The following is a 57,671-nucleotide window of genomic DNA, read 5'->3' as shown; positions in this document are numbered from 1 at the left end:
GCAGGCTTAAACCGTCCCGCATGGAGCCGTCCGCCGCCTTTGCGATATACCGGACCGCCTTTTCCTCCACATCCCACTGCTCCTTATCGATCAGCTCCCGGAGCCTTGCCGCAATGGTATCGATGGAGATACGTTTAAAATCATATCGCTGGCACCGGCTTAAAATGGTCACCGGGATCTTATTTGCTTCCGTTGTCGCCAGGATAAAGATCACATATTCCGGCGGTTCCTCCAGTGTTTTTAACAGTGCATTGAACGCCCCTATGGACAGCATATGGACCTCATCGATGATATAGACCTTGTAGCAGCCTTCTGTCGGCCGGTAAGCTACTTCTTCCCGGATTTCCCGGATATTGTCCACACCGTTATTAGAGGCCGCGTCGATCTCGATCACGTTCATGGAATTCCCCGCCGCAATCGCCCGGCAGGCCGCGCACTCTCCGCAGGGGCTGCCGTCCACCGGGTGCTCACAGTTCACGGCCTTGGCAAAGATTTTTGCCACCGTGGTCTTTCCGGTTCCCCGGGTCCCGCAGAACAAATATGCATGTCCGATCCGCCCGGCGGATATCTGATTTTTCAAGGTCTTGACAATGGCATCCTGGCCTTTCACATCTTCAAACTCACCGGGGCGAAATTTCCGGTACAATGCCATATATGACATGTTTTACACTTCCTGTCTTTTGATTTACGTCTGATTTATTTTGCCTTATTCTTATCTATCTCCGAAACTGATGCCTGTCATTCTTGCTTCTTCGATGATCTCAGATTCCGGATCTACATATTTGAGTTTTCCGGCCACTTCTGCCAGCGGAACTCTTACAATGTTACCGTTTTTTAGCCCCACCATGTTTCCAAAGTCTCCGTCCAGGATTGCCTCAGCCGCTGCCGCGCCGAATCTGGTGGACAGTACCCTGTCATACGGGCAGGGGGATCCGCCTCTTTGCATGTGTCCCGGCACGGTGATCCGCACCTCCTGATCCGTGCGCTTCTGAATTCTCTCTGCCACTTCATAGGCTACGGACGGATATTTCTTCTTTTCCTTTTTCTCCCGCAGTTCCTTCTTGGACAGCTTTGCGTCCTTCTTGGAGATAGCGCCTTCTGCAACCGCAATGATGGTAAATCGTTTGCCTGCTGCCTTTCTCTTGTTGATGGCATCTACCACCACATCCGTATCGTAAGGGATCTCCGGCAGAAGGATGATATCCGCGCCGCCGGCAATGCCTGCATGAAGGGTCACCCAGCCAACCTTATGTCCCATAACTTCGATGATAAATACCCGGCTGTGAGAGGTGGCCGTGGTGTGGATCTTATCAATGGTGTCTGTGGCTATATCCACCGCACTCTGGAAACCAAAGGTCATATCCGTTCCCCACAGATCATTGTCAATGGTCTTTGGAAGCGTGATGATGTTCAGGCCTTCTTCTCTCAGCATGTTTGCCGTCTTATGTGTGCCGTTGCCTCCCAGGATCACCAGGCAGTCCAGGTTCAGCTTGTGGTAGGTATGCTTCATGGCCTCTACCTTGTCCAGTCCGTTTTCGTCCGGCACCCGCATCAGCTTGAAGGGCTGCCGGGATGTCCCAAGGATCGTTCCGCCCAGTGTCAGGATTCCGGAAAAGTCCCTGGAAGTCAGCATCTTGAAATTGGAATAGATCAGTCCTTTATATCCTTCTTGAAATCCATAGATTTCTACATCGTCTCTTTTTGAACAAATTCCCTTTACAACGCCGCGCATTGCCGCATTTAAAGCCTGGCAGTCGCCGCCGCTGGTCAACATTCCGATTCTTAACATATGCCCGCTCCTTTCTAACTACATACTTTCCTACATTATCAAAATTATAACTTATTTTCCCCCGGGACACAACGAAAAAATCTCCACACGCTTCTCGTGGAAGGTGTATAATAAGAAATAGCGGGCCAATATCCGCCAAATGTAAAAAAGAAAGAGGTAATCATGTGGATAAATTAGATATCAAATTATGGACCTTAGCTGCTAAGGGACAGATCGTTCCAGACCGTTCTCTCTTAAAAACAGAAGAACAGATCCGAGCGATCAAAAAAAGCGCCGACCTGAACACCGCCGTACTGGATCATGTAGCCGCCCATATCCGGGCCAGCATGAGCACCGCCGAGATCGACCGGCTGGTCTACGATTTCACGGTTGCACATGGCGGGATTCCGGCGCCTCTGAACTATGAAGGATTCCCCAAAAGCGTGTGCACCTCCGTCAATGATGTGATCTGCCACGGGATCCCCGATGAAAACGAGATTCTTCAGGAAGGAGACATCATCAACGTAGATGTATCCACGATTCTGGACGGCTATTATTCCGATGCCTCACGCATGTTTACGATCGGAAATATTTCCGACCGGGCAAAAAAGCTGGTACAGGTGACCAGAGAATGCGTAGAGCTTGGACTGAAGGCCGCCAAGCCCTGGGGACACTTGGGCGACATCGCCTGGGCCATCAACTCCCACGCCCGGAAACATGGATATTCCGTCGTTGAAGAGATCGGCGGACACGGCATCGGCCTGGAATTCCACGAAGAGCCGTTCGTCAGCTACGTGACACCCAAGGGCAGCGAAATGGTACTGGTGCCCGGCATGATGTTTACCATCGAGCCTATGATAAACGAAGGCACCCCCGAATTCTTTATAGACGAAGACAACGGCTGGACCGTTTACACGGAAGACGGAGGCCTTTCGGCACAGGTAGAGTACATGGTACTGGTCACCGAGAACGGCGTCGAGGTCCTGACAAAATAGACAGGGGACAGGGCAAAGCGCGCTTGGGGACACCCGCAAACGCGAACGGGGACGTACACTTTTGCCAAAAGTGTACGTCCCCGTTCGCGTTCGTTTAATCTTCCCGCACGGCGATCAGCACCAGGGCGGAATGTGCCCCCATGTTGACCACGACTTCTCCGTCACGGATCAGATATTCTTCATATTCGGTCGTATACCCGTCCTGCCAGGTATACATCAGCCGCTCCATGCGGCCTTTCATCGGGACTTCTGCCCGCCAGGCCGGAACAGTCACTTCGGTAAGCTCGCTCCGGTTATTGATGATCACAACGATCTGCTCTCCTTTGCGGAACCGCCCATAGGTCAGAATATTTTCCTCCCAGGAAAGGATCTGCAATGATCCGGTCTTTAAGGACTGATATTCCTTGTGGATCCGCACCATTTCTTTATGGAATGCTATCAGCTCTTTGTCCTCACGGCCCCAGGGATAGGTTCTCCGGTTATCCGGATCCGTAAAGCCACACACGCCCGCCTCATCTCCATAATAGATCGTGGGAGCGCCTACCCAGGTCATCTGCATGACCACAGCCTCCCGCATGACCGCAACATTTACGTACTCTTCCGCCGCTTCCGGCCCCAGGTTTTCCACCCGCCCCACGATATGGTTGGTACGAGTCAGGAACCGGGAGTGGTCGTGATTGGACAGCTCATTCATCGCCACCTGCAGCGACGGTGTCAGCATATTGGACATATGGTGTGAAATGGCGCTGACAAAATTATCTGCATTGCCAAAAAGTTCTCCCCGCACCTCGTCACTGTGCTTCTCCATGCCGGTCAAAAACCAGGTCACCGGCTCCATAAACGCATCATAATTCATCACCGAATCCCATTCATCACCTCTGAGCCAGGAACTGGGATCCCCGTAATGCTCCGCCAGGATCAGTGCATTTGGATTGGCATTTTTCACTACCGTCCGGAATTTTTTCCAGAACTGGTGATTATACTCCGGGCTCCGTCCCAGATCCGCCGCCACATCCAGCCGCCACCCGTCCACGTTATAGGGCGGCGACACCCATTTCTTCCCGACAGATAAAATATAATTTTCCAGCTTTGCCGATTCTTCATAATTCAGCTTCGGCAGGGTATCATGTCCCCACCATCCGTCATAATTATGGTTGTACGGCCAGTCCGCATCTTCCTCTTTAAAAAATCTGAAATAGCTTCGATAAGGGCTGTCTTTGGAAATATAGGCCCCCGGCGAATAATCCTCCTGCCCCTCATAGACACGCTCACGGTCCATCCACTTATTGAAAGACCCGCAGTGATTAAACACACCGTCCAGGATGATCTTCATCCCTCTGCGGTGAAGTTCCTCCACCAGGCGTATAAACAGCTGATTGCTGGCCTCAAGATTCCTCCTGTCTGTAGTCCTCTTCTGGTACTTGGTAGCCTGGCTGTTATCCGTCACGCCCTCCGGCAGGATCTCTCCACCATCCTCTACGATCACCCCCAGATGCGGGTCAATATAATCATAATCCTGAATGTCGTACTTGTGGTTTGACGGCGAAACAAACAAGGGGTTAAAATACAGCACTTCCACCCCCAGATCCTGCAGGTAATCCAGTTTATCGATCACCCCCTGAAGATCACCGCCGTAAAACTCACGCACGCCCATCTTATCGGGGTATTTACTCCAGTCCGTTACCCGGCTGCTGTAGCCGCCGATATAATAATACTCTCTGGTCTCCACATCATTAGAGGGATCCCCATTATAAAACCGGTCTGTATAAATCTGGTACATGACCGCTCCTTTGGCCCAGTCCGGCGTGGAAAAGCCGGGAACGATCTCAAAGTCGTAAAACTCTTCCGCCTCCCCCGACACTCCGCACCTGCCATAATAGCAGACCTGATCCTGGTCCTGTATCATAAAGCGGTAGCGGAACGGTTCATCTCCCAGCTCACACCGGATCGAATAATAGTCGAATCCCCGTTCCGTACACTCTTTTTCCATAATAAGGCTTTCGCCTCTTGTCAACAGGAATACCTGCACACTGTCGTCCTTCGCTGTCCGGAATCGCAGAGTCACCCTGCTGCCCGCCTCCGGCTCCGCAGGGATGACATAACTTTCTGTCCCGTCACAAAACAATGCTGCCTGATTCATATAGCATTCCGCCTCTCTATACTAACGCCCACAATTATCCTAACACAGCAGGCTCTTCCGCAAACAGTGCCTCAAACTCTTCTCTGGAAATCTTTTCTTTTTCCAGCAGAAGTTCTGCACACGCATGGAGGACGCTGTCATACTCTCTGATAATACTCCTTGCCCTCTCGTAACATTCATCAATGATCCGCTTCACTTCCCGGTCAATGGTTGTTGCCACATTCTCGCCATATCCCCTGGAGGTATGGGCCAGATCCCGTCCAATAAACACCTCGTCACTGTCATTATCGTAATTAACGAGTCCGACCGCCTCCGACATGCCAAACTTCGTTACCATTGATTTTGCCAGACTGGTAGCCTGCTTGATATCCTGTGAGGCTCCGGTAGTAATATCATCCAGCACTTCTTCTTCTGCCACCCGGCCACCCAGCGCCACTGTAATGTCCTGGAGCATCTTTCCTCTGGTATTAAACATATCATCCCGTTCCGGCAAAGGCATCGTATATCCTCCTGCTCCGCCTGTCGGAATAATGGAGACACTGTATACCGGTCCCACATCCGGAAGCACATGGAACAGGATCGCATGACCCGCCTCGTGAAATGCGGTAATCCGTTTTTCCTTTTCAGAAATCACGCGGCTCTTCTTCTCCGCTCCGATTCCCACTTTGACAAATGCCTTCCTTATATCCTCCTGCTTCAAGAAGACCCGGCTGTCCTTCGCCGCCAGGATTGCCGCCTCATTCAGCAGGTTCTCCAGATCGGCTCCGGTAAAACCGGCCGTCGTCTGGGCAATCTGTTTCAGATCCACTTCCTCACTAAGCGGTTTGCCTTTCGCATGTACCCGGAGAATCTCTTCCCTTCCCTGCACATCCGGACGTCCTACCATTACCTTACGGTCAAAACGCCCCGGACGAAGGATCGCCGGATCCAGGATATCCACACGGTTCGTGGCCGCCATTACAATGATTCCTTCATTGACGCCGAATCCGTCCATCTCGACCAGCAGCTGATTTAAAGTCTGCTCTCTTTCGTCATGGCCTCCGCCCATGCCGGTTCCTCTCATCCTTGCCACCGCATCGATCTCATCAATAAATATAATGCAGGGCGCATGTCTTTTCGCCTCGTCAAACAGATCCCTGACACGGGACGCACCTACACCCACAAACATTTCCACAAAATCAGACCCGGAAATGGTAAAGAAGGGTACTCCTGCTTCTCCGGCCACCGCCTTGGCAAGCAGCGTCTTTCCGGTTCCCGGAGGTCCTACCAGAAGTACGCCTTTGGGGATTCTTGCCCCTACCTGGATATATTTCTTTGGTGACTTCAGGAAATCGACGATTTCCTCCAGTTCTTCTTTTTCCTCCTGAAGGCCCGCCACTTCCGCAAATGTAATCTTCCTGTCACTGTCCGTACTCATTTTTGCACGGCTCTTGCCAAAGCTCATTGCCTTGGTATTGGCGCCGGCCCCCTGTCGGTTCATCAGCGCAAAGATCAGGAAAACTCCACCCATCATCAGAAGCACCGGAAGAAGCGTCGTCATCAGCCAGTTATCCTCCGGCACATCCGGCATTGCATAATTCACGCCCTGCTCCTTCAGATAATCCTGGATCTCATTTACATCCGATACATAAAGATATTTGACAATATCCCCTTCTTCATCCTCGCTCTTAAGCTCAACCTCCACTCTTCCGGTCGGCACGCTCCGGTTCTGGCGAACCGTCACGCCGGCAACCTCGTCACTTGTCACCAGCGTCTGAAACTCCTCCCAGCTAAGCTGCCGGTCCCTTTCCTCAAACCGGCTCGTATACCAGAGCACCGCAAACAATACCACTGCAAAAAGCAGCAGGGTAAAGCCACTGACTCCTTTTGTCCTTTTATTGTTCAATGTTCTCTCAGCCCCTTCCTACTCTTCAAACTCCACCACACCGATATAGGGCAGATTTCTATACTTCTGTGCATAGTCCAGTCCATATCCCACGACAAATTCATCCGGGATCTCAAATCCCACATAATCTACGCTTACATCCCGCACTCTGCGGTCCGGCTTGTCAAGAAGCGTACACAGTCTCATGCTCTTGGGATGCCGTTTCTTCAAAATTTCCAGCAGATAGAACAGTGTCCGCCCGGAATCAATAATATCTTCCACTACCAGGACATCCTTTCCCTCCAGGGATTCATCCAGATCCTTTGCGATCTTGACCACCCCGCTGGAAGACGTGCCGTCTCCGTAGCTGCTTACACTCATGAAATCCATGGAAACCGGCACCGTGATTCTTTTAGCCAGTTCGCACATAAAGAACACTCCGCCTTTCAGGACACAGATCATATGCACCTGTTTTCCCGCATAATCTTCACTGATCCTCTTTCCGATTTCTTCAATTCTCTTTGCCACATCCTCTTCCGGAATCATCACCTTGATCTTCTCAGTCATTTTCTTCTCCTCCGTAAAATTCTATTTCCAGGATCCTCTTCGTCCTGTCGGATATCTGATATTTCTGATTCTGCCTGAATCCTGCGACCCACATGATCTCCTGGCCGTCGGCCGCAAGCCATATCCGATCCCTTTCTTCCCTCGGGATCTTTTCATTGATAAAATACTGCTTCAGCTTCTGCGTATTTCCCTGCCGGTCAATCGTCAGATAATCTCCCGGCTGCCTGTGCCTTATTTTAACAGTATTCTTAATTATATCATAATCAAACCACTTCGTGTAGGGTAAATCCGGAAATCTTAACGGCCCCTCTGGCCTGTCAAAAATCCTCTGATATACCCGGGGACACGATTCTTCTTCCTTCTGCCCGCTTTTTTTCAGAAGGATCCCATCGTAGTCCCGCAGGCCTTCCAGCCCATAAGGCAGAGAAATCCGTCTGCCCGTCTGTTTGCCCATCAACTCTTGAAGAGCCCTGATATGGACGCCTTCCACATCCTTTCTGTGTCCGGCTGCCAGGTACAATGCCTCGCACAGCACATAAGACCTCAGGAACTCCGGAATCTGCATATAAATCTCCTGGCGGATCAGAATCCCTTTCGTATCCGTCTTCTTCACACACCGCTCCAGCCATTGCAGGGTCTCCTCCTGCACATATCCGGCCACTCCCCGGATCTCCTCCATCATATCCGCCATATGACGGACCGTCTGCCGGTTGACTTCCTTCTCCAGATACGGAATGACTCTGTTCCGGATTCTGTTCCGGGTATAGTTCTCTTCCAGATTTGTTTCATCCGTACAATAAGATATTCCCCGTTTTTCCAGATATGATTCAATCTCCCGCTTCCGAATCCCAAGAAGAGGACGGATATATGCCCCTTCCACAGGCGCGATTCCCCCAAGTCCTCTCAGACGGCTTCCCCTGCACAGATTCAGCAGCAGGGTCTCTGCATTGTCGTCCTGATGATGGGCCAGGGCGATCTTTGCGCCTCCGAGGGATGCGCTTACTTCTTCAAAACGCATCCTCCGCACATCTCTCCCTGCTTCCTCCATTGTCAGCTTATGAATCCTTGCATACTCCGCCACGTTTTCATGAAACACGAAAAGCTTCACTCCCCATTCGCTGCAAAGCCTGCGGACATATGCCTCATCCGCATCGGCCGCCTGCCTCAGTCCATGATGGATATGGACCGCCGCCAAAGAAAGCTCCAGCTCCTGTCTTAGCTTAAGCAGCATGAAAAGAAGGCATATGGAGTCCGGCCCCCCCGATACGCCTGCCACAACTTTATCCTTCCTTTTCAACATTCTATGCTTTTGTATATATGTTCTTACTTCCTGATACATAAAATCAGTCCTCTTGACTGCCTGTTTCTCCTGCGCCTGCACATCTTCCGCGCCTGCGCTACGCTTTAACTATATAGAACTTTCTCTGAAAATGCAAGTGGTTCACGCCTTGCTCCAAAGCCCTGCCACCAACACTGTCATGTCATCCAGCGGCACTTCCCCGGACCATTCCAGCACCCGTCCCAGAATATGATGCGCCAGCTCCCTGGGATTGAGGATATCCGTATCCTGGATAAACGTACACATCAGCACATCCTGTTCTCCTGCCGGCAGCGCATCCATCACCCCGTCTGTCACCATGATCACATAGTCTCCGGACTCCAGCCTTCTTGTCTCGGTGTCAATCTCAATATCCTGCAGGACACCGATCGGCAGCGTGGCAGACCGGATGATTTCCACTTCACCCTGCCGTTTCAGAAAAGTAGCTGCAGCTCCCGCTTTTACAAATTCGCAGGTGCCCTCGTACAGGTCAAATAAAGTGACATCCACTGTGCAGAACCTTACCTCTTCCCGGCCGATCACCAATGCGGTGTTCATCATCTGAACGGCCGTTTTTACCGGAAACCCGGCCCCCAGAAGCTCTTCCAGCATTTCCACCACCATAGAGCTTTCCCGAAAAGCATCCTCACCGGATCCCATCCCGTCTGACAGGGCTATCCCCTGCTTTCCCCCGGGAAGCTCTGTCATCAGGAAGGTGTCTCCGGATATCTTTTCGCAGCCCTTCCCGATCCTTGCCACCCCCTGCAGCGTATGGAACCTGGCCCCCTCCATGCAGGCAACGGTGCAGTAATCCTCGCCGATCACCGGGCGCTCTCCCCTGCCCGGCATCATCTCTCTTCCCACACTGTCTCCTACCAGACGCACAAGCTCCCTGGTGGAAACCGACTGCCCCTTCATCGCCTTCACAGTAAGATGGATCTCATACTTTCCCTGAGGCGTCATATAGAAAACCGCGGACAGCATACGGATCCCCGCTTTTTTAAGTCTTGTTTTCAGCCGTTTTTCCATATGCTCATCTTCAAAGATCCCTGCGTCCAGCTCCCTTGTCGTATACTGGATCATCTTTGCAAAGCTCTTAAGCTGGCCTGCATATCCCTCCCTGTTCTGCACCATCCTGTTGTTCCACATCAGGATTTCTTTGGCATTTTCAAAAACCTCCAATGTTTCTCTGAGAAATCTTGGCGCCAGGATACATTGGCTTTTCAATTTCCGCTTCAGCTCTATATTCAGTTCCGCCCCATATTCCACTGCCGCGCACAGAATCTCATGCATGGCCTGGTAGGTATACACCCGCTTTTCCCCCAGGCACATTTCCCTGTTTTCACAATTTCTGCAGACCTTGTCCGTCACTTTTTCAAACATTTCTTCCAGTTCTTCTTTTGTAAATGTCCCCTTATAACTTTCCAGCTTCAAAAAAGTCTTCGACAGATGCTTCAGCGAATCCGCAAACTTGTCCATCTGCACGACGTATGGATTCATGAATATTTCATTTCCCCGGAACTTTTCCTTCTCCCTGATCTCCTCCATTTCCTGCTCCCCTTTCCGCCTGCTCCCCGGCAATAAAAAAATCAAAAAAGAAAAGCCTTAGGAAATTCCTTTCCTAAAGCTTATCATTCGTCTTTTTACTCAGCTCTGAATATGATCTCATTTTCATGAATCAGACCCAGCTTATCCTTTGCCACATCCTCCACGTACTCATCTGTCCCGACATATTCTTCCAGGTCATCAATCTCTTCTGTCCGTGTCTTTTCTTCCTCAATCTGTGTCTCAAGATCTGAAATCTGTGTCTGATATTCCTGTTCCTGCGCTCTCAGCGTCACGCTGTTTACAGAAACCACCACCATCAGCATTACTATTACCGAGCTAACGGCAAGCATGCTTCTCTTATGCCGCTGCATACGCCGTTTCTGCCTTTTTTTGCGGCTTTTCTGTTTAATTCCTTCCATATTTATACTCACCCTTTTCGCCAGATCCCCCTCTGGCTTTTACTCACCCTATTATGGTTTATATTAACTTTTTTTAAGAGGTGAATCAAGGGTTTTTCGTGAAATCTTTGTGACTTCTGGTGTAGATTTTTTTGTGTAATTTTTTCATCCAGCCAAAGAATACGCTGGCAAAAACCGCTCCAATCACAACACCTAGTATAAAATACCATCTGATAACACCATCACTTGTATGGTAAATCTGCACAAAGAAATAAATTGATGCAGCAATCCAGTAAAACAGGTCTTCCAGCTCTATCGCGACAGGCTCGTGCCGGATCCATTCTCGCAGACAGCTGATGCAGCGGTACGCTGTCCGGAGCACCGCTCCCGTCAGGACCGCAGTAAAAAATATCATGATCTCTTCCCTGATTTCCGGCATCCCGTCACCTGAACAGCTTTGCAAAAAGATTTTCCTGGGACTTTCCGTGTGCCTGAACCTCGGAGTAGGCCACGCTGTCAATACCGCCAGACAGATCTACCTCTCCCTTTTCCAGGCTCAGCCGGTTTACATGAAGATCAGATCCTTTCACCATAAGCATCCCCTGCTCTGTTTCCAGAAGGATCTCGTTTAGATCAAAGGACAATACATCAATCACTCCTGTTACCGTGCTGGCTTTTCGATTATTGATCACTAGTTTATGGCTTTTCTGTATGGTACGCTCTTCCACACGCATCACAACCTTTCTTAGTAATCATATGACAGGCGGCTTATGTTTATTACAAATATTTGAACAAGTCTTTTGCTTCTTCCTTTTTGGTGGTTTCCTGGATGTCGAGGACCTCCACCTTCACATTCCTGGTGCCGAACTGGATCTCAATGATATCCCCCGGCTTTACCTTTACAGACGCCTTTGCCACCTGTCCGTTAACGGTGACTCTTCCGGCATCGCAGGCCTCATTCGCCACAGTCCGCCGCTTGATCAGGCGTGATACTTTTAAAAATTTATCTAACCTCATATGTTCCTCCCTGAGAATAAAAACAGACTGCGTTTCCGCAGCCTGTCCGATTTTATATTTTACCAACTGAATTATGCATTTACTGCATCTTTTAAAGCTTTTCCAGCTTTGAACTTCGGTGCCTTGCAGGCGTCGATCTTCATGGTCTTTCCTGTCTGAGGATTTCTTCCCTCTCTTGCTGCTCTCTGGCTTACTTCGAAAGTTCCGAATCCAACCAGCTGTACTTTGTGATCTTTCTTCAGCTCATCTGTTACTACATCGATAAATGCTTTTAAAGCTTTCTCAGAATCCTTCTTGGACAATTCTGCCTGATCTGCAATAGCTGCAATTAATTCTGTTTTGTTCATGGATAATTTCCTCCTCTTGTTCAAATATAGAATCTTACTGCTTTAAGTTCTACGATTAGTATAACACCGGTCCTGCATATTTTATTCCATGCTTGCCGTGCCTTAGTTACTGTTATACCTGTTTTGCCCCTGTTTGTCAAGATTTTTTCACAGTTTTTCCCCAGTTTTCAAGGGTTTTTGCCTTTTTCGCAGGTCTACAGTATTGCATCGATCATTGCCAGAACTTCTTCCCCTAATTTTGCCGATTTTTCTTCAGCGTCCGCAAGGGAATCGCCTTTGATTCCATAGTAAAATTTTACTTTTGGCTCGGTTCCGGAAGGACGTACGCATACCCATGCGTCGTCAGAAAGATCATAATATAATACATTGGAGGATGGAAGTCCTGTCTTTGTTACTTCACCGGTTACTGTATCCTTAATGGTATCTGCCTGGTAGTCCCTTGCTTTCAGCACCGTGTATCCGCCAATCTCGGCCGGCGGGTTTTTCCGGAGCGTGTCCATGATCTGCTGGATCTTCTGAAGTCCTTCAATCCCTTTCAGCGTAATGGACTGAATATCATCTTTGTAATAGCCGTATCTCTCGTACATATCCAGCATTGCATCCCAAAGTGTCTTTCCCTGGGTACGGTAGTAGGCTGCCGCCTCGCACAACGCCATAGTCGCCACGATGGCATCCTTATCTCTTGCATGGGTACCGATCAGACATCCGTAGCTTTCCTCGAAGCCAAACAGATACGTCCCTTTTCCGGTGGTTTCAAACTTCAGGATCTGCTGCCCGATATATTTGAAACCGGTCAGCACTTCAATCAAGCCGATATCATATCCTTTTGCAATGGCGTCAGCCAGATTGGAGGTCACGATAGTTTTGATCAGGAATCCGTCATCCGGCAGGCCGTAAAGTGCTTTTCTCTGCCCGATCTCATAATCAGCCAGCAGGCATCCGGACATGTTGCCGGTCAGCACTTTATACTCTCCGGACGCAGTGTCTTTTACATACACGCCCAGGCGGTCTGCATCCGGATCCGTTGCCAGGATCAGATCCGCATCCACTTCTTTGGCAAGCTTAAGCCCCAGCTCAAAGGCTTCCTTTGCTTCCGGATTTGGATAGGATACCGTTGGGAACTCTCCATCCGGCAGCTCCTGCTCTTTTACCACATACACATTGGTAAAGCCCAGTTCTTTTAAAATCCGTCTGGCAGGGATATTCCCGGTTCCATGAAGAGGACTGTATACGATCTTCAGATCTCTTCCTACCGCATTAATGGAATCCTGATGGATTACCTGCTTTTTCAGCTCTGCAATATAGCCGTCATCTACTTCTTCGCCGATCACTTCGTAAAGTCCTGCTGTTTTAGCTTCTTCACGGTCCATAGTTTTTACAGTATTGTAATCGGTCACTGCCTTTACCTCATCCATGATCCCTTTGTCGTGAGGCGGAGTGATCTGGGCACCATCCTCCCAGTATACCTTGTAGCCATTATACTCCGGCGGGTTATGACTGGCGGTGATGTTAATACCTGCAATACACCCAAGCCTTCTGACTGCATAGGACAGCTCCGGCGTCGGACGCAGAGATTCGAAAATATATGCCTTGATTCCATTTGCCGCAAGGCAGCGGGCCGCTTCGTCTGCGAATTCAGGAGACATGCGGCGGGAATCATAGGCAATGGCAACTCCTTTTTCCTGCCCGTTATTTTTTATAATATAATTGGCAAGCCCCTGAGTCGCCTTGCGGACTGTATAAATATTCATACGGTTTGTTCCCGCGCCAATCACGCCGCGCAGTCCTGCTGTCCCGAATTCCAGTTCCCTGTAAAAACGTTCTTTTATCTCGTTGTCGTCATCCCCTATACTCCGAAGCTCTTCTTTCGTGGCTTCATCAAAATATGGATTCCGCAACCATTCCTCGTAGCTTTCGCGATATTCCATTTTTGGTACCTCCTATCCTTAATGTATATATTATACAACAGGAGTTTACAAATGAAAAGAAAATATCTCTTCTAAAAAACGCTTCTTTTCCTCAGTCTGCTGGATCGCTGTCTGCAGTTTTTCTATGTTTTTTGACGAAACCCATGCTTTATTGGAACGGTAATAGGAGTCCGCTGTCTTCCAGAATTTCTCCGGATAAATGAACCTGACGCAGAGATATTCCATTTCCGCTTCCGACAGCGGACGGATTGCCGCATATGCGTTGAGCATATTATCTCCAAGCCTTACCTTCCACCCATGCTTTTCCATGACCTTACGCAGAAAGTAATAGAGATCCTCCACCTGAACATCCGGTTTGAACTTTTCAAAATTGGTAGTGGCGATCCGGTAGGGCTCTTTGCGATAATTATAGTCCCCCTGGATCATTAAAATATTATGATAATTGTATTCTCCATGCACCATGCATCCCTGACGCCTGCTTTCCTTTAAAAGCTTTCCGCAGCCGGATGTCATAAGCTCCTGCAGCGCGGCCTCTCCCCACTGGTACATCTGATCGAAGCAGCGCAGGAAAGCATATTCAAACTCCCCTTTCAGCGACACACTTCGCACAAACTTCCGCACTTTAGAAAGTTCTCTGTTGTGGCGCAGATATTCCGACTCCAGACCTTCTGTCAGGTCTGATTTTTTTATTTTCCCTGCAGGCTTTGTTTCCCCGTTAAGCCCTGTCTCCCCGTTAAGCCCTGTCTCCCGCACAGGACCGTCCGGCCACCTCATGACCATATGGAGCTTCGCCAGATTGCCGGACGCCGAAAGCAGTTCTGCCGGTTTGCGGACATCACACTCCCGCCCCTGGAACCAGCGTTTCAGGACATAGACACCGCCATCCTCCATTCGGGCCGCACATTCCCCTTCCTTCGTTTTCAATATATGATCAACCTTTTCATAGCCCTGCCGCTGAAGGAAATCATACACCCCGCATAATACAGGAATACGCTTCTCGGAACCCTTCACCTCTTTCAAAAGTAAAAGCCCCAGATTCGTTTCGCATAAAATAGCACCCCTGGTTTTACGGGTGCCGATGACATCAATATCATATTTTTCCAAAACCGCTCGTTCATATTCCTGCATACGCATCCCCTGTATCTTACATTACATGTTCTTTCTAGCGTATGCCCCGGGGAAGAGAAATATGCCAATGGGGACGGGGGATTTCCAGAAATCCCCCGTCCCCATTGACATAGGTTCTTGACTTATCCACACAGTTTTCCAAAAAGTTATCCCAAATGTTTTAATAACTCTTCTTTTGTGTTGAGTTCTGGCTGATCAATGACCAACGCCAGAAGTTCATTTAATTTTTCTCCTATTTCTTTTCCTGGCTCCATCCCGGCTGCGATTAAATCTTTCCCTGTCACCGCAAGGTTCTTCAGAGAAACGCACTGACCTGCATCCACAATCTGCCGGTACAGTTCTTCAATCTCATCCAGATTTTTTACCTTTTCCTCCCGTTTATACATACTTTGGGCCAGCACATCTGCCCGCCGGACTTCCATGTAACAGGGAAATATATCTTCACCAATTTTGTTCATCGCACGCCGGACCGCCTTAGGATCCGCCGGCATCCGATAGTCATGGTAGAACACAAGCCGCGATACGTTATGCAGTGTATCGTTATCAAACTTCAGCCTTCGCAGCACCTGCTTCGTAATTTTCTCGCTTTCAAACGCATGCTTTTTAAAATGCGCCCGCCCTGTTTCGTCTACCGTTTTTAAAGCCGGTTTCCCCATATCATGCAGAAGCATCGTAAGCCGTAGGATTTTATCTGCTCTTACATTCAGCATCGCATGCAGTGTGTGTTCACCCACATTGTACATGTGATGTGGCGTTTCCTGCTCTGTCTCCATCAAACGGTCAAACTCCGGCAGAAATTCACGGGTCAGCCCCAGTTCATAAGCCTCACGCATCATGTCCGGGCGGTCTGATACCAACAGCTTTACGAGTTCGACCTGGATTCGTTCCGCACTGATTTTACGGAGCGAAGGCGCCAGCTCCCTCATTCCCTTTCGCGTTTCCTCCTCGATCGCAAATCCCAGCTGCGCAGCGAACCGTACGCCTCGAAGGATCCGCAGTGCGTCCTCAGAAAACCGCTCCCTGGCATTTCCCACACAGCGAATCACGCCCTGCTCCAGATCTTCAATCCCCCCGAAAATGTCGATCAGCCCTTCCGATGCATTGTAGGCCATCGCATTAATCGTAAAATCTCTTCTCCGAAGGTCTTCCTTTAAGCAGGCCGTATAGGTCACCTCCTTTGGATGTCTGGAATCCTCGTACTTCCCGTCAATTCTGTACGTCGTGACCTCAAAGCCTTCTTTACCCAGAAGCACAGTGACCGTCCCATGCTGAATTCCCGTATCAAACGTCCTGGGAAAAATCGCCTTCACCTCCACAGGGGTCGCAGAAGTCGTAATATCCCAGTCCTCCGGCTCCCTTCCCAGCAGCGAATCCCGAACACAGCCCCCTACCGCATAAGCCTCATAACCATGCCGCTGCAGAGCCAATATAATATCATTAACTTTCTCAGGCAAAACAATCTTCCTGTTATCCACAATTTCTCCTCCACTTATCAACATCATTCTTATCATAACATATTTTCCGTGAATGGGGACGGGGGATTTCCAGAAATCCCCCGTCCCCATTCACGGAAAGCCATCCCTTTTTCCACATTTTCCACGTTATACTAACCTGTTTCTAACCGTATCGCGGATGTTTTCCACATTGCTCCAGGATATATTCAGAGCCTGTTTCACCTCCGCCTCATACCGTTTTCTCACCTCTGCATAATCCAAAGCTTCTATCAAAGAAATACCCTCTGCCGCCGCACATGCGTTCAGAATCTGCTCTGCAATTTCTACCTTTTGCTCAAACTCTTCCTCTCGAGTATCGATAAATAATTCCTGGCATGTTTGATCATGGAATTCCAGAAAATTTCGGCCATTTCCGAATCGTTCTTTGATTTTCCCAAAAGCCTCCGGGCAGAGAATCTGCTCATCTTCTTCCAAAATCGTAAAATATTCCCTCATACTCCCGTGATGATAACTGACCAGGTCGTCTGACAGCTTCGCCCTGACCGGATTCAGATGAATATACCTTAAACAGTTCCAAAAATATGCTTCATTCTCCACACATTGACTGCGGTATCGATTCTGAAATACATATCCGGATCTTTGATGCTTATAATTATAATACAATGCGTATCTTGCCGAGATTACAGCTATGAACAGTGCCAGTGCCTTTAGATCAGCCTGCACCAGCATATGAAAATGATTTGGCATAATGCAATATGCATAGAAATTAACTTGATATTTTTTCCAATTTTCACGAATAATATTTATCATTCTTGTGCGTTCACGCTTTTCTGCAAAAATAGAACGCCTCTCAATCCCACGATTCACGATATGATAAATCTTCGTGCTGCTTTCTTTTCTAGCTTCTCGCGCCACAGAATCCCTCCTTATCCACATTTTGTGGAAAAAGGGACAGCTTTTATCAATAGTTTCATTGGGGACGGGGGATTTCTGAAAATCCCCCGTCCCCAATGGAAGTTTTTAATATGATTTTCCCCAATATACCATATGCTTAGCAGGTTTTCCACACCAGATACACTTGTCGGAAATCATCTCTTCGTCTTCGATCAGGCATCGGGTTGCCGCACCGCCGGTAGCGTATTTTACTTCACCCTCGCACTCCGGATCTCCACACCAGCATGCTTTTACAAAGCCCCGGTTTGCCTTAAATTTTTCCACCATTTCGTCCATGGTAACTGCTGTATCAATATGATTCTGAAGGAACTCATTAGCTCTGTTGTACATATCCTGCTGCTCCTGCTCCAGAATTTCACGCAGCTTCACTGCGATCTCGTCCAGGGACACCACGATTTTTTCACGATTGTCACGGCGCACAACTACTACCTGGTTTTTCTCCAGATCCTTCGGTCCGATCTCGATACGGGTCGGAATTCCCAGGATTTCCTGTTCGGAGAATTTCCATCCTGTGCTCTTGTCAGAGTCATCAATCTTCACTCTGTATCCTGCTTTTTTCAGTTCATCCAGAAGCGCGTAGGATCTGTCAAGAACGCCTTCCTTATGCTGTGCGATCGGAATGATCCGGCACTCTACCGGCGCTACGTGCGGCGGCAGCACCAATCCGTCATCATCACCGTGTACCATGATCAATGCACCAATACTTCTGGTAGACCATCCCCAGGACGTCTCATAAGCGCTCTGAAGCTGGTTGTTCTTATCTACATATTTAATATCAAATGCATCCGGGAATCCACTTCCGAAGAAATGGCTGGTTGCGGACTGCAGCGCTTTTCCGTCATGCATCAGCGCTTCGATGGTATATGTGTCCTGAGCGCCTGCAAACTTCTCATGCTCCGCCTTTCTTCCGGCTACAAACGGGATTGCCAGCGTCTCTCTGTAGCAATCCTTATAGACTTCCCACATCTGGATCGTTCTTTCTTCTGCCTCTTCATAAGTTGCATGAAGCGTATGGCCTTCCTGCCACAGAAATTCTCTGGAACGCAGGAAAGGTCTGGTAGTCTTCTCCCAGCGAAGCACGGAATTCCACTGGTTCCATACCTTCGGCAGGTCTCTGTATGAACGCACCGTCTTCGCCCACAGATCACAGAACATGGTCTCTGAAGTAGGACGGATACACATTCTCTCCTGCAGTCTTTCCATTCCGCCGTGGGTAACCCATGCAACCTCCGGAGCAAATCCTTCTACATGCTCCGCTTCCTTTTCCAGAAGATTTTCCGGAATCAGCATCGGCAGATATACGTTTTCTACACCCGTCTCTTTAAAACGTTTGTCCAGATCCGCCTGGATCAGCTCCCAAATGGCATATCCGTTTGGCAGATAATTCAAACATCCTTTTACACTTGAATAATCACACAGATTTGCCTCCCGGACAACATCTGTGTACCACTGTGCGAAATTTTCGTCACGCGGTGTAATGTTTTTGACTAATTTTTCCTTTGCCATGTCTCTTCTCTCCTTTTCAACGCATGATACGCGGAGCATCTCTCCGCTGTTGCTTTGGCGAAAGCCTTCTTCCACCAGACATTTGTTTTCCAGAAGCGCCATTTTCGGCATGTCACAAAATCCAGGTGTCAAATCCATACAAATTATTTGAACACAATAAAACCGCCGATCTTTGCGCTCCCCAAAAGGGACCGAAAAGTTCGGCGGTACCACCCTAGTTAACTGCAAAAATTAACAGTTCTCTCCATTTACCATTAACGCTGGCAGAACGCTGCATCTTCATGCAGGGGCTCCAAGGCCGGTTCCACCAAAGCTTCCGGCAGAGATCTCTCACCATCTGATCTCCTCTCTGAGCCTGCTTTTTGTGTACTAATCCTCTTCACAGCCCATAAAAATCTTGAGTTAATCGTAATTCTAATCTATCGTTTCTGATTTGTCAAGGTCATAATTGTCCTTACAACAACTCCGGCAAACCACTCAGCCCTTCATTATCTCAGGAAATTAAAGTTTCTGATAATGTAAGGCTCTTTTGCCTTGCCGCCGCAGATTGAGAAAAACGCAATAATCCTGCACACAAACAGTACAAGAATAAACAACCCTGCCGCAATCGGTACGATAAATGTCCACACCAGGATCAGCGCCACGATTCCTGTCAGCGTCATAAGAACCGTAAACTTCAGCGCCTGTCTTACATGGAACATCGCATAAGGTGACTTATGGCTGGCAAGCAGAGCAATGATAATCCCCATCGTACCGATCAGATAAGCGATCATCGCAAACACCTTATTATCTGAAATATCCTTCTGGTCAAATTCTGCCGTGTGATCATAAGGATCTACCGGCGCCTGGTAATACTGCTGATACTGTCCCTGATTCATGTTCGCACCGGCATTTCCCATATTTCCTGTATTTCCGGCACCGCCGGCATTTCCAGTTGCTTCCATCTTTGCACCACACTTTGCGCAAAAAGATGCATTGTCTGCCACTTCAGCTCCACACTGTTTACATATTTTCATGATGTTTCTCCTCCTTTGTTATAACAACTTCTATAAGCTTATCATATACTGATAAACGATTCCAGAGATTTCTGCAATTTTATCTCTGGCCGCCTGCGGATCTGTCACCTGATTCGACAGCACGCACAGCACATATGTCTTTTCTCCGGCATAGATAACCGCCGCGTCATTTTCCACATCCGAAAGCTCCCCGGTCTTATTGGCAGAGCTTACACCCTCCGGAAGCCCTGCCGGGATCTTTCCTGTCCGCTCCTGCGCTTTCATATAGTCAAGGATCATCTCCGAACCAGCCAGCTCTCCTCTGCTCAGCATCGCCAGCAGCTTCCCGCAGTCCGCCGCCGACGTATAGTTATCGTCTGACGGATTTTCCTCCAGCATCAGTCTTCCCATATGAGTTTCCGCAAATCCATTTGCCTTTGCAAATGCATTTACCTTCTCCATCCCGGCGCCTGTATCTCCGCCGCCAAGCCTTCGGACCAGTTCGTTGGCCGCATCATTATCGCTGGCTGAAATCATCCGTCCGAGAAGTTCTCCTGTCTCTCCCTCATAAGTTTCCTGTCCTGTCACATTTTCAAGATCTGCAAAAACCGTCGCTGCCGTATAGAGTTTGATCACACTGGCCGATTCCAGGGCTCCCTGTCCCGCAGACGCATAGTTTCCGCTCTGAAGATCCTGCGTATACACACTCCAGACTTCTCCCAACGCGGTTCGCTCTGCAAGGCTGTTCTGAATCTGGACATTCAATTCCTCCAAAGGCTGACCCTGTGCATCCGCAGTGGTTTCTTCCGCAGCCTTATCTGCATAATACTGGTCAATTCCTTCTACAATCCCCTGCACCATCTGCTGACGGAAAGAAGGATCCGCCATTTTCAGATCATCCTGTTCATTCGTCATAAAGCCCATTTCCAGGATCATCACCGGAATCTGGCTCCAGTTAATGCCGGTCATCGTATCATTTTCCTGGATCCCCTGGTTTGCAAAACCGGTCCGCCCGCAATAAGCGCCCAGTATGCTTTCCGCAAGAGCGCGGCTTTCTCCGTAGAAGCTGCCCGTGTAGGGATTAGACTGCGAGGATATTAACGCCAGCGCCCCATTAGCCTGCGGATCCTCGCTTCCATTCGCATGAATCCGGATACTGATGTCTGCCCCTGCTTCATTTGCCAGTACGGCCCGTTCCGAGTTACTGATAGCTGTCTCATTATTTTCCCTTGTCAGGAGCACCGGATAGCCTTCCGCCTCCAGCGCATCTTTAAGCATCAGAGAAATATCCAGACAAAGCTGATATTCCGGAATTCCGGAATACGCACCCGACGTTCCCGAGGTCGCCTTCATCTTCATCACTTCGGATCCCGGAGCATTGGGCTCCTGTGCACTCATATCCACACCGGGTCCCTGGTGCCCCGGGTCAATTGCGATCAGCGGCTTTTCCTCCTCCGGCTCTTCTGCCGGCTCTTCTTCTATCGGCTCCGCCTGCTCCTCTGCCTTCTCTGCCTTCTTTTCCGGCTCTTCCTCTCTGCCTCTGCATCCGGCCAGCAGACCTCCCGTCAGCAGGAAAAGGCACAGGCACAGACACATTCTTTTAAATAACCACCCTTTTATCATAGCTTCCCCTATTGATCCAGCTGATATCCATTAGCAGAAATGCTAAATTCTACATCACTTAAAAACTCTGCATTTTTCTTTTCCACATCCGTAAGCAAAGATACGTCAAAATTCTCCGGCTCGATCGTGCCATAATACCAGCTCTTACTGTTGAAATAATTCTGCAGCTCCTGGGAATCAAATTTTCTTCCATGCCTTGCATAGATTTCATTCTTCGCATAGTTAATTTCCCGGAGACTTAACCCTGCCACATCCGAGTCACCCAGCAGCCGCTGGTTGCTGTACGGGATCACATACTCAGATGCTGCCTTGGCATTGACACTTCCTCTTGTCAGATCATCTCCGTCATCCGTATCATCTGACCACTCATCCTCCGAGCCACTGTAATCCCGGGTTTCCCCGGCGTCTTCAGTCTCTTCTTCTTCCTCCGTGTATGCCGGCTCTGATGAACTGCTATCCTCCCCGGAGTCATAGTCATACTCTGCCACGATTTCTCTTGCCGGATGGATCAGCCGGTAGATCCCAAATCCAATCCCGCCCACAATCAAAAGACTGATCAGAAGAAACACACAGACTACCACTACACCGCCGCCTTTTTTCTTATACGGCTTCCAGTCCTCCTGTCCATATGGGGGCTGTTCCTGCCCATACGGCGGCTGTTCTTCCTGCTTCATACCGCACTCCGGACAGAAAAGGCTGTCATCGTCCATCATCGCCCCGCAGTTTCCGCACCTCTTCATATGCACGAACCTCCTCTTCTCTCTCTTTTCCAAAGGTGTAAATCCCCATTTACACCAAAAGGAGTATCAGGCCGAAGCCCAATACTCCTTTATTATATCATATAATTATGATATCGCTTAAACTAATTTCATTGGATTGATCTTCACACTTGGTCCCATGGTAGAAGTCAATACCACACTCTTCAAGAACTGGCCCTTTACTGCAGCCGGTCTTGCTTTATTGATCGCATCGATCAGCGTCTGGAAGTTGTCCGTAAGTTGTTCTTCGGTAAAGGATGCTTTACCTACTGGCACATGGATAATGTTTGTTTTGTCAAGTCTGTACTCGATCTTACCAGCCTTGATATCCTGGATCGCTTTTGTTACGTCCATGGTTACCGTTCCGGCTTTCGGATTCGGCATCAGGCCCTTAGGTCCAAGTACACGTCCGAGACGTCCAACGACTCCCATCATGTCCGGGGTAGCTACTACTACGTCGAACTCGAACCAGTTTTCGTTCTGGATCTTCGGGATCAGCTCATCTCCGCCTACATAGTCTGCTCCGGCTGCCTTTGCTTCCTCAGCTTTTGCATCCTTTGCAAATACAAGGATACGAACCTTCTTACCAGTACCGTGCGGCAGTACAACTGCTCCACGGATCTGCTGATCAGCGTGACGTCCGTCACATCCGGTTCTGATATGAGCCTCGATCGTCTCATCAAATTTTGCTACTGCGGTCTTCTTTACAAGTGATACTGCATCTGCTACATCGTAGAGCGTTCCTCTGTCGATCGCTTTCGCAGCTTCAACGTATTTCTTTCCTCTTTTCATTTCAATAACCTCCTTGTGGTAATGTCGGGATAACCCTCCCACTTGTTAACTACTCCTCTACTTTTACACCCATGGAACGGCAGGTTCCTGCAACCATGCTCATAGCTGCTTCCAGGCTTGCCGCATTCAGGTCAGGCATCTTTGTCTCTGCGATCTCCTGCAGCTGTGCTTTGGTGATCGTAGCAACTTTTGTCTTGTTCGGCACGCCAGAACCAGATTTGATCTTACATGCTTTCTTGATCAGGACTGCTGCCGGAGGAGTCTTTGTGATAAAGCTGAAACTTCTGTCATTATAAACAGTGATGACAACCGGAATGATCAGATCTCCCTGATCTGCTGTCTTTGCGTTGAACTGCTTTGTAAATTCAACGATGTTTACACCGTGCTGACCAAGTGCAGGTCCAACCGGTGGTGCCGGAGTTGCTTTTCCGGCAGGAATCTGTAATTTAATATAACCTTCTACTTTTTTTGCCATTTTCATTACCTCCTTGTGGTACTCTCGGAGCACTCACGCCCCTCCCACGTTTTCCTACATCTTTACAACTTCTGCGAACCCTATTTCAACCGGAGTCTCCCGGCCGAACAGCTCAACATTGATGGTCAGGCTCTGCTTCTGCATATTGATCGACTGGATTGCGCCGATCGTATCCGCCCAGGCGCCTGACACGACTTTGATCGTGTCGCCCACTTCAAAGTCTACGACAATATTTTCCCGTCTGATTCCAAGCGATGCCATCTCAGCATCTGTCAGCGGAACCGGTTTGGATCCCGGGCCGACAAAGCCTGTCACACCTCTGGTATTGCGCACTACATACCATGTGTCGTCATTCATGATCATATGGATCAGTACATATCCTGGGAACATCTTTTTCTGAGATGCCTTCTGAACACCATTCTTCATCTCAACGACTTCCTGCATCGGAACCTGAACCTCCAGGATCTGCTCTTCCAGATGGCGGTTTTCAATTGTCTTATCGATGTTGGCCTTTACTTTGTTTTCATACCCGGAATAGGTATGAACTACGTACCATTTTGCCTCTGACATATTCTCACCTTTCCCGCCTGGCTGTTGATCAGTTCTATTTTACTAATAGATCTATTCCGTACCGGGCAGCGAAATCTACGATCGCAATGATAATCCCCAGTACAACAGATACCGAAACAACCGCCGCCGTCTGTTTAGCAATTGTCATTTTGTCTGGCCAAATGATTTTCTTAAATTCTTTGCTAAGACCTTTGAACCAGCTCGTCTTCTGCGTTTTTTCGCTCATGACATCCACTCCTTTGCGGCGACTATTTCGTTTCTTTGTGCAGTGTGTGTGATTTGCAGAACTTACAGTACTTCTTCGTCTCCATGCGCTCCGGATGTGCTTTCTTATCCTTCGTCATGTTGTAGTTACGCTGCTTGCACTCTGTACACTCCAATGTGATTCTTGTACGCACAACTTCCACCTCGCTTTACGTTTTTTTACATTTACGTGTTACCTGGCTGCTTGCGAGGCAGCCTGATTTTAGGCATAAAAAAAAGACCTACTTCCATTCGCCCATACAGTGTATCATACAACCGGCGTAAAAGCAAGCCTTAGTTTCTATTTCTTTCCTATTCAGCGTCCGCCCGGTGCCGGATCAGCTCCGCGGCAATACTAATGGCAATCTCCTCCGGCGTCTCCGCCCCGATGGAAAGCCCGATAGGTGTATGCACTCTTGCAATCTCCTCCGGCGGGATCTGATATTCCTCCTCCAGCCTTTTCGCAACAGCCGCCGCTTTTCTCCGGCTTCCGATCACGCCAATATAGGAGGCCTTTGTCTTCAGCACCTGGGCCTGCACCTGCAGATCATCTTTATGTCCCCTGGTCATAACGCAGACAAAATCCTCTTCCCGGATATCCATTTCTTCCAAAATCCTGTCATACCGGATCTTCCGCACATCCCATGCCTCCGGGAACAGCTCCCGGCTTAAGAATTCCTCCCGGTCTTCCAGTACCACACACCGGAAATCTACCGCTGAAAGCACGGGCACCAGTGCCTGGGATACATGTCCGCCTCCGAAAATGTAAACAGTTCCCGGCCGGCCGACCCTCTCAAAACAGTACAAATGCCCTTCTGTCTCCTGAAGGATCAGCTTCCTTCCGCACACATTCCCAATCTCCTCTGGCAGCTCTGTTCTTTCGCATACCCTTAGCATTCCGCCCTGATCCGCCAGAAGATCCCGGACCAGCCATATTTCTTTTCCTGATTCCAGTCTTTTCCCAGCCTCCTCTTCTACAGCAGAGGACTTCGCATCTTCCCACGGCAGATAGTGATAGTGCACCCTCACGCTGCCGCCGCAGACCATGCCAAGCTCGGCCGCCTTTTCCAGACTGAGATGATATTCGCCAAACCCCGACTTTCTCTCTTCCAGTACCTGCATTGCACGCTGGACCGCACTGTGTTCCAGCGCCCCGCCGCCGATAGTCCCGGCGTTTCGCCCGCCTCTGGTCACAATCATCCGTGCTCCGGCCCTCCTGGGCGCCGATCCCCTGCTTTCAATCACGGTCACGAGAACCGTATCCTTGTGATCCTTTGCCAGCCTCTGTAATATATGAAACATCTGCTCCATTTTCCGCAGCTCCTTTACCAAAGATTCAGATTCTTAAGATCCTTATTATTCCGCAGGGCAGTGCGGTCATTTACGATCTCCCCACTCTTTCCTCCCGTCTTACGGCAAAGATATATTTCCCCGATCTCCATGGTCTTATCCAATGCCTTACACATGTCATAAATCGTAAGCAGAGCCACGCTGACTCCGGTCAGAGCTTCCATTTCCACCCCGGTTTTTCCCGTAATCTTCACTGTGCAATAACAGTGGACCGCACATGCCTCCGGATCCATTTCAAACTGTATCCGGCAGCCGGAAAGAGGCAGGATATGGCACATGGGGATCAGTTCAGAGGTGCGTTTTGCCCCCATCACTCCCGCAGTCGCCGCCACGCTCAGAACATCTCCCTTTCCGATGGTTCCTTCCTCGATCGCCTCATAGACTCTGCGGCTGACAAGAATCCTTCCTGTTGCAACCGCACACCTCTCCGTCTCATTTTTTTCTGTCACATCCACCATCAGTGCCCTTCCCTTTTCGTCAAAATGTGTAAAATCCATAAAAACAGGCCTCCATTTTCCTCGTTTCTTACTGTAATTTATCATAGCAAACATTTCTCTGCGTAACAATCTGCTTTTTTTCATAATTTTTCTGTAAATTTAACTAAAAAAGTGGAAAAAAGAGCCCGAAAATTGTATAATAGAAACATATTGTAATATTAATAAGGAAAGAGAGGACTCATCATGAAACAGAACAATATGTTAGCGATGATATTGGCCGGCGGCCGGGGTTCCCGACTTCACGAACTTACCAATAAAGTTGCAAAGCCAGCTGTCTCATATGGGGGAAGATACAAGATTATCGATTTCCCCTTAAGTAACTGCGCCAACAGCGGTATCGATGTTGTCGGCGTACTCACACAGTATGAATCCATCCTTCTGAACAGCTATGTAGCCATCGGAAGACGTTGGGGACTGGACGCGAAGGACAGCGGTGTTTTTGTTCTGCCGCCCCGTGAAAAAGCAGATTCCAATCTGGATGTTTACCGCGGAACCGCAGATGCTATTTCCCAGAACATTGACTTTATTGACAATTACGGTCCCGATTACCTTCTGGTCCTTTCCGGCGACCATATCTACAAGATGAATTATGCCAAGATGCTGGCCGAGCATAAGGCTCAGAATGCCGAAGCAACCATCGCCGTCATCGAGGTACCCATCCGGGAGGCAAGCCGGTTCGGTATCATGAACACCAATGAGACCGGCCAGATCGTAGAGTTTGAGGAGAAACCCGAACACCCTAAGAGCAATCTTGCTTCTATGGGTATCTACATATTTAATTGGAAGACTCTTCGGAAACTTCTGGTTGCAGATATGAAGGATCCGGATTCCAACCATGATTTCGGCAAGGATATCATTCCTCAGATGCTGAATAACGGCAACAAGCTGTATGCCTACAAATTCAAAGGCTACTGGAAAGATGTGGGAACTATCGATTCTCTCTGGGAAGCAAATATGGACCTTCTGGATAAGAATAACGAGCTGGATCTGCACGACCCGACCTGGAAAATCTATACAGAAGACGTCACCTCCCTTCCGCAGTACATAGGTCCGGACGCCCAGATCAATCAGGCTTTTATCACCCAGGGCTGTATCATTGAGGGCGAGGTTCGCAACTCCGTCTTATTTACAGGCGCTAAAGTCGGCGCCGGCGCAAAGATCATTGACAGCGTCCTCATGCCCGGTGTCGTAGTTGAAGAAGGCGCCGTGGTAACCAGAGCTCTGGTAGCTGACAACGTAAAGATCGGCAAAAAGGCCGTGGTCGGCAGTGCGGACAGCGAGCATATCGAACTGGTATCCAAACGTGTAAAGGGGGTAGAATAATATGGCAAGAGCATTTGGGATCATTAATTTTGCCGGAAACCATATCCAGGTGGAGGGTATGCAGGCATACCGTCCGGTTGGTGCTTTTTCCTTCCTGGGACGTTACCGTGTCATCGACTTTCAGATTTCAAATATGAGCAACAGCGGCATCGACCACATGCAGGTCTACATCCGCAGAAAACCACAGTCTCTGACCGCTCATCTGGGAACCGGACGTCATTACAACATCAACTCCAAAAGAGGACGTCTCCAGATCCTTTACGCAGAACTGGGAACCGGCTTTACCATTTATAATAATGATATCGCCGCTTACATGGAAAACATGGAATATATCGAAAAGGAGCATTATCCCTATGTGATCATCGCCCCCAGCTATATGATCTATACGGCAAATTACAGCGAACTTTTGCAGAATCACATTGACTCCGGAGCAGATATTACACTTTTATATCATTCCGTGGATACTGCCAAGGAATATTTCCTGAACTGCTTTACCTTGAATCTGAACCGGCAGAAGGGACTTCTCTCTATCGACCAGAACCATGGAAATGCTAAGAACCGCAACATTTTTATGGATACCTATATCATGAAAAAAGAGCTGTTCATCGAGCTGGTTCATAAAGCAAAGAAGACCTCTTCCATGTACACACTGGCGGATATCGTCAATGCCTCCTGCGATGAGCTGGATATCCGCGGAGTTTCACACAGAGGATATTTTGCTTCCATTACTGATTTCAAGAGTTACTATGACGCAAATATCTCTCTGATCGACTTTAAGACCGCTCAGAATCTTTTTGATGATGAATGGCCCATTTATACCCGGACCAACGATTCCTGTCCGACACAGTATTTTGATACTGCAGATGTGAAAAATTCTGTTGTGTCTAACGGCTGTCTTATCGAGGGAACCATTGAGAATTCCATTATCGGACGTGGCTGTGTGATCAAAAAGGGTGCCGTGATCAAAAACAGTGTCATCCTTCCGGCTGCCATCATCAGTGAAGATGTACATATCGAAAACCATGTGGTGGACAAACACGCCAAAGTGATCCATGCCAAAGATCTGACCGCAGATCCTGAAAAACCGGGCTATATCCGCCGCGGTGACACATTATAAGCAAAAATACTCCCGCAGGATATGAACGAAAAAGATTTCGTTCATATCCTGCGTATTTTTTGCAGATGATTCCGTTTAAAATTCAAAAAAACTATTGCTTTTTTTTACAAAATTTGTTTTCCTATTATATAGAGCTTTTTAATCCATGAAAATGAAGAGAGGTATACGCAATGAAACCAATCAAAGAAGGAAAAGTACGCGAAATCTATGACAATGGCGACAGTCTGATCATGGTTGCAACCGACCGTATCAGCTGCTTTGACGTAATCTTAAAAAATGACGTTACCAAAAAGGGCACCGTTCTGACCCAGATGTCAAAATTCTGGTTCAACATGACCGAAGACATTCTTCCGAATCACATGATCTCCACCGACGTGAAGGATATGCCGGAGTTCTTCCAGCAGCCAAAATTTGACGGCAACAGCATGATGTGCCAGAAGCTCGAGATGCTGCCCATCGAATGTATCGTCCGGGGCTACATTACCGGAAGCGGCTGGGCCAGCTACCAGAAAGACGGCACTGTCTGCGGCATCAAGCTGCCGGAGGGCTTAAAAGAATCCGACAAGCTGCCGGAGCCGATCTACACTCCTTCTACCAAAGCCGAGATCGGAGACCATGACGAAAATATTTCCTACGAGCAGAGTATCGCTCACCTGGAAAAATATTTCCCGGGAAAAGGAGAAGAATACGCTGCAAAGCTTAGAGACTACACACTGGCTCTCTACAAAAAATGCGCAGACTACGCACTTAGCCGCGGTATTATCATTGCAGACACCAAGTTCGAGTTCGGTCTGGACAAAGACGGAAACATCGTGCTGGGCGACGAGATGCTGACACCGGACAGCTCACGCTTCTGGCCGGCAGACGGATATGAGCCAGGACACTCTCAGCCGTCCTTTGACAAGCAGTTCGCCCGCGACTGGCTGAAAGCCAACCCGGACAACGACTGGACACTGCCGGAGGACATTGTGCAGAAAACAATTGACAAATACCTGCAGGGATACGAAATGCTGACAGGCGAAAAACTGTAAGCGGTAACGAAAGGGGACGTACACTTTTTGCAAAAGTGTACGTCCCCTTTCGTCGTTCTCCGTGTCCCTTTTCGTCAAAGCCCCTGTCCCCTTTAGCCCTCAAGAAACTTCTCTATTTCTATCGCAACTCCATCCTTGTCATTGGATGCCGTCACCCTGTCTGCTGCCACAAGGCAGCTTTTGCAGGCATTTTCTACTGCAATCCCAAGTCCGGCATATTCCAGAAGTGCGCGGTCATTGTCTCCATCCCCAAAGGCTGCCAGCTCGCAGCGGCTGATCCCCAGCCGCTCCAGCAGAAACTGCACTGCCGGTGCTTTTCCGGCTTCCTTATATGCTATTTCCAGCAGCTGCGGCACCGACGAAGTGATATAGATATCCTCCACCTCTTTTTTCAGCAGTTTCCACAGCCGCTGCTTTTCTTCTCCTTCTGGGATTACCACGTCGATGCAGTCCAGCCTCTCCTTATGCTTTCGGATAAACGCCCGTATGTCCTCCACCGGCCGTCTGGTCCGCTGAATATAGGAAATGGCCCTCTCCGCCGCGCCGTACCTTACCGGATCCGCCACATAGGAGGCCTGAGCATAGGGCACTCCTTCGATAAAAGTCTCATACGCCAGCGGCGTGCTCTCCCCGGGTGTCCGCTTCCCATTCACCAACGCTCTCTCCATCACCGCCAGGACCGCCTCTACAGATTCCGCAGTCATCCGATACGCCCTTAAGAGTTCCCCGGACAACAAATCGTAAACCGCCGCCCCGTTAGATGTCACGGCATACCGGATTCCAGGAATCCTTCGGATACATACCGGAAGGGAAGCAAGAGACCTTCCGCTTGCCACGATGATCTCTATCCCCTGGGAGGCCGCCTTCAAAAGAGCCGCTTCCATTCTTATGCTCAGCTCCCCGCTGCTGTTTAGCGTTGTCCCGTCCAGATCCAGTGCGATACATTTTACCCGGCTCATTCCTTCCACCTTCCCTCTCTCATATATTCTGTCTCTTGCGTCCTGTTAAAAAGTCTTGAGAAATACATACTCATCCTCCCGGGAGCAGGCTTCACTGAAACGGTATCCCAGCCGGTCAAACTCCCTCATACCTTCCGGATCCTGTATATTCTTCTCTGCCATAAACCGTACCATCTCTCCTCTGGCCATCTTCGCCAGTGTCCCCTTCTGTTTGACCCTGCCTCCGGCAAGCTCGCCAAATACGCAGGTAACGTACCGGTCCTCCGGCTGAAGATACGCCTCCACGCACCGGGAATACTCTTTGGACGCCAGATTCACGATCACATGATCGTCTCCCCGCACTTCCCGGTATAACTTGTCGCCCCAGAACGCATAGAGATCTCTTTTATCCTCTGCTTTTACCTTTGCCTGCATCTCCAGACGGTACGGTGTCACACCATCCAGCGGCTTCAGCACCCCGTAGAACCCTGACAGGATCCGCAGATGCTCCTGGATATACACCATGGCCTTTTCCTCAAATACCGCCGGAGCCATATACTGATACTGGATTCCTTCATATGAAAGGATTGCCGGCGTAAGCCCCTTTTCCAGATCCATATGCCGCACCCTTTTATCATTCTGTGAGGCAATACGGTCATTACAATTCCAGAGCTTTTTCAATTCCTCATAGGATAATGTCCTCAACCACTCAAGCAGAATTTTTGTCTCGTCCAAAAACACCGGGCTCGTCTCCGGTGCCAGGGAATCTGTATCTATATTCATCTTTTTAGCCGGTGAGATAATGATCTTCATACCTTCTTTTCCCCTTCCTCTTTTTTCCGTGAAATCCAGGTGCCAAAGGATGCCGCCAGCACCTGCTGAAACAGTGTTCCGATCATCACCGGGAACAACACCTCGCCCGGAAAATATGCGGATGCGATCACCGCGCCGGCGCTGATATTTCTCATGCCCGCACCATACATCACCGCCACCGCATTTCCGCGTCCCATGCGCAGTATATGAGCCACAGTCCATCCAAGCAGGTATCCTGTTCCTGCAAGCAAAAGGATACAAAAAGCCACCGCAACACGCCTTGACGTCAGATGGCGTATGTAGGGCGCCACCTTTGACGAGTTTGATACTACTACAAACACCAGACAGATTTTAGAAAAAAACGCCAGCTTCGGAGGCCAGGTTTCCTTTACCCTTCCACGGCTGATCTGATTAAGACACATCGCCAGCACCGCAGGAAGCGCAATCATAAAGACAAGCTCCTGCATCATTTCCATTGTATTCATTTTCACTCTGGCCCCGATCAGAACATGGAGCGTAACCGGGATCACAAAGGGCGCCAGCACCGTATCAATGACCACCAGTGAGAGAATCATCGGCTGATTTCCTTTGTATATTGAAACCCACATCACCCCCACCACAGCCGTTGGCACGGCAAACTCCAGCACCATTCCTGTGATCAGATCCACCTGGTCCGCAAACAGCAGATGCCCCAGGCCGCAGGCCAGCGCCGGCATAACCACATGAAGGATCAGCATGGACAGAAGCAGTGGGAAGGGCCTTCGAAACACTTCTGCAATATCCCGAAAACTGGATTTCAGTGCTCCGATAAATGTCATAACCGCAAACATTACCGGCACCAGCGGCACTCCTTTCCCCGCAATCTCAGGAAAAGCCACGCCCAGGACGAGGCAGGCCGGCGTCACAAACGCCATATGCTTTTCAATCACAGTATTTAAACGTTCTAACATTCCCTTGTACAACCTTCCCTAATACATATCCTTCCTCTGGTACTTCACATATCCGATCGTCAGCCCCAGAAACGCATACCCCATCCCAATCAGGATCAACGTCCCGTCTAAAGCCGCGTCCGGCAGGATATCCGCCGCATCTGCATAAGCATAGGGTGTAATATATTTCACCTTTTCCGCCTCTTCCGTAATATTTCCAAACAGCCCCAGAAAATATAAAAGCGCCGCCACACCGATCCCGATACTCACACTACCCTTTCTCAGAAACGCCGAAATACCCATACAGATACAGGCAATCTCTGTCTGCATCAGCAGCTGTGCAAGGTGAAAAAGCCACACACCTTTCCACTCCGGAGTTTCCCCAATAATCCGAAAGGAAAGCAGGGACAACAAAATTACGATCCCGTTCATCAGCAGAATCTGTACCAGCATAGCAGTTAGCTTTTGAAAAAACGCCGACGTCCGGGTAACCGGATGCGTCAGCAGGAACTCTGCCGTATGTTCTTTTTCTTCCTTTGCCAGGATTCCCGTGCCAAGGACAGCCGCAAAGAAAATGCCGCCGATCCCCAGCATACTTCCCGCATATATCCCGTAAAATCCGGTTATCTCCCCGTAATTCAGCTGATTCATGCCAAACGCCGCTCCGAATCCGCCCATGTCCGCCATCGCATCCACCATATCTCCAAACTCTTTTTTCAGATCCGGAAACAGCGCCACGCAAAGCACAATGGTCCCGCCGATAATCAGTCCCCACAGCAGCAGTCCTTTCAGTCCCTGACGCATTTCATTTTTTAAAATATTCATCTTGATTCCCCCTCATAAAAATGAAGAAATACTTCCTCCAGATCCGGCTCTGTAATAGTCAGATCCCGGATCGGAAGCCCCTGCAAAGCCCCGATCAGCTTTTCCATTTCGCCCCGGTAAAAGAAGCGCACGCCGTCATCCAAAATCTCTGCCTTCTCCATGAAAATCCCTGGAAGTTCACTGACGCCTCTGACAGTCACCTTTCTTGCCGAGGAACGGCGGATCTTGTCCACACTATCCACTGCAATAATAGAGCCCTCCCGAATGATCGCCGCCCGGTGGCAGTACCGTTCCACCTCGCCGAGCACATGAGAGGAAAGGAATACCGATGCTCCTGACTCGTTTCTCTCCTTCAGGATCTCAAAAAATTCCCGCTGCATCAAAGGATCCAGACCGCTGGTCGGCTCATCCAGCACATAAAGCTTCGCCCCGTGCTGCAGCGCGCACACGATACTGACCTTTTTCCGGTTGCCCAGCGACAGCTCATCCACCTTCTTCCGGGTATCCAGCTTCAGGCGTTCGCAAAGCCGTCCACATTCTTCACTACAGTCTCTATCATAAAAGGATGCTGAAAACTTCAGCACATCCTCCACCTTCATCCAGCTGTAGAAAAAAGCTTCCGAGGGCATGTATCCGATCTCTCTTAACAGTCCTTTCCGGATCTTTTCGCGTCCCGCTCCGCTTTTGCAGCCGCCTCCGGCTCCCAGCTCCCTGCCAAGGATCCTCACACTACCTTCCCGCGGTCTCAAAAGCCCCAGTATCGTGCGGATCGTCGTACTCTTTCCCGCTCCGTTCGGCCCGATAAATCCAAAGAACTCGCCCTCATCCACAACCAGATTCAGGTGTTCGATCCCTCTGTGCTTTCCATAATATTTTGTTAGATTTTCAATCTCAATCACGGGTCTCATGACATTTTCCTCCTCTAAATCCCTTTTCATTCTACTTCCATTGACCGGATTTGAGAAGACCCAAACGTCATTGGGGACGGGGGATTTTTCAAAATCCCCCGTCCCCAATGAACTATTTTTTCTCAATTGGGAAAAATATTTCTGTTTCCCAGTCTTCCGGCGAGAGCCCGTCAAACTGTGTCCGCAGATAAAATTCATACGGTGCCCCGCTGCACCGGTATCCGTTTTCCCCGATCCAGGTCACCAGCGCCGCATAGGCCTCTGAAAGCGTGGAATAAGCGCCGCGGTGCAGAGTTCTGGCACACAGCCCCTTCTCGATGGTCCTGTCTGCCTTTTCCCTCTCACGGATCCCTACCACCAGCTCGATATCACTGCACTCGCGGTTGAACTCTTTGTCATAATAGACTGCCCCTACCATACCATTTGGCGTCACCTTTTCTTCCGGTACCCTCTGATAAAGTTTCTCATAATATTTTCCGAATTCATCTACGCTCATATTCTGGCGCGACGCGATCACATTGCGCTCAGGCGCCTCGACCACCTGGATTTCATAGCCCTTCTGATATCCCATAATATCACCTGTCCTTTCAAAGTCCAGCAGATGAGCGGACAGCTCTCTTAAAACCTGTTCCGTCTCCTGCTTCTGTTGCAATAATTTTTCTTTCTGCTGCAGCAGTTTTGAAAAGAGCTCCCTCTTTTCCCCGCAGGCCAGCATCCCCCGGATCTCCTCCAGGGAAAATCCATACCGCTTCAGCCGCTGGATCAGAAGCATTTCTTCCATCTGCGGCTGACTGTAATAACGGTATCCTGTAAGCGCATCTACCTTTACCGGCTTTAAAAGCCCGATCTTATCATAGTAATGCAGGGTCTTGACGCTGACCTGGCAGGTCTTGGAAAATTCTCCGATTGAAAACATATGCTATCCCTTTCCTGATCCGAATCTGTGTTCAGTATAGTGCCTCCCCTAAGAGGAGAGTCAAGTACTATTTTCCATTTCATTCTTTCTATTTTAATATACAGTCACGCCGCCGGGGCACAAGTATGCGCACCGCAAACACAGCGGCCACCCGCCGGGTATACCCAAAAAACGGCACAGCTCTTTACAGCCATGCCGTCTTGTTTTTATTTTTTTATTCTCCGGCTACCTGGATACAGTTTTCCACCAGCCAGTCTTTTACCAGATTGTTCAGCGCGATTTCTTTCAGATCATCTTCCTCTGCCGCTTCTTTCAGCGCATCCACATCCTCGTATCCGTAGGATTCAGCCATTTCTTCGAACTGCTTGTTATACTCGTCATCACTTGGGCTGATCTTCTCTTCCTTTGCAATCGCATCCGTTATCATAGTCTCTTTGATACTGCTGCGGACAGCCGTGTCTACCTGCTCCTCAAACTCATCCATGGTCATACCCATCTGTGTCTCGATGAAATCCTCCACCGGCGTTCCGTAATACTCTGCCGCACTCTCATACTGAGACTTCAGAGAATCCGACATCTCTGTCACTTCATCCTCCGGATAGTTTTTCACCTCTGTATTGTCCAGCACTGTCTGCCATACTTCCTGGCGAAGTGTATCGTTATAAGTAGTCTCAGCTTCATCTTCCAGCTGCTTCTTTACTTCTTCCTTATACTCATCCACAGTCTTTGATTCTTCAGAAACGGTCTGCACAAAATCATCTGTCAGCTCCGGCACTTCCTCTACTCCGATTCCCTTCACGGTAATCGTAAAGGTCACATCTTTTCCTGCATAGTCCGCATTACTGTAGTCATCCGGAAATTTTCCATTCCAGTCAAAGGTATCCCCGATATTGTGACCGACAATGCTGTCTTCAAACCCTTCAATAAAAGATCCTGAACCGATCACCAACGGATAATCCGTGCTGGAACCGCCTTCAAATTCTGCACCGTCAATCTTTCCGGTAAAATCAATTGTCGCCGTATCGCCCTCCTGAACCGGACGGTCGGTCACCTCAGTAGTCGTCGCATTTGTCTGCAGGGTAGCCTGGATCGATGCATCCACGTCTTCATCCGTAACTTCATCCGGCTTCTCCACTTCATCCACTTCCACGCCTTTATACTGGGTGATCTTCAGGTCATCCGTCTCCAGCCCCTTGCTTGCCTCGCATCCCGCCAGCAGCATAGACGCCGCAAAAACTCCTGTCAACATGATTACTAATTTCTTTTTCATCTTACACCTCGTAAATCATCAAAAATACACTCTTATGTTATAGCACATCTTGTCCCGGTTTCCTAGTATTTTTAGAGATATTTCATAAAAGAATCCCGCCAGCAGCCGTTAAAGCACCGGCGAAAGCAGTCGGCAGAACTGCTCCTTGGTCCGGATCATAAGGCTTCTCTGCTTATACTTTTTGCGTGTTACCAATGTGCTCTTGGGAATATCGTTTTCAAAGGCCTCCATCAGCCGCTCCGTTGTCCTGGCACTGTAAATTACCGCATTAACCTCAAAGTTCAGCGCAAAACTCCGGATATCCATATTGGCCGTGCCGATACAGCTGACCAGCCCGTCTACACACAGGCATTTTGTATGGAGAAATCCATTGTCGTAGGTATAGCATCTGGCTCCCGCCTCGATCATCTCTCCCAGATATGAATAGGTCGCCCAGTACACAAATGGGTGATCCGGCTTACAGGGCACCATGATCCGCACGTCGATCCCGGATTTTACCGCTATGATCAATGCATTTTTTATATCATCGTCCGGGATGAAATAAGGCGTCTGAATATAAATACTCTTTCTTGCCATGTGGATCAGCCGCAGATAGTTATTACGGATGGTCTGGCTTTTTGAGTCCGGGCCGCTGGAGATGATCTGCACCGGGTCTCTCCCGTTCCTTACGTAGGTTGGTATCTCAAACAGCCGGTCCTCCAGAAAAATATTTTCTCTGGCCGCATAGTTCCAGTCCAGCACAAAACGCACTGCCAGGGACGTGACCGCCGAACCTTCGATGCAGATATGCGTGTCTCTCCAGTAGCCAAACTTCCGGTCCTTTCCCAGATATTCCCTTCCCACATTAAAACCTCCTACAAATCCGATCCGTCCGTCGATCACCGCAATCTTCCGGTGATTCCGGTAGTTCACTCTAAGCTGCAGCTTGCCAAGCACCGCCGGGAAAAATTCCGCCACCTGGATTCCTGCTTTCCGGAGTCTGTCCCAGTCTGCCTTGTGCATTCCTTTGCGTCCGCGGCAGCCCATGCTGTCAAACAGGATCCTGATCTCCACGCCCTGTCTTGCTTTTCTAAGGAGAACCTCTTCAATCTCCTTCCAGAGTTCATCACTCCGGATAATATAATACTGGATATGGATATAATTTCTTGCATGATCCATTTCATTTAGAAGCGCATTAAATTTTTCCCTTCCGTCCGTGTAGATACGGATATCGTTATTATCCGTCAGCACGGCCTCTCCCTCATTCAGGTTATAAAGGATCAGGCTCTTAAACCGTTCCAGTTCCGGATCCCTAAGCCTTAGTTTTTTTCGGTAGATCGATTCCTCCTGCCGCCGGACCGCATATTTGATCTCTCCTTCAATCTCTTTCATTTTGAACATGCGTTCCTTCCTGAAATTCTGTCCCAGGATCATGTACAGGAGAAACCCCAGAATCGGAATGAAATACAAAAGCAGCAGCCACGCCCAGACTGTGGTTGGATTTTTCCTCTGAAAAAATATAATCAGGAAAGAGAACACAACATTGATCAGAAACATGTGCTCCAGCAGCCACATATATGAAGTTGCGAAAATTTCTAAAATATTATCTGACATTCTGCTCTCCCAGCTAAATTTTATTTAATGATTACCTTATATATTATAGCTGTACTTTTAAGAAAAGTAACCCTATAATCGCAAATCTCTTGCACTTGTCCGGAAACAATGATACAATAAATGGCGTGAAATTTTGAATGAACAGGAGGTCTGTCGTGAGTACGTTAACCATCGTATTACTTGTGATATTGGTAATATTAATCGTTGCATGTATCGTTTTATATTTCTTGGGTAAAAGAGCTGAAAAGAAGCAGGCAGAACAGCAGGAGCAGATCGATGCCATGGCCCAGACCATGTCCATGCTGATCATCGACAAGGGCAAGATGCGTCTGAAAGACGCCGATTTCCCTCCCATTGTACTGGAAAGCACTCCAAAATACCTGCGCCGCTCCAAGGTGCCGGTAGTGAAGGCTAAGGTAGGCCCGAAGATCATGACTCTGATGTGTGATGCAGAGGTTTTCCCACTGATTCCAGTGAAAAAGGAAGTCAAGGCAACCGTCAGCGGCATCTATATCACCGCAGTCAAAGGTATCCGCGGTCCATTGGATACCCCTCAGAAGAAGAAGGGCTTTTTCGCCAGACTGCGCGGAAGATAATACATATAAAACACAGACATTCAGGGAAAGGACGCTTTTGTTCCTTTCCCTTTTTATTTTCAGACAGGAAGATTCCAAGCCGCCCTACTCTTCCCTGACCGCCGGAAACCACAGCGTGATCTTAAACAGCTCCTCCTCTTTTTCCACCTGGCAGTAGCCGCCCATCTTCTGCATCATCTTCTCCACGCTCTGGATCCCGATCTTTGTGCTTTCTCTGTCATCCACATCCTTTTCAATCCGGTTCTCAAAATAGATTCCGGCAGCTTCTTCCTCCTCGGCCTTTACTGTTCCAATCTGGACCGGGGCGTCCTGTCTTGCATATTTAAGAATGTTTGATGTAATATTGTCCAGAATCCTGCTGATATATTCCTGGTTGATCCGTATCCTGCAGCCATTCCATTGAAGCCTGCGGGTCACACCATATCCCTGTTGCTCTAAGTAGGCCGCCATCTCAGACAGGCTGTCGTAAAAGATCAGCCCCATATCCTCCGCCTCCTCCAGCTCAATCTCTTCCCGACCGCTGACCAGAGAATATTCAAAAATATGATCCGAAAGTATTTTGATCTGATGCGCTTTTCTGTGGATCTTGTCAATATAATTTTCCAGCTGCTCTTTGTCTTCCATATCTCCCTGCCGCAGGATTTCGGTATAGATCATCAGCGAGGTCAACGGTGTCCTCAGATCATGAGAAACTTCTGTTACCAGTTTTCGGTATGCCGCCGTCAGCTTTGCATCTTCCTCCATCTGTTCTTTCAGGGAAACTCTCATGGCATCCAGTCCTGCCGCCAGCGAGGCCAGCTCGTCTCTTCCGCTGACGGTAATAGAATAGTCCAGGTCTCCGCCTTCCAGGATCTCAATCTCTGACTGCAGCCTGCGGATATAGCGGATCGTCTTCTGGATCCCCGCAAGCACGATCAGCACGAACACGCCAGATGACAGGATGATTTCCACGATAAAGGCATAGGTATAAAAATGATAGACATAAAAGCCCCTTAAAAATACTGCCGCTTCACCATCTCCCAGCTCCACCGTGCTAAGATGCTCCGACCGGAAATTCTCATCACTGCCCACTTCCCAGCTGCCGTCCGCCTCCTGGAAATAGGAATCATAGATCAGCTCTCCATCCATAAAAATCTGCAGCGCTACCGCCGGCTGGGTTTTCAGCCAGCCCCGGAGTTCATATATGTTTTCACTGTAAAGCTTATGGTCTGTGATATAATCCTGAAGGCTTTCCAGCTGCTCCTGTCTCTTTTGTCCGATATAGTCCGAATTCCTGAGATAAAGGCTGATCACATGTCCTTCCACCAGATCCAGCAGGGCAAAAAAGACAGCGGAAATGCATGCCGCCATCAAGAGCAGCCTGGTCAGCCTCATATAGATCGATGTCTGTTTATTCCTCATATGTTCCAAACCGATATCCTTTCCCCCATACTGTCACAATATGTCTGGGATTCTGCGCATCCTCCTCAATCTTTACCCGCAGTCTCCGGATATGTACCATGACCGTACTGCTGCAGTTATAAAAATAGGGCTCATTCCACACGCTTTCATAAAGATTCTGCGCTGAAAATATTTTCCGCGGATGGCGCATCAAGAGCAGCAGGATCTGATACTCCAGCTCTGACAGTTCAACCGCCTCGCCTCTTACATACACCTCATTAAAAGATTCGTTGATCCGGATGCCCGCCAGGTCTATAAAGGAATCCTGCTCCATCTTTTTAGGCTCTTCCTTGCCTTTATAAAACTGGTAACGCCTGAGAAGAGCTTTGACTCTCCCCAGCAGTTCTGCATAAGAAAAGGGTTTTGCCAGATAATCGTCTCCCCCGGCCATCAGCCCCAGAAGCTTGTCGGACTCCTGAGATTTGGCTGTCAGGAACAGGACCGGTACATAGGATATCTTCCGGATTTCCTCGCAGGTTTTAAATCCTGACATGCCCGGCATCATAATGTCGAGAATTACAAGATCTGTATCTTTTGTAAGCAGCTGCAGACCCTTTCTCCCGTTTTCCGCCTCCTGTACCTGGTATTGTTCTCCCTCCAGCAGGATCCTCACTCCCTCGCGGATATCCTCGTCATCTTCAATAATCAAAATATTTGTCAGCCTTTGTCTCTCTTTCATAGTTTTCCCCAATCTTTCTGCCGGTGCATCCGCCCGGCGTTTTTGCTTTCTCCTAAATTTTCTCAGTTTCCGCTTAATGATTCCTAAACAAGTTCTAAAAAAAGCTGAAGGGAATATTTCCTTCAGCTTCTATAAAATGTACTTATTTAAAAGGCGCAGACCGGATTTGAACCGGTGAATCAGGGTGTTGCAGACCCACAAAAAAGTCCTCGGAACCCGCTAAAACTCTGGGGAATTTAAAATGTGTCCACCTTAAGTTCACCCTATTTTCACCAATTCAAACCGAGCAGTCATGCCAACTAAGGTAATTTCCCAAACTTACCTGTGCCATTTATCTGCAATAGCTGTGCCTTAGAAATTTAATTCATTATATCCTATAACTTACCTTTCGTCTACGTTGTTTAGAAAATTTAATATCTTAATTACAATTAAGCTGGAGGATCAAATTATATGCAATACCAATTAGAAATAAAACAAATCGTGGATTATCCACGTTGCCGGATCTACCGGTCATTTATCCGAAATCTTATGGAAGATAGGAACATCCGTACTAACGGAGGCTCCTATCTTTTTTATTACATCGTGCTTTGCTCATATGCGAATTACCGGATGTCCCGCCGAAGACTGGAAGGCATGTCATATACTCTTCAGGCCGGTGAATGGATCTGTCCCATCTCAGAATTACAGGAAGCATTTCGTTTCCGCTTTCATCACCAGGTAATCTCTGTGTTGCAATTTCTCGAAGAGCAACATTATGTTTCTTATACTCTTCTTGGCAAGAATCGACTGGTCAAGTTCTCAATCCTGGACTGGAAAACGGAAAATACGATTCTCGGATATAGTTACCCTTGTCAAAAGGACACCGGATTTTTCTTTTTTCCAATCACAAAAGTCTATGAGTTGATCAGTATAGGTAAATGTTCCGAAATGGACATCTTGTTGGATCTCTGGATCCACGCCATCTACAACGACATCCACGTACAGGGATCTGACCTGGGACCGGTCGTATACTTTCGAAACCATACCGGAAATCCGGTGACAAATTATACAGAACTTTCAGAACGCTGGGGTCGGTCCCGGGCAACAGTCTGCCGTATCCTGAAAAAAATGGATGCCTTGGATCTGCTCACATTGATTCCTTTTTCCGGCTCACACGGCAGCATTATCTACTTAAACAACTATCTATCTACTATGTTTTCCGTCAGCGATGTTCTCATCGACAAAGAAGAGGTTGCGCTTGCCTTAAGCCTTCCCATTCAGATACCGGATGACCCTGACAGCGTTTCAGAACCAGATATCGCAGAACAGATCAGCATTTCAGATGAAACGGATAGCGTTCCAAAACCGGTACTTCATTACGTCATCGAAAAACTGGCAAATCTCCTGCAAACACAAGGGCTCCCCTGCTGTCAGTGCAAAAGAGCCCGCTACCAATTATCTCGGTTATCAGACAGCGGAGGAAGACTAAACAGTATATACAGTCTTGAAATTATCTGTCCTTATGGAAACACGGCCTATCGATTTGAATTATCCCTGTCCCCAAAGGAAGATCCGCCCACTCTATTTACCCAAATACCCACTGTGAATTTGAAAGGAGGCTATGCTCATGCCTAGAACAATGAAAAATCATATCTCCCCAAAGGAAGACCCAAGATACCATAATACCTATCAGTTTTTAAAACACTATCGCGATGCCACATATAGCCTAAAAGTGGTGGTACATCAACTTGAGACGCAATTTCAGCTTGATTACGGATCCTCCATAGATCGTTTCCTTGATTCGATCTACTCAGCAGGAGCCGATTTAAGCGGCACGGATATCGAAGAACGTGCAAAGAGTATTGAGAAAAGCAATAAAATGCTCAAACTCCTTGATTCTGCGGTAGATCTGTTGCGGTGCAACCATAAATACGGGGAACAATACTACTGGATTCTCTACTATTCCTTCCTCTCCCCGCAGGAACTGCAAAACACGGATGAAATCCTGGACCGACTTGCGCCGCATATCGACCGGCTCTCTTATCGTACCTTTTACCGCAGACGACATGCTGCCATAGAAGCACTCAGCACAATCTTATGGGGGTTTACCGCCAATGAAACCATTCATCTGCTGGAGCAGTTTTTCCCGGAAACGGAAACGCTGCAAACTGGCAGTACATTGGCACAACAATGCGATTGAATTGGAAATCCAGCAGTGCTACAATTATCATGCTTATAGTTTTCACATTTTTTCAGCACCCGTAGACGGTGCTTTTTTTGTACCCGTAAACCACTGATATTTCAAGGAACACTGCCCTACACACAAACTTGTACGTAAACTGAACGTATAAATTCTTACGTGTAAACCACGTATATCTACACGTATAAACGAAGGCAAAGGAGAATTTACGATGAAAACACGAGAAGAAATCTATAGACAAGAAGGGGCTTCCCTCTTACGCATCATCACCACTTACCATGCGCTCACTTATGAACAGGTCATCCGCAGCTTCTACAAGAAACAGGATTCGATGAAACGTCTGATCCGAAATCTGTTGAAACAGGGGCGTATCTATTACGATCCTGACAAAAATCTGCTCTTGGATTGCCCGGGGGCTGCTGAAAAAGCAGATGAGGGAATGATCGCTGCTTACTGGGTTATGCTGGATTTTAAAAAGACTGTCGTTTATCATACCTGCGGAGAATTTCCCGTTGCGATTAATTTCTTCTCCTGCGAAGCGGAATATGAAATCATCTATGTTCCGGAGGGCAAAGAAATTCTCTTTAACCGATTGCTCGAAAAACAGACAACCGACGTCAAACGGTTGGTCATTGTCTCGACTCCGGATCAGACACGAAAACTCCATATTCCCCATGTACTTGCCTACTGTGTAGTCGCACTGGATGGAACAGTCAACTATTACCAGAAAGGAGGAGATGACTCATAGACACCACAGAACTTCTACAGCGTATCGAAACCATTGAGGATGGAATGGATAAGCTGAAAAACACCATTTTCGCAATGAAAATGACGGATATCCGGAAATATCCGGCCAATTACGAAGCACTCAGTACCGACGCAGCTCTAAGAGCGGAACACCTGGCATGTCAGCTGCGGAATATTATTTTTACTACAGCTGTCCTTCCGAAGCCGGAATATATGGATCGAGCTGTAAAAGCACAGGGAATCCAGTTTCGTACAGACGGCAACCTTCTAATCATCCGGTTGCCCGGACTGCTTCCCAAACGGAAAACACGCGCAAATATTGGTTACATTAATGATCCCTTGTACTGCGGGATCAAATCCTACCTGGCAGAACATCCGATCCCGGTTTTCACCGACTGCGTCGTATGCTTTATCCAGGTATATGACCGAAAACTTCCGCTCCGACGCATCCGGGATTATGACAACATGGAATTTAAACAAATCCTGGATACTATATCCCCTTTTGTCCTAAAGGATGACAGTGGGATTTACTGCGACTCTTACCATACCACCAACTTAGGGGATGAGGACTACACCTTGATCAACATCATGGAGAAATCCCTATTCCCCGCATGGCTTCGGAGCAGAAAAGACCAGGTTTCTGACCTATCGGAAATTTCCTGATTTCCGCCGTTTTTTTCCCGACATGGGTAAGGATTACAGAAAACCACGATATTCTCTGTTTCGTCGCCTACTATCCGCCCGCCAGATTTACCCAAGTCGGGAGTCTGATGGGTATTTTTTTAGGAGTGATGCTTATTTTAAAGGACTCAGCACGTTATCATCTTTTGGAGCTGACGGCTCTTTGCGGGGAGTTCCCTGCAGGTCAGCTATATCGGCTTATCCCGAGTTCCTCCTATGCGGAAAAAATAATTACTCAGCTCAAATCAGAAAAGCTGCTGCGGGTTCACTACCGGGATAAACTTAGGGGATACCGTCTTACAAAACGGTCCAAGGAGTATCTTTTACAGGAATCTCCCGAGCGGTTCGCCCCGTATCTGACCGGGAATACCGACACCAATCAAGTCCGATCAGAAAAGAGCCGGCGCCTCCGTCTCCATCTCAGGGCAGAAGGATACCTTACGCTGCTCTATGCGGGAATCCCTGTTTTCCCTGATGAGAAGCCGGAGCTGTTCCTACCGGATCAAAGGGCCGGTATCTGGTCCTCGCGAAGCTACCCGCTATTCTATTCCGCTAGAGAAATCAAACGCTTGGGAGATGATACAACAAAAATCCGTAATTCCCGGTGCATGGGTGTTCTTCTTTCATCCGACTGCACCTATTCGCTTTATAATACCGGGGATACTCTGATGAAATGGGAATACCGGACAGAAATTCGCGTCAACGCTTTTTTAACGCAGTATTTATCCGGGAATCCCTATCCTGGTATCCCAAAGATCCGCGCAATCATGCTGGGGCGGGATATGGCCATGGCATACCGGCTGTTGACCAGCACGGGCGGCCACAAGAAAGCGTTCTTCTCATTGGACACTTCCTATGACCACTTCCATTACGTGCCAAACACTCCGGAAGGGGAAGTGTTGCTGCAGATTCTTTGTAACCCGAACTTGCAAAACCGATTAAACCAACTGCTCATTACCGACTTACTGGCACCGGATCCACATATGCCCACTGAACATGATGCCCTTACCCCGGAAAAAGATATGGTGCTGTTTGCGTATGATTTTGACATGTTACGTATCAACAAATTCAATACTGCCTTAAAGCTGTTTGGCCATCGCGGTGTTCTCATCGCTTTCGACTTTCAGCTTCCGGTGCTGAGGGCCTTCCTGGGAGAAGATCTGCAGTATTCCAGTATTGATTTTCTGAAATTTAAAAGGAGTTTTTTACATGAAACGTAAATGGTGGAAATCCATTGTGCTCTTGCCGATTATAGGCTGCACACTTTATGCCGGCGGATATATTGCACAGTTTTTACGCAACTATCAATTCTGGGAACGGAATGGACATTTCGCAGGCGACGGTACGAGCCCTCCTTTTCCCTCACTCGCCACAAAAGAGTGTTTCTCCGCGGTAACGGACCTGCCATATGGCTTGTATGGGCTCTGTATTTGCCTGGCGGCTTTCGCTCTACTGGCCTTTTTTCTCATGCGGATGGGCCTTGACAGAAACGGAGGCGTGTCAGACAGGGAAAGGAATCTGAACTATTCCAATAAGGGGACCTATGGCACCTCCGGCTTTATGACGCCACAGGAGATGCACCAGGTACTGGAACTTGTTGATAATGTAGCACATACGAAGGGCCTGATTCTTGGAAGAATCGGTAACCGGGCCGTCTGCCTGCCAGAAAACACAAGGATGAATAAAAATGTCGCCGTCTATGGTGCATCCGGGTCGATGAAATCCAGAGCTTATGTCAGAAATGCAGCTTTTCAATGCGTTGCTCGAGGAGAAAGCCTGATATGCACCGATCCCAAATCCGAACTGTACGAAGATCTGGCCGTGTATCTGGAAAATAACGGTTATACCGTAAAGGTCTTCAATTTGGTAAGCCCGGAAAACTCTGATAGTTGGAATTGTCTGATGGAAATTGATGGTTCCGAAACAATGGCACAGATTTTTGCAGATATCATCATCCAGAATACCGGGACCGGCAAAGGGGACCGTTTCTGGGATACGGCAGAACTCAACCTTCTAAAGGCCCTCATCTTGTATGTGGAACAAAGCTTTCCTCCCGAATCCCGGAATATCGGCCAGGTATATAAACTTCTTACTATGAGTTCCGATAAGGAATTAAATGCCCTGTTTGACCTGCTCCCGGTTAGTCATCCAGCAAAAGTACCCTACTGTATTTACAAACAGGCATCGGAAACCGTGCGAAGCGGCGTGATCATCGGCCTTGGATCACGACTCCAGATCTTCCAGACCAAAGCGATCCGGCAAATCACCTCGTATGATGAGATTGATCTTACGCTCCCCGGCCAGAAAAAGTGCGCTTATTTTTGTATCGTAAGCGATCAGGATCATAGTTTTGATTTCCTGTCCTCACTTTTCCTGTCTTTCGTTTTTATTAAGCTGGTGCGCTTTGCGGATCTCCACGGGGAAAACGGTCAGCTTCCCGTACCAGTCCACATCCTTGCCGATGAGCTCGGCGCTGCCTCTGGTACCATCCTCGATCTACCGACAAAGATTTCCGTCATCCGAAGCCGACGGATCAGTATCAGCTGTATTTTTCAAAATTTGCCGCAGATGCAAAACCGTTATCCGTTCAATGCCTGGCAGGAAATCTTAGGAAACTGTGATTCTACCGTCTTTTTGGGCTGTACGGATCCAGTTACGGCTGCATTTATCTCAGAACGTACGGGGATTGCTTCTGTTAATGTCTCATCCGAGGCAAAACAACTTAATACCTGGCGGATTTCTGATTATACCCCGGAATATCGCCGCACCGAATCTATCGGGAAACGCCCTGTATTAACACCAGATGAAGTATTGCGGCTATCCCTGGATGACGAATTAATCATCCTGCGCGGCCAAAAAGTACTGAAGGCCCAGAAATTTGATTACACCCGCCATCCGGAAGCAAAAAAGCTCGTAAAACGGAAAGCCTCCAGCCACATTCCCAAATGGCGGGAGCTGCAGTTATTAGCGTCGGGTTAAAATAACCATCTAGTGTCAGGCTAAAATAGCCAATCCTAGTCAAATTAAAAAAGCCATTACATACAGGTCTTCATCCTCTTATACTGATGATAAGCCAATGCATCAGAAAAGGAGGATTTATGCACGAAGATGCTACATGTAATGACTTACAAAAAATCATAACACAAGCAATCAACGAAATAAAGCAGGAACAAGGCGAAAATTTCAACCTTGCCAAAATTAATCTTGCAGAACTGGAACGCCGAACCGGGCTCAGCAGATCCAGGCTAAGGCACTTAAAAGAAAATAACTTTATTGTTACGCCACATGGGAGGACAGGACAAAAAGCAACAGCTACGGTTCTGACCGGATATAGCGGCATTATTGACGGACTGCTCCGAAAAGGCGTCACGAATTCTTCTGTATGCTTTGAGCGGCTGCAGGAAGCTGGATATACCGGTGGGTTAACAACCGTAAAAACTTATATCGCTGATCACCGGGATCTTGTTCCGCCCAAGCGTCAGCTCGTTGCCCCTCAGGGAAACCGGGGACGCAGATATCAAACTTCCCCTGGGGAATCCTATCAGATGGACTGGGGCTTTGTCCAGGTAGATACAAATACCGATGCTTCCTATAAGGTCGCATGTTTTGCTATGATCTGCCATCATTGCGGGGAAAGATACATCGAATTCTTCCCCAATGCCAGACAGGAAAATCTTTTTATAGGGATGATCCATGCTTTTACTTATATGGGAATCCCGCACTATATACTGACAGACAACATGAAAAGTGTCGTGATCCGGCGTGATCCAGAGGGACATCCTATCTGGCAGAAAGATTATAAAGTGTTCATGGAAACGATCGGTTTCCAGACGAAGCTCTGTAAACCAAGGCATCCTTTCACCAAAGGGAAGGTGGAGCGCCTGATCCGCTTCGTAAAAGATAACTTCCTTGCTGGCAGAGTTTTTGGCACGATTACCGAATTAAATCTGGAAGCCATCGGATGGTGCAAACGCCAGAACAGCATATACCATAAAGCAGTGGACTGTATCCCCTGTGAAAAGCATCAGGAAGACTGCATGGCTGTTGCTTCCGTATTAACAAAAACACAGGCACTTGCTTTCTATCTCTGTCCGGAAAGAAAAATTTCTTTCGATGGATTTGTCCATTATGAAGGGCGGCGCTTCGGCGTCCCGTACTGGTACACCCAGAAGACCTGCAGAATCCGGAGAGATTCCTTTACCCTCTATATCTACGCATCCGATCTCAGCAAAGTCCTGACCACCCATGATGTTACCTGGATGAGAAGAGACAGTTTCTGCCGGGATCAGTATGTGACAGAACAGCCGGAAGAAGTCCCATCAATGCCAGTCAAAACCCGGATCTTTCAGATAGAGCCACCCAAACAGCACTCCGGATTTGAAAAATTCAACTTTGAGGAGGGCCTGTGGGATGAATGAATCAATACTTGAAAGAATCCAGTCCAGTGCAAAGGCACTGAAGATCGATCTTTATACAGCAGAACTGGCCAGCTATGCCGATGAAAAAGAACTTACGCCGGAAGCTCTGGAGGCAGTCTGCGGAGTTTTTGAATACCTGGAGCAGAAAAAATACGACTCTATGGTCCACACAATGCTAAAACTGAGTAAGCTTCCTATGAATGAGCCGAAAACCTTTGAAAGATTTGATTTCAGCCGGCTCCATGGAAAGCATGTGCAGTCACTGAAGAACCTCTCTTCTCTGTCCGCTCTGTATGCAGGAAAAAATCTGGCATTTATTGGTCCGCAGGGTGTAGGCAAAACTCATCTGGCCATGGCTTTTGGGCGGGAATGCTGCCTGAAAGGATATAAGACTTATTTCTTAAGGGCAAGCGAACTCAACCAAAAGTTGACGGATGCAAGGAAACACGGCCGGGAGGGGGCTGTCATCAACGGGCTGGTAAAGCCTTCCTGCCTGATCATTGATGAGATTGGCAGGTGTGTGTTCGATAAAGAGAACACCCGTATGTTCTTTGATGTGATTGACCGCCGCTATAATAAAGATGGTCCCAGCACCATGATTTTTACCAGCAACAAAACACCAAACCAGTGGGGCGAATATTTCAGCGAAGATGATACGCTGCTTTGTTCTTTAGACCGGGTTTTTGATGACGCCACTGTATTTATGATCAAAGGTGACAGTTACCGGGGACGCAAGCTGGAAACACTTGGTCTTGAGGCTGGTATCGCAAAACATACGGAGTATAAAAATGCGTAACTGTTAATAACATACATGATGCATTGGCGATTTTAAATTGACTGAGATTGGCGTTTTTAATCCGACTCTGAATGGCGAAAATCGCCCGACGCTAACACAGTCTGAGGAAACCGACTATACACCGGTAGTTCCAACGCCCAAACGCTCTGGCAGGAAAAAGAAACTGCCAGATTCTCCATCTTCAGCGAAAATGGACCGGCAGGAGCTGGCCTCTCATTCCTCTAAAGAGCCAGCATTTGACGATCTGCTCTCTGAGGCGGATATTTATTTGACACCCGTAGATAAGGATTCCATTATGTCGTAACGCATAAAGAAAGGACAAACTATGCCAACAGAACTGAACAATATTTTAGCTTTGGATAACGATACGATTGAAACTCAGAAATCAAAGGAGGACCTGACCTGGCACGAGATCACCAACGCCTATCGGACGCGCAGAATCTTAACCGGAACGTTAGGTGGCATTGAGCGCCTGGAGGGCGGGTCTACCATCACAATCGTTTACTACAAAAATTTCCGTGTTGTTATCCCCATGACAGAAATGATGATCAACCTGGTTGAAGATGAGACACACAATTACGGGGAACTGTCTCTACGGCAGAATAAAATCGTCAACACCATGCTTGGCTGCGAGATCGACTTCCTGATTAAAGGATTGGACACGAAAGAGCGCAGCATTGTCGCAAGCAGAAAGGATGCCATGCTCAAAAAACGGCAAATTTTCTATTTCGATCAGGATTCCTCCGGAACTCCGAAAGTCTATCCGAATCGAATCGTTCAAGCACGTGTTATTTCCGTTTCCGAAAAAGTGGTGCGTACAGAAATATTTGGCGTGGAAACCTCTATCCCCGCCAGGGATCTATCTTTCGACTGGCTTGGTGACGCCAGGGAGCGGTTCAGGGTCGGTGACCATATCCTGGTCCGTATCCTAGATATTAACGCAAAAGATCCTGAACACCTTACCGTCCGGGCGGACGTTAAAAGCGTGGAGGGCGATACCAGCAAAGCAAACATGGCACTTTGCAAAGTCCAGGGGAAATACGCCGGTACGATTGAAGATATCCACAAAGGAACCGTGTTCGTCCGGCTGTCAATCGGTGTCAATGCCATCGCCCATTCCTGTTATGACTCCCGGACCCCAGGAAAAAAAGATGAAGTTTCCTTTGTTGTCACCCATATAGACACGGAACGGAACGTAGCGCTGGGAATCATTACACGAATCATCCGTCAGAACCTCTAAAAATAGTGCAGGAGGCTTCAGCCTTCCTGCACTCTACTTTTTCATTTAAGTGAGCTTAATTTGCTCTTCCAATGCTCTCAGTATATCATTTGACTCTATCTCTACAAATAAAGCATCCAAATCATCAATTACTTCCCAGACTCTATCTCTGTGTTTCTGTTCAGATATCTTCCTTTGTGCTTCTTCCAGAGTTACATGAAACAGATCCGAATACTCCTGCATTTTTTCCCGTATTATCTGATACCGGTACAAGGCATACAAAAGTTCCTGAAATAAATATACAAATTCCGCCACCTTCTGAGCATTTTCACCAGTGAAAATAAGTTTTATTGTTGTAGATATCTCTTTGATATTTTCCTTTTTCTTTAAAAATTCCTTTTGTAGAGGATTAGCAAATGCCTTCTCTGCTGTCATCCCTTGAATTTCCTCTAAAAAGGTATTATTTGTCAAGAAGAAAAAAATAGACTCTGATGCCCAAATAACTTCATTTCTTTTTTCTCTTTCCCACAAACTTTTACAGTTCTTATATTGCTCGACCAAACCTTTCGCCACTAGGTAATTCTCTATCCGAAGATCAAAAAGATGCTGTTTATTACTTAACTCAATCTGCTTTTTCGTCTGTTTGACAGCAATAACTGCTGTAATTGCCGTTACCATAGTTAAAACTAATGTTATAACAGATAACCAGAAATTCCAATCTTTAATCATCTGATGCCTCCTACATCTTCCTTGCCACTGATTATAACATGCACTCTCATATTTCTCCATGTCCACCTTAAATTAATATATAGGATACAAAACTTTTATTACTCAAAAAGTGCGTTTTTGCAGACTTATCTACTGATAGGGTGACAAAATAGGGTATCCTCTTAGACCCTGATCTTATTGCTATCAGCGGCCGGCTATGATATATTTGTCTGGTATAATCTGGGAGAAAAACGGATGCGATTTCTTAGCGCCCTCTAATCTACAAAGGAGGGTGATGCCGATGGATGCCATGGAAGTAATGACATTAGTACTTGTAATCTTCGCGGCTTTGACTTACATAGATCATCATAACGACAAAAAGAGATAGCATCCCATACCGCCTAAAGTTTGGAGATGCTATCACCTTTTGATACATTTCATTTAATTGAGGGCATCAGATCTTGCATCTGAATACCTTTCTACTCAGATTATACACTGAGGGTTTGAGATTTTCAAGCCCTCTATTTTTCCAAAAAAATTTTCCTTAACTAAACTCTGGTCAAATAACCGACAGAACTGTACTATAGGCTATTCTAATTAAAAAGCTGTTTTTGAAGGTCTATTGTAGGATAATAGCTTTATACATTTATCCTCCCCGTTCTTTCCTTTTCTTAGTTTAAACATATTCTCTGCTTTTCTTTTTACAATAAAAGCTATACCGTCTACTTCGTATTAGTAAATAGACTCCATTTATTTATCCTAAATCTGGTCAAATACAAATGACGTTCTGTAAGCGAAAAAAGAGCTTCATTTTTTCTACAACATCTTGAAAACACGCATAATCTCGAAAATAGAATTCTCCACAATATGCTTGATGCACTTCATCTCCTTCAAAAACATTTTCGCCAAACCATAAAACTTTACTCGAAATATTAGCATTTAAACTTCTGTATTTTTTCCCATTAAAGCTAACAATTGATGGAGGACAGACTATTCTATCATCTTCAAACTCTATTATAAACTGTTTCATAGCGATCCATGAATCGAAGCATAAAGATAATATTTCAAAAACCATACTGGATACATCCAAATTACTATCTGTAGCCATTTCATGAATTAGTTCAGCTCTTAAAAACATTTTTTCTTGTTCCCGTACAGTAGTATCTTTTAATGCTGCCGTTACTATTCTTTCTGCCCACTCAAAATCTTCATCTTGATCATAAGAGAATTTATTGATATACTCCTTATATTTTTCTAAATAGTGTTCCGTCAATTCACCATTATCTATTACAAAATAAAAGTCAATAATTTTTCTCAAATAAGCATCCACATTAAAATTGTTTCCATAAGCATGTTTAACAACTTTTTTTAATTGCTTTCTATCCATTGCTATTAAAGTTACAAAATTAGGAATATCAGAAAAAATGTGATGCAATCTTTCAAGGACGGATAATGCATATTCAGGCAAACATCGATCTAAATCATCAACAATAAAAACTATCGTCTTACTCTCTGCGATTTTCTTTAATTGTATACGTATAGATTCTAATAATTGTTTAAAGGAATAAAATGTATCTTCCTTATTTGAATCCATTTTTATTTCGCTTCCATTCTCTCTAATACTATTGTATATTTTAATTGGATCAAACCCCCATTTGTTCTCAAGTATTTTTCCACCATATTCTCCAAGATATGTCTTTAATTGATTTAATGCACCGACTATCACTTCATTATCTCTTAAATCCGGAAACATTTTCAGTTCTTCTTCAACTTGTTCACGAACTGCCGATAAAATTGCAATAACTGGTTCCGAATAAAAATTATATTTCCAGCAGTCATATTTAACGATAAAGAATCTATTATCGTAACTATTTTCATCCTGGGTTTTAGCAATAGTTTCTTCGAACATGTCAAGTAAAAAACTTTTTCCGCTTCCCCAACTTCCATCTAATGCAAACGTTGCACCTCGTTTTATTCTCGACAGCTTATCTACAACTAGCGTCAAATCCTTTAATACTTGTTCCCTTTTTAAATAATCTTTTCTCATAAGTCCCTTGTCTGTTATCGCTTACTTCTTTGCGGTTTACGGCGAGCTCCCTTTAATCCACTCTTCTTTCTTTCTTTCATTCTTGGATCCCTAGTTAAGTACCCCTCATCTTTTAGCATTTTCTTAGAGTCTATAGCGATGTTTATAAGCGCTCTGGAAATCCCATGTCGTATTGCTTCTGCTTGCCCCGTTACTCCTCCACCTTTAACTGTAGCATACACATCTACTGCTCCGTAAGTTCCTGTTAACTCTAATGGCATAAGAACTTTTTCTCTATAATATCCTCCACTAAAATAGCTTTCAATTGGTTTTTGATTTACAATTATCTTGCCGTTACCATCTGCCAAATACACTCTTGCAACTGCAGTCTTTCTCCTCCCAGTAGCATAATATTTTACATCCGCAGCTAAAACCTTCTTACCTGAATCTTCTGCAAAATCTTCTCTAAATTCTTCCAAAATATTCTGTAGTATTGTATTACCAATCCTAATGTTAGAAATTTTTTTAACTAGATTATATCCCGTACCAAGCAAGATCTCTCCATATGATTTTTCATAAATATAAATTTGATCATTTTCTACTTGGCGCTGTATTAGACCATATTTTTCTGGCAGCGGTTGTATCTCTCTTAAATAATCTTTTTTTACCCTAAAGAATCTTTTTATACAAAACTTGTCCCCATGGGCAAAAAAATATTTTCCATTTCGATAGTATACTGGATACACAAAATCCGGAATAATACCAAAAAGATTTATATATCCACATAATTTATATCTTTCCATTTCACACTTTCCCTTTTTCTCTCAAATATCCCTCAAGCAAATCAGAGACCACACCATTATACCATGCTGGATGATGTGTTGGATTTGTTTTATATTCTATGATCGTTACGCCAGAGTATTTGGAATCAGAGTATTTGGAAAATGACTTAAATTCCTCAAACGCCAGTAGTCTCTCTGGTAATATAATGCATTCAAGGTTTTCATCTATTAGTCGAACATATTCGATATCAACATATATAGTTTTCAATTTAGGGTTATTACTCTTGTCATATAGATGCTCTATTACGGAGATTACCCTACTTTTAGAATCCGTTTTTTTCAATTGTCCATATAAATATGCCTCATTTGAACCAAAAATACATTCTATATATTTTAATATATTCTCATCATGATTTCCCAAGCTAAAACGTTCTACTTCGGGCCCATCTTTACAAATTGATTCTTCTTTATAATCCTCTATACTAAAGGGATATATTTCTTTAATGTGTTTGCGCCCTATCTTTTGAATATTATAAACCAATAATATAGGACAATACCATTCAAATTCATCAAGATTTCTCGCCAAACTATTTATTCCAATACTATCTGAATGTCTACCGTAACCTGCATGCACTTGCTTCATTTTAATTTTATTTGAATTTATTTGTTCTGCTATATTAGCTGCCTCAATCGCATCATAACCTATGATCACTGGCAAAAGGGGAAGATTCTTATAATCCGTTTCCACTGAATTTGATATTTCCCAAATATATTCTAGTAACGTACCCATACTCTTTCCTCTAGATTATTTAATATATTGCATAGTACCATGCCCAATTGACTTCTATTCTATTTTGTTTTGATTTGCAATTCTACAACCATTCTATTACGTCTAATACTTTTTACATAGTCACAAAAAAGACAAAACTCTCTGTTATTAAGAAAATTTTGTCACCATATAAAAATAAATATAGCATAATCTACATTATACGACAAGTCATAGCAGGCTTCCAGAACAATATAAGTTTACATCGAGTGTGTCGTGGGAGGAACACCCCAAAATATATTACTATTCCTCAATCGCTTATTTATCCCTCCAAAATATAACAAGCCCTCTATTCTTCCTGTTCAGAGTCACTTTTTAACGCACGGTTTACTATTGTGCCTAATTGTGATAGTTGCTTCCAAGTTATTTCCTTCATCCTCCTTGTCTCTTCTGGATCGAATGTTATAAAACTCTCCATACTCTTTGACATTAACTGCCTAATTTTCTCATCCTCCCATATAAGAGAATTTTGATCTCCCAAGGACAAAGCCGCATGGTCTCCCGATCTTCTCATGCTTTCACTAGACTTTAACCTATTTATATACTCAAGTCTCGTTCTTACTAAATCATCTGGGTCTGCCGATTCCTCTTTACATAAACGAATAATTTCCTTACATGAAATTTGATCATCTGTCTTTCCTATGATATCCCATGTGTCTTGCCGGACATGCATGATATCGCCACTTTCAATATTTATCCCTTTTATTTCACTGGAACTTGAGTATTCTTCCATCTCGATTACTACATCTCCAGTAAGTGCCCAGGCCAGTTTGTCGTCTCTAAAGATGTCATCACGCTCCCCGCAATATTCTAAATCAGCCAAAACACTGATATCAATATTTACATAATATATAATTTTCTTTTCTTCTTTTTCTACCGATACTTCTGCTATCTTCCAAGATACCTTCTCATTTTCAGCGTTCCAATCATCTTCATTCAGTTCTTCTTCCCAGGAATATGTTGCTACATATTCTTGTATTGCAGTTTCTATTTTCTCTTCATGGTCATCTAAAATTCCCGTAATATCTTGCATCGCCGTCAGTTGTAAAGCACTCTTTGATTTTGCCATTTCAAACTCTTCAGCTATATATGAAAAAAATCTATCCAATGTCAGGAAATGAATATGCAACTCAGGATTACTTTCTGCAAATTCTTTGTTAAGCTCTTTCCTTAGATCTTCCGGTCTCCCTTTCTCTTTTTTCCACCAATCCTCCTTTGTATCGTTACATACGAACAAAATATTACTGTCTTGTTCTCTTGCCACTGAAATCATATCTTTCCAAATAAACAAGTCTCCAAATCTATCTTCACCGACTTTTTCGTTATCCCTAAAGCCAGGTGGAATTAAATTATTATACCGTAATTCTCCTTCCCGTAATATTTCTAACTTTCTTGTAAATGAAATATCCTCCCCTAAACACCCCTGTTGTTTTAGACGCTCAACAAATTTATTTACTTCATCTTTTTCCAAAAAATTTATGTTAAGTTGAATTTCTGTAGCATGTTTATCTTTATAATCATGGATAACATCTTGTATTTCTTCAATCTTCTCAAATAAATCCTTTTGAAGTTTTGTAACATCCGTATAGTTATGCTTTCTGTATTCAGCAATCTTTTTCGAAATATCATCCTGAAGCTCTCTGGTCATTTCAGACAATTCTTTAGTGACGTTTTCGTACTTCTTTTTCGCATCTCCACGTATCTTCTGGCGATGTTTCAAATATTCCTCATAAACCCTATGTGGAATATAAATTTGATTCTTTGCCTTCTCCAGCACATTTATAACATCAATACTAATATTGGCCGGCATACGATATAGTTCTAGCAAAACATTTGTATCAAAAATAATAAGATGCTTAGATTTTCTTATTTCCTTAAACATTTCGATGTCAATCATAGACCCATCCTCCCATGAATAACTTTCTACTATATATTAACATACTTTTAACCTATATATCTCTTCTTCCATCAAAATACTTCTAGGCCCTAATTATCCCTCCGGCGCATATACCGCTGTCACGACTTTTTCCTCCCCACTTTCTATCTTTACATAATAGTCTCTGATGTAATAGGCTAGATGCTGATCCTGCAGCGAATATAACTTCTGCGTCTGAAAATCAATCATGCATACGCCGATCGGGCGTTCCATCTTATCTCCACACACATCCATGACATCCAAAAGGCTATCCAAACATGCTTGGCACAGATATCCTCGCACCCTATTTAGATCAAAGTAGCTTTTCTCGCCATACTCAATCTTCACTTCCGAAATTCTTCTGGCATAATTCTGATCCACACAAAATCTACAGCCGTCTTCCCCAGTCGTTGTGATCCTTGAAGAATTCTGGCAGTCCATCGTTTCCTCTGCTTCTTTTCCAATGCCCATATCCAGAACATACCAATTATTCAGTGAAATAATCCCCAGTTCATCCTTACCACGATACAGTCCCATAAGGCTCCGGCTGTTGCTGCCGCAAAGACAACACTCTTCCTTATTGGCTAAAGTACTCCTCCCCGATTCCTGGGGACTTAGCCTCTGGGGGTTTTCATTGGTATTTCCATGCGACAAGGAAGCACGAATCTGCGGGAAACACAAACCAAGCCCCAGCCCGCAAAGAAACAGAAAAACTCCTACCAAAATTGTAATCCGATGTCGTTTCATTCACTCACCCCACC

Annotated in this window: 56 protein-coding genes, 1 pseudogene and 1 other annotated feature (1 of these 58 only partly in view); of the genes and pseudogenes, 14 read left to right on the top strand and 43 right to left on the bottom strand. The window is 46.7% G+C overall.

Going from position 1 to position 57,671, the window contains the following annotated elements; translation table 11 throughout:
- Both dnaX and BKD12_RS08520 read right to left on the bottom strand, forming a co-directional pair.
- Positions 1-661 carry the start of a DNA polymerase III subunit gamma/tau gene (gene dnaX / locus BKD12_RS08525; RefSeq protein WP_070088898.1) on the bottom strand. The gene continues 914 nt to the left of window position 1, outside the view, so only the first 661 of its 1,575 coding nucleotides appear in the window; its start codon is at positions 659-661; the stop codon falls past the left edge of the window.
- A 51-nt stretch (positions 662-712) separates the two neighbouring features.
- Positions 713-1,789: a 6-phosphofructokinase gene (locus BKD12_RS08520; protein WP_070088897.1), complete on the bottom strand. Its 1,077-nt coding sequence runs from the start codon at positions 1,787-1,789 to the stop codon at positions 713-715.
- A gap of 164 nt (positions 1,790-1,953) precedes the next feature.
- Here BKD12_RS08520 and map point away from each other — a divergent pair, with 164 nt between their 5' ends.
- Positions 1,954-2,763, top strand: a complete 810-nt coding sequence (gene map / locus BKD12_RS08515; protein ID WP_070088896.1) for a type I methionyl aminopeptidase — start codon at positions 1,954-1,956, stop codon at positions 2,761-2,763.
- A 94-nt stretch (positions 2,764-2,857) separates the two neighbouring features.
- Here map and BKD12_RS08510 read toward each other — a convergent pair whose 3' ends face one another.
- The 25 genes from BKD12_RS08510 to moaC form a co-directional block, all read right to left on the bottom strand.
- Positions 2,858-4,903 carry a glycoside hydrolase family 13 protein gene (locus BKD12_RS08510; RefSeq protein ID WP_070088895.1) on the bottom strand — a complete coding sequence of 682 codons (2,046 nt, stop codon included), beginning with the start codon at positions 4,901-4,903 and terminating at the stop codon, positions 2,858-2,860.
- 34 nt (positions 4,904-4,937) lie between these two features.
- Entirely contained in the window at positions 4,938-6,788 is a 1,851-nt protein-coding gene (gene ftsH, locus BKD12_RS08505; RefSeq protein ID WP_070088894.1) for an ATP-dependent zinc metalloprotease FtsH, read from the bottom strand.
- A gap of 18 nt (positions 6,789-6,806) precedes the next feature.
- Complete coding sequence (gene hpt, locus BKD12_RS08500; protein WP_070088893.1) at positions 6,807-7,334, bottom strand: hypoxanthine phosphoribosyltransferase; 528 nt, start codon at positions 7,332-7,334, stop codon at positions 6,807-6,809.
- Positions 7,327-8,565, bottom strand: coding sequence for a tRNA lysidine(34) synthetase TilS (gene tilS / locus BKD12_RS08495; RefSeq protein WP_242872744.1), 1,239 nt, complete (start codon positions 8,563-8,565; stop codon positions 7,327-7,329). Before tilS ends, hpt begins: the two co-directional genes overlap by 8 nt.
- A gap of 210 nt (positions 8,566-8,775) precedes the next feature.
- Positions 8,776-10,200: a SpoIIE family protein phosphatase gene (locus BKD12_RS08490; RefSeq protein ID WP_070088891.1), complete on the bottom strand. Its 1,425-nt coding sequence runs from the start codon at positions 10,198-10,200 to the stop codon at positions 8,776-8,778.
- 95 nt (positions 10,201-10,295) lie between these two features.
- Positions 10,296-10,619, bottom strand: a complete 324-nt coding sequence (locus BKD12_RS08485) for an FtsB family cell division protein (protein WP_070088890.1) — start codon at positions 10,617-10,619, stop codon at positions 10,296-10,298.
- Between the two features lie 85 nt (positions 10,620-10,704).
- Positions 10,705-11,037: a spore cortex biosynthesis protein YabQ gene (gene yabQ / locus BKD12_RS08480; protein ID WP_070088889.1), complete on the bottom strand. Its 333-nt coding sequence runs from the start codon at positions 11,035-11,037 to the stop codon at positions 10,705-10,707.
- A 4-nt stretch (positions 11,038-11,041) separates the two neighbouring features.
- The gene (yabP, locus tag BKD12_RS08475) at positions 11,042-11,326 is read right to left on the bottom strand and encodes a sporulation protein YabP (RefSeq protein ID WP_070088925.1); all 285 of its coding nucleotides are present in this window, start codon (positions 11,324-11,326) and stop codon (positions 11,042-11,044) included.
- Between the two features lie 49 nt (positions 11,327-11,375).
- Positions 11,376-11,633: an RNA-binding S4 domain-containing protein gene (locus tag BKD12_RS08470; RefSeq protein WP_270645182.1), complete on the bottom strand. Its 258-nt coding sequence runs from the start codon at positions 11,631-11,633 to the stop codon at positions 11,376-11,378.
- A 53-nt stretch (positions 11,634-11,686) separates the two neighbouring features.
- A complete protein-coding gene (locus tag BKD12_RS08465; protein WP_270645164.1) occupies positions 11,687-11,986 on the bottom strand; it encodes a non-specific DNA-binding protein Hbs in 300 nt (99 codons plus the stop codon).
- Positions 11,987-12,156: 170 nt separating this feature from the next.
- A complete protein-coding gene (locus tag BKD12_RS08460) occupies positions 12,157-13,890 on the bottom strand; it encodes a phospho-sugar mutase (protein WP_070088886.1) in 1,734 nt (577 codons plus the stop codon).
- 45 nt (positions 13,891-13,935) lie between these two features.
- Positions 13,936-15,018 (bottom strand): YutH/CotS family kinase-like spore coat protein, encoded by a 1,083-nt coding sequence (locus BKD12_RS08455; protein ID WP_070088885.1) that lies wholly within the window; start codon positions 15,016-15,018, stop codon positions 13,936-13,938.
- A gap of 146 nt (positions 15,019-15,164) precedes the next feature.
- Entirely contained in the window at positions 15,165-16,517 is a 1,353-nt protein-coding gene (locus tag BKD12_RS08450) for a CCA tRNA nucleotidyltransferase (protein ID WP_070088924.1), read from the bottom strand.
- A gap of 102 nt (positions 16,518-16,619) precedes the next feature.
- Entirely contained in the window at positions 16,620-17,387 is a 768-nt protein-coding gene (locus tag BKD12_RS08445; RefSeq protein ID WP_070088884.1) for a transposase, read from the bottom strand.
- Between the two features lie 105 nt (positions 17,388-17,492).
- Positions 17,493-18,932 carry a proline--tRNA ligase gene (gene proS / locus BKD12_RS08440; RefSeq protein WP_070088923.1) on the bottom strand — a complete coding sequence of 480 codons (1,440 nt, stop codon included), beginning with the start codon at positions 18,930-18,932 and terminating at the stop codon, positions 17,493-17,495.
- A gap of 183 nt (positions 18,933-19,115) precedes the next feature.
- Positions 19,116-19,324: a binding site (T-box leader), on the bottom strand.
- Between the two features lie 96 nt (positions 19,325-19,420).
- Positions 19,421-19,948, bottom strand: a complete 528-nt coding sequence (locus BKD12_RS08435) for a magnetosome magnetite crystal formation protein family (protein WP_070088883.1) — start codon at positions 19,946-19,948, stop codon at positions 19,421-19,423.
- Positions 19,949-19,978: 30 nt separating this feature from the next.
- A complete protein-coding gene (locus tag BKD12_RS16930) occupies positions 19,979-21,550 on the bottom strand; it encodes a serine hydrolase (protein ID WP_176730946.1) in 1,572 nt (523 codons plus the stop codon).
- Between the two features lie 8 nt (positions 21,551-21,558).
- Positions 21,559-22,290, bottom strand: coding sequence for a YARHG domain-containing protein (locus BKD12_RS08425; RefSeq protein ID WP_070088881.1), 732 nt, complete (start codon positions 22,288-22,290; stop codon positions 21,559-21,561).
- A 117-nt stretch (positions 22,291-22,407) separates the two neighbouring features.
- On the bottom strand, positions 22,408-23,100 hold the full coding sequence (gene rplA / locus BKD12_RS08420; protein WP_070088880.1) for a 50S ribosomal protein L1: 693 nt from the start codon (positions 23,098-23,100) through the stop codon (positions 22,408-22,410).
- A 49-nt stretch (positions 23,101-23,149) separates the two neighbouring features.
- Complete coding sequence (gene rplK / locus BKD12_RS08415) at positions 23,150-23,575, bottom strand: 50S ribosomal protein L11 (protein WP_070088879.1); 426 nt, start codon at positions 23,573-23,575, stop codon at positions 23,150-23,152.
- 54 nt (positions 23,576-23,629) lie between these two features.
- The gene (gene nusG / locus BKD12_RS08410; protein ID WP_070088878.1) at positions 23,630-24,145 is read right to left on the bottom strand and encodes a transcription termination/antitermination protein NusG; all 516 of its coding nucleotides are present in this window, start codon (positions 24,143-24,145) and stop codon (positions 23,630-23,632) included.
- Between the two features lie 34 nt (positions 24,146-24,179).
- Positions 24,180-24,371 carry a preprotein translocase subunit SecE gene (gene secE / locus BKD12_RS08405; RefSeq protein WP_070088877.1) on the bottom strand — a complete coding sequence of 64 codons (192 nt, stop codon included), beginning with the start codon at positions 24,369-24,371 and terminating at the stop codon, positions 24,180-24,182.
- 22 nt (positions 24,372-24,393) lie between these two features.
- Positions 24,394-24,543, bottom strand: a complete 150-nt coding sequence (gene rpmG, locus BKD12_RS16500) for a 50S ribosomal protein L33 (protein ID WP_083262913.1) — start codon at positions 24,541-24,543, stop codon at positions 24,394-24,396.
- 157 nt (positions 24,544-24,700) lie between these two features.
- Positions 24,701-25,690 carry an XdhC family protein gene (locus tag BKD12_RS08400; protein ID WP_176730945.1) on the bottom strand — a complete coding sequence of 330 codons (990 nt, stop codon included), beginning with the start codon at positions 25,688-25,690 and terminating at the stop codon, positions 24,701-24,703.
- A gap of 23 nt (positions 25,691-25,713) precedes the next feature.
- Complete coding sequence (gene moaC, locus BKD12_RS08395; RefSeq protein WP_070088875.1) at positions 25,714-26,235, bottom strand: cyclic pyranopterin monophosphate synthase MoaC; 522 nt, start codon at positions 26,233-26,235, stop codon at positions 25,714-25,716.
- A gap of 183 nt (positions 26,236-26,418) precedes the next feature.
- On the opposite strand from moaC, the gene BKD12_RS08390 reads away from it, so the two are divergent.
- The 3 genes from BKD12_RS08390 to BKD12_RS08380 all read left to right on the top strand — a co-directional run bounded on the left by BKD12_RS08390 (position 26,419) and on the right by BKD12_RS08380 (position 29,706).
- Positions 26,419-27,558: a glucose-1-phosphate adenylyltransferase gene (locus BKD12_RS08390; RefSeq protein ID WP_070088874.1), complete on the top strand. Its 1,140-nt coding sequence runs from the start codon at positions 26,419-26,421 to the stop codon at positions 27,556-27,558.
- A 1-nt stretch (position 27,559) separates the two neighbouring features.
- On the top strand, positions 27,560-28,675 hold the full coding sequence (gene glgD, locus BKD12_RS08385; protein WP_070088873.1) for a glucose-1-phosphate adenylyltransferase subunit GlgD: 1,116 nt from the start codon (positions 27,560-27,562) through the stop codon (positions 28,673-28,675).
- A gap of 170 nt (positions 28,676-28,845) precedes the next feature.
- Positions 28,846-29,706, top strand: coding sequence for a phosphoribosylaminoimidazolesuccinocarboxamide synthase (locus BKD12_RS08380; protein ID WP_070088872.1), 861 nt, complete (start codon positions 28,846-28,848; stop codon positions 29,704-29,706).
- Positions 29,707-29,798: 92 nt separating this feature from the next.
- Here BKD12_RS08380 and BKD12_RS08375 read toward each other — a convergent pair whose 3' ends face one another.
- The 8 genes from BKD12_RS08375 to cls all read right to left on the bottom strand — a co-directional run bounded on the left by BKD12_RS08375 (position 29,799) and on the right by cls (position 37,859).
- Complete coding sequence (locus tag BKD12_RS08375; RefSeq protein WP_083262912.1) at positions 29,799-30,665, bottom strand: HAD family hydrolase; 867 nt, start codon at positions 30,663-30,665, stop codon at positions 29,799-29,801.
- A 45-nt stretch (positions 30,666-30,710) separates the two neighbouring features.
- Entirely contained in the window at positions 30,711-31,457 is a 747-nt protein-coding gene (yaaA, locus tag BKD12_RS08370; protein WP_070088870.1) for a peroxide stress protein YaaA, read from the bottom strand.
- Positions 31,454-32,407, bottom strand: coding sequence for a bile acid:sodium symporter family protein (locus BKD12_RS08365; RefSeq protein WP_070088869.1), 954 nt, complete (start codon positions 32,405-32,407; stop codon positions 31,454-31,456). Before BKD12_RS08365 ends, yaaA begins: the two co-directional genes overlap by 4 nt.
- A gap of 18 nt (positions 32,408-32,425) precedes the next feature.
- The gene (locus tag BKD12_RS08360; RefSeq protein ID WP_070088868.1) at positions 32,426-33,211 is read right to left on the bottom strand and encodes an ABC transporter permease subunit; all 786 of its coding nucleotides are present in this window, start codon (positions 33,209-33,211) and stop codon (positions 32,426-32,428) included.
- Complete coding sequence (locus tag BKD12_RS08355) at positions 33,208-34,119, bottom strand: ABC transporter ATP-binding protein (protein WP_070088867.1); 912 nt, start codon at positions 34,117-34,119, stop codon at positions 33,208-33,210. Before BKD12_RS08355 ends, BKD12_RS08360 begins: the two co-directional genes overlap by 4 nt.
- Before the next feature lie 112 nt (positions 34,120-34,231).
- Positions 34,232-35,035 (bottom strand): MerR family transcriptional regulator, encoded by an 804-nt coding sequence (locus tag BKD12_RS08350; RefSeq protein ID WP_070088866.1) that lies wholly within the window; start codon positions 35,033-35,035, stop codon positions 34,232-34,234.
- Positions 35,036-35,249: 214 nt separating this feature from the next.
- On the bottom strand, positions 35,250-36,305 hold the full coding sequence (gene tig, locus BKD12_RS08345) for a trigger factor (protein WP_070088865.1): 1,056 nt from the start codon (positions 36,303-36,305) through the stop codon (positions 35,250-35,252).
- 108 nt (positions 36,306-36,413) lie between these two features.
- On the bottom strand, positions 36,414-37,859 hold the full coding sequence (cls, locus tag BKD12_RS08340) for a cardiolipin synthase (RefSeq protein ID WP_408606950.1): 1,446 nt from the start codon (positions 37,857-37,859) through the stop codon (positions 36,414-36,416).
- Positions 37,860-38,053: 194 nt separating this feature from the next.
- Here cls and BKD12_RS08335 point away from each other — a divergent pair, with 194 nt between their 5' ends.
- Entirely contained in the window at positions 38,054-38,494 is a 441-nt protein-coding gene (locus tag BKD12_RS08335; RefSeq protein ID WP_070088863.1) for a hypothetical protein, read from the top strand.
- Positions 38,495-38,578: 84 nt separating this feature from the next.
- Here BKD12_RS08335 and BKD12_RS08330 read toward each other — a convergent pair whose 3' ends face one another.
- Together BKD12_RS08330 and BKD12_RS08325 are read right to left on the bottom strand one after the other, a co-directional pair.
- Positions 38,579-39,895 (bottom strand): sensor histidine kinase, encoded by a 1,317-nt coding sequence (locus BKD12_RS08330; RefSeq protein ID WP_070088862.1) that lies wholly within the window; start codon positions 39,893-39,895, stop codon positions 38,579-38,581.
- A complete protein-coding gene (locus BKD12_RS08325) occupies positions 39,885-40,613 on the bottom strand; it encodes a response regulator transcription factor (protein ID WP_070088861.1) in 729 nt (242 codons plus the stop codon). Before BKD12_RS08325 ends, BKD12_RS08330 begins: the two co-directional genes overlap by 11 nt.
- Before the next feature lie 450 nt (positions 40,614-41,063).
- Here BKD12_RS08325 and BKD12_RS08320 point away from each other — a divergent pair, with 450 nt between their 5' ends.
- From BKD12_RS08320 to BKD12_RS08280, 9 genes and pseudogenes are all read left to right on the top strand, one after another.
- Entirely contained in the window at positions 41,064-42,227 is a 1,164-nt protein-coding gene (locus tag BKD12_RS08320) for a MarR family transcriptional regulator (protein ID WP_070088860.1), read from the top strand.
- Positions 42,220-42,792, top strand: coding sequence for a hypothetical protein (locus BKD12_RS08315; protein WP_070088859.1), 573 nt, complete (start codon positions 42,220-42,222; stop codon positions 42,790-42,792). Before BKD12_RS08320 ends, BKD12_RS08315 begins: the two co-directional genes overlap by 8 nt.
- Before the next feature lie 211 nt (positions 42,793-43,003).
- The gene (locus BKD12_RS08310; RefSeq protein WP_070088858.1) at positions 43,004-43,540 is read left to right on the top strand and encodes a DUF5697 family protein; all 537 of its coding nucleotides are present in this window, start codon (positions 43,004-43,006) and stop codon (positions 43,538-43,540) included.
- Positions 43,537-44,202 carry a DUF6100 family protein gene (locus tag BKD12_RS08305; RefSeq protein WP_070088857.1) on the top strand — a complete coding sequence of 222 codons (666 nt, stop codon included), beginning with the start codon at positions 43,537-43,539 and terminating at the stop codon, positions 44,200-44,202. Before BKD12_RS08310 ends, BKD12_RS08305 begins: the two co-directional genes overlap by 4 nt.
- Positions 44,203-44,309: 107 nt before the next feature.
- Positions 44,310-45,440, top strand: coding sequence for a hypothetical protein (locus BKD12_RS08300; protein ID WP_242872742.1), 1,131 nt, complete (start codon positions 44,310-44,312; stop codon positions 45,438-45,440).
- Positions 45,430-47,175: pseudogene (locus tag BKD12_RS08295) on the top strand (VirD4-like conjugal transfer protein, CD1115 family); the annotation flags it as partial. The gene BKD12_RS08300 and the pseudogene BKD12_RS08295, both read left to right, overlap by 11 nt.
- Positions 47,176-47,318: 143 nt before the next feature.
- The gene (gene istA, locus BKD12_RS08290; RefSeq protein WP_070088856.1) at positions 47,319-48,638 is read left to right on the top strand and encodes an IS21 family transposase; all 1,320 of its coding nucleotides are present in this window, start codon (positions 47,319-47,321) and stop codon (positions 48,636-48,638) included.
- Positions 48,631-49,434: an ATP-binding protein gene (locus BKD12_RS08285; protein ID WP_070088855.1), complete on the top strand. Its 804-nt coding sequence runs from the start codon at positions 48,631-48,633 to the stop codon at positions 49,432-49,434. The genes istA and BKD12_RS08285 overlap by 8 nt, the downstream gene beginning before the upstream one ends.
- Before the next feature lie 325 nt (positions 49,435-49,759).
- Positions 49,760-50,674, top strand: a complete 915-nt coding sequence (locus BKD12_RS08280) for a S1 RNA-binding domain-containing protein (protein ID WP_070088854.1) — start codon at positions 49,760-49,762, stop codon at positions 50,672-50,674.
- A 45-nt stretch (positions 50,675-50,719) separates the two neighbouring features.
- Here BKD12_RS08280 and BKD12_RS08275 read toward each other — a convergent pair whose 3' ends face one another.
- The 6 genes from BKD12_RS08275 to BKD12_RS08250 all read right to left on the bottom strand — a co-directional run bounded on the left by BKD12_RS08275 (position 50,720) and on the right by BKD12_RS08250 (position 57,657).
- Complete coding sequence (locus tag BKD12_RS08275; RefSeq protein WP_070088853.1) at positions 50,720-51,382, bottom strand: hypothetical protein; 663 nt, start codon at positions 51,380-51,382, stop codon at positions 50,720-50,722.
- A gap of 748 nt (positions 51,383-52,130) precedes the next feature.
- Positions 52,131-53,408 (bottom strand): KAP family P-loop NTPase fold protein, encoded by a 1,278-nt coding sequence (locus tag BKD12_RS08270; RefSeq protein ID WP_070088852.1) that lies wholly within the window; start codon positions 53,406-53,408, stop codon positions 52,131-52,133.
- 14 nt (positions 53,409-53,422) lie between these two features.
- Complete coding sequence (gene rpsI / locus BKD12_RS17255) at positions 53,423-53,866, bottom strand: 30S ribosomal protein S9 (RefSeq protein WP_242872746.1); 444 nt, start codon at positions 53,864-53,866, stop codon at positions 53,423-53,425.
- Between the two features lie 325 nt (positions 53,867-54,191).
- Positions 54,192-54,959, bottom strand: coding sequence for a hypothetical protein (locus BKD12_RS08260; RefSeq protein WP_070088851.1), 768 nt, complete (start codon positions 54,957-54,959; stop codon positions 54,192-54,194).
- 325 nt (positions 54,960-55,284) lie between these two features.
- Complete coding sequence (locus BKD12_RS08255) at positions 55,285-56,892, bottom strand: PIN domain-containing protein (protein ID WP_070088850.1); 1,608 nt, start codon at positions 56,890-56,892, stop codon at positions 55,285-55,287.
- A 93-nt stretch (positions 56,893-56,985) separates the two neighbouring features.
- On the bottom strand, positions 56,986-57,657 hold the full coding sequence (locus tag BKD12_RS08250) for a hypothetical protein (RefSeq protein ID WP_141736939.1): 672 nt from the start codon (positions 57,655-57,657) through the stop codon (positions 56,986-56,988).
- Positions 57,658-57,671 lie beyond the last annotated feature (14 nt).

Origin of the sequence: Merdimonas faecis (assembly GCF_001754075.1) — a bacterium.
Lineage (GTDB): Bacteria > Bacillota > Clostridia > Lachnospirales > Lachnospiraceae > Merdimonas > Merdimonas faecis.
This window is presented reverse-complemented; position numbering and strand designations above follow the sequence as displayed.

Bases quoted from the DNA above. Each gene is read 5' to 3' on its own strand.
- BKD12_RS08520 (WP_070088897.1), bottom strand. From the start codon at position 1,789: ATGTTAAGAATCGGAATGTTGACCAGCGGCGGCGACTGCCAGGCTTTA.
- BKD12_RS08510 (WP_070088895.1), bottom strand. From the start codon at position 4,903: ATGAATCAGGCAGCATTGTTTTGTGACGGGACAGAAAGTTATGTCATC.
- hpt (WP_070088893.1), bottom strand. From the start codon at position 7,334: ATGACTGAGAAGATCAAGGTGATGATTCCGGAAGAGGATGTGGCAAAG.
- tilS (WP_242872744.1), bottom strand. From the start codon at position 8,565: ATGCTGCTTAAGCTAAGACAGGAGCTGGAGCTTTCTTTGGCGGCGGTC.
- BKD12_RS08490 (WP_070088891.1), bottom strand. From the start codon at position 10,200: ATGGAGGAGATCAGGGAGAAGGAAAAGTTCCGGGGAAATGAAATATTC.
- BKD12_RS08485 (WP_070088890.1), bottom strand. From the start codon at position 10,619: ATGGAAGGAATTAAACAGAAAAGCCGCAAAAAAAGGCAGAAACGGCGT.
- yabQ (WP_070088889.1), bottom strand. From the start codon at position 11,037: ATGCCGGAAATCAGGGAAGAGATCATGATATTTTTTACTGCGGTCCTG.
- BKD12_RS08460 (WP_070088886.1), bottom strand. From the start codon at position 13,890: ATGGAATATCGCGAAAGCTACGAGGAATGGTTGCGGAATCCATATTTT.
- BKD12_RS08455 (WP_070088885.1), bottom strand. From the start codon at position 15,018: ATGCAGGAATATGAACGAGCGGTTTTGGAAAAATATGATATTGATGTC.
- BKD12_RS08450 (WP_070088924.1), bottom strand. From the start codon at position 16,517: ATGTTGATAAGTGGAGGAGAAATTGTGGATAACAGGAAGATTGTTTTG.
- proS (WP_070088923.1), bottom strand. From the start codon at position 18,932: ATGGCAAAGGAAAAATTAGTCAAAAACATTACACCGCGTGACGAAAAT.
- BKD12_RS08435 (WP_070088883.1), bottom strand. From the start codon at position 19,948: ATGAAAATATGTAAACAGTGTGGAGCTGAAGTGGCAGACAATGCATCT.
- BKD12_RS16930 (WP_176730946.1), bottom strand. From the start codon at position 21,550: ATGATAAAAGGGTGGTTATTTAAAAGAATGTGTCTGTGCCTGTGCCTT.
- BKD12_RS08425 (WP_070088881.1), bottom strand. From the start codon at position 22,290: ATGAAGAGGTGCGGAAACTGCGGGGCGATGATGGACGATGACAGCCTT.
- rplA (WP_070088880.1), bottom strand. From the start codon at position 23,100: ATGAAAAGAGGAAAGAAATACGTTGAAGCTGCGAAAGCGATCGACAGA.
- rplK (WP_070088879.1), bottom strand. From the start codon at position 23,575: ATGGCAAAAAAAGTAGAAGGTTATATTAAATTACAGATTCCTGCCGGA.
- nusG (WP_070088878.1), bottom strand. From the start codon at position 24,145: ATGTCAGAGGCAAAATGGTACGTAGTTCATACCTATTCCGGGTATGAA.
- secE (WP_070088877.1), bottom strand. From the start codon at position 24,371: ATGAGCGAAAAAACGCAGAAGACGAGCTGGTTCAAAGGTCTTAGCAAA.
- BKD12_RS08400 (WP_176730945.1), bottom strand. From the start codon at position 25,690: ATGTTTCATATATTACAGAGGCTGGCAAAGGATCACAAGGATACGGTT.
- moaC (WP_070088875.1), bottom strand. From the start codon at position 26,235: ATGGATTTTACACATTTTGACGAAAAGGGAAGGGCACTGATGGTGGAT.
- BKD12_RS08390 (WP_070088874.1), top strand. From the start codon at position 26,419: ATGAAACAGAACAATATGTTAGCGATGATATTGGCCGGCGGCCGGGGT.
- glgD (WP_070088873.1), top strand. From the start codon at position 27,560: ATGGCAAGAGCATTTGGGATCATTAATTTTGCCGGAAACCATATCCAG.
- BKD12_RS08380 (WP_070088872.1), top strand. From the start codon at position 28,846: ATGAAACCAATCAAAGAAGGAAAAGTACGCGAAATCTATGACAATGGC.
- BKD12_RS08375 (WP_083262912.1), bottom strand. From the start codon at position 30,665: ATGAGCCGGGTAAAATGTATCGCACTGGATCTGGACGGGACAACGCTA.
- yaaA (WP_070088870.1), bottom strand. From the start codon at position 31,457: ATGAAGATCATTATCTCACCGGCTAAAAAGATGAATATAGATACAGAT.
- BKD12_RS08365 (WP_070088869.1), bottom strand. From the start codon at position 32,407: ATGTTAGAACGTTTAAATACTGTGATTGAAAAGCATATGGCGTTTGTG.
- BKD12_RS08360 (WP_070088868.1), bottom strand. From the start codon at position 33,211: ATGAATATTTTAAAAAATGAAATGCGTCAGGGACTGAAAGGACTGCTG.
- BKD12_RS08355 (WP_070088867.1), bottom strand. From the start codon at position 34,119: ATGAGACCCGTGATTGAGATTGAAAATCTAACAAAATATTATGGAAAG.
- BKD12_RS08350 (WP_070088866.1), bottom strand. From the start codon at position 35,035: ATGTTTTCAATCGGAGAATTTTCCAAGACCTGCCAGGTCAGCGTCAAG.
- tig (WP_070088865.1), bottom strand. From the start codon at position 36,305: ATGAAAAAGAAATTAGTAATCATGTTGACAGGAGTTTTTGCGGCGTCT.
- cls (WP_408606950.1), bottom strand. From the start codon at position 37,859: ATGTGGCTGCTGGAGCACATGTTTCTGATCAATGTTGTGTTCTCTTTC.
- BKD12_RS08330 (WP_070088862.1), bottom strand. From the start codon at position 39,895: ATGAGGAATAAACAGACATCGATCTATATGAGGCTGACCAGGCTGCTC.
- BKD12_RS08325 (WP_070088861.1), bottom strand. From the start codon at position 40,613: ATGAAAGAGAGACAAAGGCTGACAAATATTTTGATTATTGAAGATGAC.
- BKD12_RS08320 (WP_070088860.1), top strand. From the start codon at position 41,064: ATGCAATACCAATTAGAAATAAAACAAATCGTGGATTATCCACGTTGC.
- BKD12_RS08315 (WP_070088859.1), top strand. From the start codon at position 42,220: ATGCCTAGAACAATGAAAAATCATATCTCCCCAAAGGAAGACCCAAGA.
- BKD12_RS08310 (WP_070088858.1), top strand. From the start codon at position 43,004: ATGAAAACACGAGAAGAAATCTATAGACAAGAAGGGGCTTCCCTCTTA.
- BKD12_RS08300 (WP_242872742.1), top strand. From the start codon at position 44,310: ATGGGTATTTTTTTAGGAGTGATGCTTATTTTAAAGGACTCAGCACGT.
- istA (WP_070088856.1), top strand. From the start codon at position 47,319: ATGCACGAAGATGCTACATGTAATGACTTACAAAAAATCATAACACAA.
- BKD12_RS08285 (WP_070088855.1), top strand. From the start codon at position 48,631: ATGAATGAATCAATACTTGAAAGAATCCAGTCCAGTGCAAAGGCACTG.
- BKD12_RS08280 (WP_070088854.1), top strand. From the start codon at position 49,760: ATGCCAACAGAACTGAACAATATTTTAGCTTTGGATAACGATACGATT.
- BKD12_RS08275 (WP_070088853.1), bottom strand. From the start codon at position 51,382: ATGATTAAAGATTGGAATTTCTGGTTATCTGTTATAACATTAGTTTTA.
- BKD12_RS08270 (WP_070088852.1), bottom strand. From the start codon at position 53,408: ATGAGAAAAGATTATTTAAAAAGGGAACAAGTATTAAAGGATTTGACG.
- BKD12_RS08260 (WP_070088851.1), bottom strand. From the start codon at position 54,959: ATGGGTACGTTACTAGAATATATTTGGGAAATATCAAATTCAGTGGAA.
- BKD12_RS08255 (WP_070088850.1), bottom strand. From the start codon at position 56,892: ATGATTGACATCGAAATGTTTAAGGAAATAAGAAAATCTAAGCATCTT.
- BKD12_RS08250 (WP_141736939.1), bottom strand. From the start codon at position 57,657: ATGAAACGACATCGGATTACAATTTTGGTAGGAGTTTTTCTGTTTCTT.